Raw genomic sequence first — 41,663 nt, forward strand, 5'->3', positions numbered from 1 at the left:
ATCACGAAGACGGGGCGCGGGGCCGCGGCACCGGTCGGCACGTCCGTCCCGGACGCCCTGGCCGTCCCGCCCTTCCCGGCCGCCACAGGATCCCCGGTGGGGTCCCGGTGGGTCCGTCCGGCGGCGCCCGGCTCGTACAGCGCGTCGACCGCCACCCCGTCCGCCGCCCGCAGAAACCTTCTGACCTGCGTACGGGGCGGCGTCTCGGAGTCCGGGACGATCGTCGGACGCGCCACATGACCTGCCGGATCCCCGCTCATGTCGGCTATTCTGCTGGGAAGAGGACTCGGGCAGCGAAGCCCCCGGGTCCTTTTGTGCTTTCGGCGGGCGTTGTATACGACGCGGGAAACCGCAGGTGTACGCCGGTCGCCGGGGCGCGGTGGCTCTTGACACGCGGGCGGTACCCCAGCGCCGGGACCCCGAGGAGGAACCAGAGGCCATGGACGAGCGAACCGTGTACGACCATACGAGGCGGACGGCCCGGACAGGGTGGTCACGATGAGTTCACTGCTGCTCCTGACCAACGCCCTCCAGCCGTCCACCGAGGTGCTCCCCGCCCTCGGTCTGCTGCTGCACCAGGTGCGGGTGGCCCCGGCCGAGGGCCCCGCGCTCGTCGACACGCCGGGCGCCGACGTCATCCTGGTCGACGGGCGGCGCGACCTGCCCCAGGTGCGCAGCCTGTGCCAGCTGCTGCGCTCCACCGGACCGGGCTGCCCGCTGGTCCTCGTCGTGACGGAGGGCGGCCTCGCGGCGGTCACCGCCGACTGGGGCATCGACGACGTCCTGCTCGACACCGCGGGTCCCGCCGAGGTGGAGGCCCGGCTGCGGCTCGCGCTGGGCCGCCGGCAGCTCGTCGACGACGACTCGCCGACGGAGATCCGCAACGGCGACCTGTCCGTGGACGAGGCCACCTACAGCGCCAAGCTCAAGGGCCGGGTGCTGGACCTCACCTTCAAGGAGTTCGAGCTGCTGAAGTACCTGGCGCAGCACCCGGGCCGCGTCTTCACCCGCGCCCAGCTCCTCCAGGAGGTCTGGGGCTACGACTACTTCGGCGGCACCCGGACGGTCGACGTCCACGTACGGCGGCTGCGCGCCAAGCTCGGGCCCGAGCACGAGTCGCTGATCGGCACCGTACGGAACGTCGGCTACCGCTTCGTCACCCCGGAGAAGCCGGAGAAGAGGGCGGAGAAGACGCCGGAGACCGCGGCGAGGGCGGCGAAGACGCGGCCGGAGGACGCCGAGGGCGCGGGGAATCAGGGGAAGCCGGTCCGCGCGGAGGCGTGAGCCGGGGGCGCGGGGGCGGCGTGCCGTCACCCGTCCCCGCGGGCGGGACGTTGCGGTTGCACATCCATGCCTTGATATGCCCTGCCCGGGGCTGATCCATCCGCGTAGACTCCGCGCGTGGCCAAGGTGACTCGGGACGACGTGGCGAGACTGGCGGGGACTTCCACCGCCGTGGTCAGCTATGTGATCAACAACGGACCCCGGCCGGTCGCCCCGGCCACGCGCGAGCGCGTCCTCGCCGCGATCAAGGAGCTGGGGTACCGGCCCGACCGGGTCGCCCAGGCGATGGCCTCGCGGCGCACGGACCTGATAGGTCTGATCGTCCCGGACGCCCGCCAGCCCTTCTTCGGGGAGATGGCGCACGCGGTCGAGTGGGCGGCGGCCGAGCGCGGGAAAATGGTCCTCGTCGGCAACTCCGACTACGTGGCCGAGCGCGAGGTCCACTATCTGCGGGCCTTCCTCGGGATGCGTGTCTCGGGCCTCATCCTCGTCTCGCACGCGCTGAACGACCTGGCCGCCGCCGAGATCGACGCCTGGGACGCCCGCGTGGTGCTGCTGCACGAGCGGCCCGAGGCCATCGACGACGTGGCCGTGGTCACCGACGACCTGGGCGGCGCCCAGCTCGCCGTACGCCACCTGCTGGAACACGGGTACGAGTACGTCGCCTGCATGGGCGGCACCGCGGACACGCCCGCCGTGGGCGACCCGGTCTCCGACCACGTCGAGGGCTGGCGGCGCGCGATGGCCGAGGCCGGGCTGTCCACCGAGGGACGCCTGTTCGAGGCGCCGTACAACCGCTACGACGCCTACCGGGTCGGCCTGGAGGTCCTGGCCGGACCGGACCGGCCGCCCGCGGTGTTCTGCTCCACCGACGACCAGGCGATCGGCCTGCTGCGGGCCGCCCGCGAGCTGCGGATCGAGGTCCCCGGCGAGCTGGCCGTGGCCGGGTTCGACGACATCAAGGAGGCGGCGCTCGCGGACCCGCCCCTGACGACGGTCGCCTCCGACCGCTCCGCGATGGCCCGCGCGGCCGTGGACCTGGTGCTGGACGACGGGGTGCGGGTCACCGGCTCGCGGCGCGAGCGGCTGCGGGTGTTCCCCTCCCGGCTGGTGGTGCGCGCCTCCTGCGGCTGCGGCTGACGGCCCGCCTGCCGGTCCTCTCCCCTCCCCGCCGCCTCCCGCCCGAGGCGGCTTTATATCGGGCATACGAGGTTCTGTCGGGCTTTTCAGGGGGGACTCACGAAGCTCTCATGATCCCGGGACACTCTCAATGACATGACCGAGAGCATCCGCCGCAGCGGCGAGTACGAGTACTCCCAGGGTGACGCACAGACCCCGACCGCCTCCTTCGCGCAGCCGGCGGACCCGCACCGGCCCGCCGCCTCCTCCGGGAGCCCGGTGGACCGGGTGAGCCCGGTGAACCCGGAGTGGCCGCCCCCGCCGGCGTACGCCCCGGCCACTCCCCCGGCGTACGCCACCGGCGGTCACGGCGGTCATGACGGCTACGGCGGTCACGGCGGCCAGGGCTTCGGCGGTCACGGCTTCGGCGGTCACGGCTTCGGCGGTCATGACGGCGGCGGCACCGCTCTCCCGACCGCCGCCCCGGCCGGTCCCCCGCCCGCCCCCCGCAAGCGCGCCAAGGGACCGCTCGCGCTGCTCGCCGCCGTGGCGATCGCCGCGGCGGCGGTCGGCGGCGGCACCGCCTACGCCTTCCAGCAGCTGACCGGCAAGGACACGGTCGCCGCCGGCACCACCAGCACCAATGTGGTGCCCTCCAGCCAGCGCGGCAGCATCGCCGCGATCGCCAAGGCGGTCAGCCCCAGCGTCGTGGAGATCACCGCGACGCTCAACAACGGCACGTCCACCGGTTCCGGTGTGATCATCAGCAGCGGCGGCGAGATCGTCACCAACAACCACGTGATAGCGGGCGCCTCCACGATCAAGGCGCGGACCAGCAACGGCGACACGTACACCGCGCAGGTGGTCGGCACCGACAGCTCCAAGGACCTCGCCCTGATCAAGCTGGCGGGCGCCTCCGGGCTGAAGCCCGCCTCGCTGGGCGACTCCAGCGCCGTGGCGGTCGGCGACCAGGTCGTCGCGATCGGCTCCCCCGAGGGCCTGACCGGCACCGTCACCAGCGGCATCGTCTCCTCCCTGAACCGCGACGTGACCGTGTCCACCGACGAGAGCCAGGGGCAGGGCCAGGGCCAGGGGCAGGGCGACGGCCAGTGGCCGTTCGAGTTCGGCGGCCGGCACTTCAACGGCGACACCGGCTCCTCCACCACCACCTACAAGGCCATCCAGACCGACGCGTCCCTGAACCCGGGCAACTCCGGCGGCGCGCTGATCGACGCGGCGGGCAACATCATCGGCATCAACTCGGCGATGTACTCGGCGGCGACGTCCGGTTCGGGCGACTCCTCCGGCGCCGGCAGCGTCGGACTCGGCTTCGCCATCCCGATCGACACCGTCAAGGCCGACCTGGCCAAGCTGCGCTCCGGCGCCCAGAACTGACACCGGCGGGCCACGGCGGCGCCCCCTCGGGACCCGCCGCCGGCCGCCCCGCCCACCGCACCGCGAGAAGGGACACGCGCAGGCACCACGGCACCCCGCACGACAAGGAGCACGCCATGATCCAGCAGCTGATCCACGCGAGGACCCCGAAGAACGCCACCGCCCCCGCTCCCGCCCCCGGCACCCCCGCGCGCGGCACGGCCCCGGCCCCCGGCCCCGGCATCCCCGCACGCCGCGCCCCCGAGGCCGCCGCCGGCTCCGTGGCCGTACCGCACCTGATGGGTCTGCGGATGCCCGCCGACCGCCCGCACCGGCACAAGGTGCCCCTGGGCCGGCTGACGGCAGTGGCGGCCTGAGCGGACACGCGGCGCACGGGACAGGTGCCGGACATGGGAATCTGGGAGCAACCCACCCCGGGCCCGGGGAGCGACCGGCCGGTCGTCCCGCCGGGTCCGGACTGCCCCGAGGAATCCGAGGAACCACCACCGATGAGTCCCGCCGACGGCGACCGCGACGACCACGGCCGCGTCCCCCAGCGCATCCTGATCGTCGACGACGAACCCGCGGTGCGCGAGGCGCTCCAGCGCAGTCTCGCCTTCGAGGGGTACGGCACCGAAGTGGCCGTGGACGGCGCCGACGCCCTGGAGAAGGCGGGCGCCTACCGGCCCGACCTGGTCGTCCTCGACATCCAGATGCCCCGTATGGACGGCCTGACCGCCGCCCGCCGGATCCGCGCCGCGGGTGACACCACCCCGATCCTCATGCTGACGGCCCGCGACACGGTCGGCGACCGGGTCACCGGCCTGGACGCCGGGGCCGACGACTACCTGGTCAAGCCCTTCGAGCTGGACGAGCTGTTCGCCCGGATCCGCGCGCTGCTGCGCCGCAGTTCGTACGCTGCGGCCGTGGACGCGTCCGTCGACGAGGGCGACGTGCTCGCCTTCGCCGATCTGCGCATGGACCTGGCGACCCGTGAGGTGACGCGCGGCGGACGCCAGGTGGAGCTGACCCGCACCGAGTTCACCCTCCTGGAGATGTTCATGGCCCATCCGCGCCAGGTGCTCACCCGTGAGCAGATCCTGAAGGCGGTCTGGGGCTTCGACTTCGAACCCTCCTCCAACTCGCTCGACGTCTACGTCATGTATCTGCGCCGCAAGACCGAGGCGGGCGGTGAGCCGCGCCTGGTGCACACGGTGCGCGGGGTCGGCTACGTCCTGCGGCAGGGCGGCGCGGAGTGAGCAGGGCCCTGCGCCGCTTCCGTTCCCTGCCGATCCGCTCGCGGCTGGCGCTGCTGGTGGCGGCGGCGGTGGCGTTCGGGGTGGCCGCGGTGTCGGTGACGTGCTGGTTCATCGTGCAGGGGAAGCTGATCCAGCAGATCGACGACGACCTGCGGGCGGCCACGAGCCCGGTGGGCTCGCGCAGCGTGCAGAACCTCCTCGCCAGTTGCAGCAACACGCCCGGCAGCACGGACGAACGGGGCCCCGGCTCCACCGACTACTACGTCCAGATCATCGACTCCGCCGGCCGGACCTGCGTCTTCGACAACTCCGTCGGCACGGTCAAGGTGACGGGCACCGACACCGCCGTCGCCCAGAACGCCGACCGGGGTCTGTCGACGCTGCACGACAGCACCGACACCAAGGGCGACCCGGTGCGCGTGCTGGCCTCCCCGCTGCTCATCGCCTCCCCGGCGGGCCCGCAGATCTACCCCGGCCACGCGCTGCTGATCGCCTCGCCCCTCAAGGACACCGACAAGACCCTCAACGACCTGGCGCTCCTGCTGCTGCTCGTGTCGGGGATAGGCGTCGTCGGGGCCGGGGCCGCGGGGCTCGCGGTGGCCCGCGCCGGTCTGCGCCCGGTCGACAAGCTCACCGAGGCCGTCGAGCACGTGGCCCGCACCGAGGACCTGGCGGTCCGCATCCCGGTCGAGGACGACAGCGAGGACGAGATCGCCCGGCTGTCCCGCTCCTTCAACTCCATGACCGCGTCCCTGGCGTCCTCCCGCGACCTCCAGCAGCAGCTGATCGCCGACGCCGGACACGAACTCCGTACGCCGCTGACCTCCCTGCGCACCAACATCGAACTGCTCACCCGCAGCGAGGAGACCGGCCGCCCGCTGCCCGAGGCCGACCGCAAGGCGCTGCTCGCCTCGGTGAAGGCCCAGATGACCGAGCTGGCCGCGCTGATCGGCGACCTCCAGGAACTGTCCCGCCCCGAGGGCCAGCGCGGCGAACGCGTCCAGGTGATCGCGCTCCAGGACACCGTCGAGTCCGCGCTGCGCCGCGCCCGGCTGCGCGGCCCGGAGCTGACCATCACCGCCGACATCGAGCCCTGGTTCGTCCGCGCCGAACCGGCGGCCATGGAACGCGCGATCGTCAACATCCTCGACAACGCGGTGAAGTTCAGCCCCGAGGGCGGCGTGGTCGAGGTCCGGCTCTCTGACGGCGTCCTCACCGTCCGCGACCACGGCCCCGGTGTCCCCGCCGACGAACTCCCGCACGTCTTCGACCGCTTCTGGCGCTCCCCCGGTGCCCGCGCCCTCCCCGGCTCCGGCCTCGGTCTCTCCATCGTCGCCCGCACCGTCCAGCAGTCCGGCGGCGAGGTCACTCTCACCCCGGCACCCGACGGCGGCATGATCGCCACGATCCGCCTTCCGGGGGCGCCCACTCCGCCGCCCGAACTGCCGTGACCTGCGGGGATGACCCGCTGTCAGTGGCCTCTTCTAGGGTGGGACCCTGAGCGTGGACGGCAGGCTGTGTGTGGGGGGCAGAGCGGTGCGGGTGGAGCGGCATCAGGTGGAGGACGCCCGGGTGGCGGCCGCGGTGGAGGGGTTCGCCGGGCGGATCGGGCGGCTGGTGCATTCGTTCTCGAAGGCCGGGCCGGTGACGGCGTACGAGTACCGGCTGATCGCGGAGGAGTTCCTCGACTGCCTGGGGGCGCTGTCCACGAGGGATCCGGGGCTCGGGTCACCGGAGGCGAAGGCGGTGCTGGAGGACGCGGCGGAGGCGGCCGTGGGGGCGGTGGCGTACACGGCGTACCACCCGGTGTACCCGTTCGACGTGTTCCTCCACTATGTGAACTGGGGGGTCTGCCACGACCGCGAGGAGGGTGAACCGCTGCCGGTCCCCCTCCGGACGGACTGGTGGCTGGACGCGTTCTGCCTGGCCGTGTCGGCCGGGCGGGCCGAGGACCACGCGGAGACCTTCCGCTTCGCGTGGTGGGCCCGGCGCACCCCCGCCGAGAGACGGACCGGGCTGCCCGACGACGAGCTGGTCAACGGCTTCCTGGCGTACGTCCTCGGGGACACGGGCGGCGAGGAGGACGGCCACCCGCCCTCCGGCGAGGAGCAGGTGGCCGCGCTCGACGCGGCGATCGGGCGGGTGCGGGCGGGAGCCGGCGGGGGCGGTGCCGCCGGGCCGGACGACCGGGCGGAGACCGTCGGGCTGCTCGCGCTGCGGGCCCTCGCCGCGGGAGACCGCGAGGCGTTCGGGGACGCTCTGGTACGGCTGCTGCGGCCGGTCGCCGAGGCGGCGGGGCCGGATGCCGCCCCGCGCACACTGCTGCCGCTGCTGCCCCTCGCCCTCGCGTCCCTCGCCCACCGGCACGAGGGCCGGCCGCCGGAGATCGAGAGCGACTATCTGCCGTACGGGCCGGTCACCGGGTTCGAGCGCGAGGGACCGCGGGTCGGGCCCTACGGACGGGACGTACGGCCCGGCGCCCGTGCCGAACCGGCCGCCGGGCCGGTGCGGTTCGCGCGGCCGGAGCTGCCGGGCGCGATGCTCCCGGAGGCGGAGGCAAGGCTCCGTGAGCAGGTGCGCGGCGCGCTGGACCCCGACCCCGCCGACCCGTACGCCACCTGGGAGCTGTCGCGCGCCCTCGGCCATCTGGAGCTGCTGGTCAGGGGCCGGGCCCGCGGGGCGGCCGACCCCGAGGAGGCGATCGCCGACGACGTGCTGCTGGGCTCGCGGTGCGGCGCGACCGTCTTCCGCGCGGCCCTCGCCGAGCCCGGCACCGGGGTCGAGGCCGAACTCGGCGGCAGGACGGTCCGGTACGCCGCCTGGAAGGCGGACGACGGGCCCGACGCGCGCACCTGGCAGCTCGCCGTGAACCTCGCCCTGATCTCCGGCCGCCGCGACGACCTCGCCCCGCTGCTCGCGGCCGGACCGCCCGCGGAGCGCTACGGCGACACCCCGCTCACCGGCTACCGCCGCGCCCTGCACGCCCAGCTGAGCGACGCGGACCCGCGGCCCGCCCTCGACGCGGCCCTGCAACGCTGCGCGGCGATACGCGGCTCCGCGTTCCTGCCGCCGCCGCTGGTGCTGCTCTCGCAGTTCACCGGCGGTGACGAGGAGAGCTTCAACCTGGCCCTGCTGGACGCCCTGGAGACCCACCGCGACCACTTCTCGGTGGGCGACCGGGCCGAGAGCCCCGACGCCACCCTCAGCCTGGACGTCCTGGCGCTGGCCTGCCACGCCCGCCGCCGGGGCTGGGAGATCAGGGTCGAGTCGCCCTATCTGCCGCCCCGGCTGCTCCGGACGGCGCGCCCGCTCCAGCGCCCGTAGGGCGAGGGGCCCGATCCGCGCGAGACCTCCGCCGCCCGGTTTCCGCTCGGTACTCTCGGACGCATGACCAGCGACGAGACCGCACCGACCGCCCGCTCACTGGAGACCGTCACCGCGCTCTCCCCGGACCAGGCCGAAGCCGTGCTCGGCCTGATCGCCGCGGCGGCCCGCGCCGACGGGCAGCAGGCCGTGTCCGAGCAGGGCAGGCTCCAGTTGCGCGGCGGCGCCCGCGAGGGCGTGTCGCATCTGCTGCTGCACGTCGACGGCGAACTGGCCGGGTACGCGCAGCTGGAGGACACCGACCCGGTGGAGGCGCCCGCCGCCGAACTGGTCGTGCACCCGGCGCACCGCGGGCACGGGCACGGCAGGGCGCTCGGCTCGGCGCTGCTGGCCGCCTCCGGACGGCGGCTGCGGGTGTGGGCGCACGGCGGGCACTCCGCCGCCCGGCACCTCGCCCAGGTCCTCGGGCTGACCCTGTTCCGCGAACTGCGGCAGATGCGGCGCCCGCTGGCCGGCTTCGACCTGCCCGAGCCGGTGTGGCCGCAGGGCGTCACCGTACGGGAGTTCGTGCCCGGCCAGGACGACGCCGCCTGGCTCGCGGTGAACGCGGAGGCGTTCGCCCACCACCCCGAGCAGGGCTCCCTCACCCAGCGGGACCTGGACGCCCGCAAGGCCGAGTCCTGGTTCGACCCGGGCGGCTTCTTCCTGGCCGAGCGCGAGGGCCGGCTGATCGGCTTCCACTGGACCAAGGTGCACGCCGAGGACGGCCTCGGCGAGGTGTACGTCCTCGGGGTGCGGCCCGGCGCGCAGGGCGGCGGCCTCGGCAAGGCGCTCACCGTGACCGGTCTGCGGCACCTGGCCGCGCGCGGCCTGCCCACCGCGATGCTGTACGTCGACGCCGACAACAAGGCGGCGGTCTCGGTCTACGAGCGGCTGGGCTTCACGACGTACGAGACGGACCTCATGTACCGGACGGAGATCTGAGGCCCGCGCTGCCCCGGTGACCGGCCGCCCCGCGGCCGCCCAGGGGGTCGGGCAGACACGCCGCCCAGGCCAGCGCGGCGGCGGCGCCGATCGCCGCCCACCACCGGTGCGCCACCGCCCAGTTCGGGTCGCCCGGGGCCGGCAGCAGGCTCCACCGCTCCGGTGCCAGCAGCAGGGCGACGGCCAGCACGAGCAGGGTGAGCGCGACCGTCGTGCCCGGCGTGGGCTCGGGGCCGAAGCGCACGGTGGCCGCCGCGAGGGCCAGCGCGGTCAGCGCTGTCGCCGCCGCCTCCAGGGTGAGCGGGCCGGCCGGCGGGCGGGCCCCCTCCGGCACGAGGAGCAGCGCGGCGGTCCACCACGCCGCGGCGAGCGGGGCGACGAGCGCCAGCCGCAGCGCCGCACGCACGGGCCGCCGTACCGGCACCGCCGACGTGGCGTGCCGGGCCGGGTCGTCGAGCAGGAACCCCAGGGCGAACCCGCCGAGCAGCGCGACCAGCCGCAGCACGACCACTCCGGCCGCCGGGCCCGGACCGCCGTCGGGCACCAGCCGGGTGCCGCCCGCGCAGAGCAGTGCCAGCCCGCCCGCCGCGCCGGTCACCCGCCACGGCAGCGCCCGCCACACCGGCCGGACCAGCGCGCCGATCACCCGGCGCGGCGTCCCGTCGGCGCCCCGCTCCCGGCCTTTTGTCACCTCTCGCACGAGTCCGTGTCCTTCCCGTGGCCGATGCCCGGCACATGCAGCAGTTCGGCGACCCTGGCCGTGGAGGTGCCGGGCGCGGTCAGTTCCTTCCAGTGGCCGCGTACGGCGGAGGCGACCTCCGCGTGCGGGCGGCCGAGCAGCGTACGGACGACGTCGGTCTGGCCGGCGCTCATCAGCAGGTTGCCGGTGGGCGTCAGCACGACGGCGCCGCCCTCGATGCTGTCGTCGATGCGGACATCGCGCAGGGAGGCGAGCGGGTCGGAGGCCCCGCCCAGGGCGAGCCACAGGACGGTGACGACGCGGCCGTCGCACAGTTCGGACCCGGCGTGCTCGTCGCCCGCGACCAGGACGGAGGCGAGGCCCACGGCGTACTCGGGGACGCGGTTGCCGCCCCAGCGGGTGCCGACCGTGACCGTGCCGGGCACGGTGGACGGGTCGTAGGAGGGGTCGTTGTCCAGGCCGTAGCGCGCCTCGACGCGCTGGCGCACGGTCAGCGGGCGGGTGGCGGCCGTGCCGCCGGCGAGGGCGCGGACGCGGTCGGTGGTCCTCGCCCAGGCGTCGGCGCGGCCGGTCCACTCGGGCAGCGCGCAGTACGTGGTGGCGCCGCGCGCCGTGCAGCGCTCGACGGCCTCCGGGTGCGCGGACACCTCGGCGCGGGCCGCCCGGAGCGCGGCGGAGGGCCCCTGGGACTGGCCGGCGACGCCGGTGGCGGTCGCGACGAGCGCGAGCACGGTGAGCGCCGCGACGCCGGTGGAGCGCCCGCCCGAACGCAGCAGGGCGGCGCCCAGCAGCAGGACCGCGAGACCCGCCAGATAGAGGGCGTGCCAGGCGGCCGGGCGGCCCACCAGGTCGGAGGGGAACGGGTCGGCGCCGCTCTCGGTGACGACCGGGGACAGCCAGCGCTTCCAGTGCGCGCCGCCCGTCGCCGTGGTGAGGAACAGACCGGCCAGCAGGACACCGACGACGACGAGCGGCGCGGCGTGCACCGAGGGGACCAGCCGGGCCAGCAGCACGCCCGCGACCCCGCCGAGCAGGGTCACCAGCGGCGCCACCGCCAGCTCGGCGAGCGAGCCGTGGCCGACCGCGCCCGGCTCCAGCGCGTCCGAGGTGAAACGGGCGGCGACGACGAGGGCGGTGAGCAGCGCGAACGGCACGACGGACAGGGCGTGGGCGAGGGTGCGCCGCCACGGTTCCATGACCAGCACGTCGAACTGCTCGTCGGTGCCCCGGCGGCGGGAGCGCAGCACGGCCCGGTCGGCGCAGACGAACAGGGCGAGGCCGAGCAGCAGTCCGCCGCTCTGGGTGGCCCGGTCGGCGTCCTGGAGGGCGGGGTGGTCGGCCATGCCCTCCCGGCCGGTCAGTTCGTGCCAGCCGGTGTGGCCGGAGTAGATCTGCCAGGCGGTCGCGGCGACGTACACCGCGAAGAAGACCAGCACCACGGGGTGCCGGGCCAGTTCGCGGGTCTCGGCGCGGGCCAGGGCGAGGACGGCGCGTGCGCGCGGGCCGTGCGGGCCGCCGTCGGCGGCGGCCGCGGCCGGGGGCGCCGGGCGGGCGGTGGCTGTCGTCATCAGGCCGCCGCCTTGCTGCCGGAGTCGTCGAGGGCCAGCAGGTAGCCGTCCTCCAGGGTGGGTTCGAGCAGGCGGGCGCCCTCGGGCGGATCGCCGACGTTGCGGAAGTCGCCGGTGCCGGTGCGCCAGCCGGCGCGGGCGGCCGGGTCGCGCTCGGTGCCGCTCCACACCCGGCCCGCGGCCTGCGCGGTCAGTTCGGCGGGGGTGCCCTCGAAGCGGATCCGGCCGCCGGCCATGACGATCACGTGGTTGCAGAGCATCGCGACGTCCTCGGTCTGGTGGGTGGACAGCAGGACGGTGCGGCCCTCGGCGGTACGGGTGACCAGGTCCCGGAAGCGCATCCGCTGCTCGGGGTCGAGGCCGACGGTGGGTTCGTCCAGCACCAGGAAGCGGGGGGCGCCGACGAGCGCGGCGACGAGGGCCACGCGCTGGCGCATGCCGCCGGAGAGCTTCTTGATGCGCCGTCCGCGTACGTCGCCGAGCCCGGCCTCCTCCAGGGCGCGGCGCACCTCGCGGTGGCGGGCGCCGCGGTCGGTCAGCTCCTTCAGGATCGCCACGTAGTCGACGAAGGCGAACGCGGTGAAGTCCGGGTGCAGTCCCGGGTTCTGCGGCAGATAGCCGAGCAGGCGGCGCAGAGCAAGGCGGCCGGCCGTGGTGCCCGGGTCGTGGCCGAGCACGGTGAACGCGCCCCGGTCGGCGGGCACGGCCGTGGCCAGCACCCGCAACAGGGTCGTCTTCCCGGCGCCGTTGGGCCCGAGCAGCCCGGTGATGCCCTCCTCCAGCCGCAGCGACACGTCGTCGAGCGCGGCGACGCCGCCGTAGCGGAGGGTGAGCCCGGAGGCGGAGACGGTGACGGTCACGAGGCACTCCCGTGCGGGGGATCGAAGCGGGTGGCGTTCATGGGGGCAAGGGCAGGGGCAGGGTCGGGGACGGGACCCGGGGTGACGGCGGTCGCAGGCCGTGCCGCGTGCCTCATGGCCGGTTCCCGTACGGCAGGTCCCCGTGCGGGGGGCGGGCCGCGGCCACGTCGAAGCGGTCGCGCAGCCGGTAGAGGAGGGCAGCGGCGAGGGCGGCGACCGCGGCGGCCGTGCCCTGGCCGGCGGCCGTGAACGGCGGCAGGGGCGCATCCCCGTGCCGGGTCGCCTCCGCCACCAGCAGGAGGGCGGTCCAGGCGCCGCCGGTCAGGGCGGGGGCGAGGACCGGGCCGAGGCGGGGGGTGAGGGCGAGGCCGGTCGAGGTGAGGGCGAGCGCGGGCAGCAGCCAGGCCAGGGCGCGCGGCCCGTAGCCGGGCAGGGCGAGGGTGGCGAGGCCGTTGACGCCGAGCGCGGCGACCAGCACCGCGACCGCACGCGTCAGCACCAGCCGGAACCCGTGCATCGGGGCGACCACGGCCATCTCGTACGCCGGGTCGAACGCGGGCCCGTAGGCGAGGGCGACGCCCGCCAGCGGGAGGAGCGGGGCGAGCGCGAGGAACAGGGTGGGCGAGTCCGGGCCGCGCAGGGTGTCGGAGACCGCCGCCGTCATCACTAGGACCGCGGTGACCGCGATCAGCCACGACCGGCGCAGCACCGGAGTGGCGGCCAGCAGCCGCGCGGTGTGACCGGCGACGCCGCAGCGCACCAGCAGCACTTCCAGCGGGCCGGGGCGGGGCGCGTCCAGTTCGGCGTCCAGCCGGGCCCAGCCCTCGTCCAGGGCCACCGGGTCGGCGAGCGCGGCGAGCCGGGCCCGGCACCCGGCGCAGTCGGCGAGGTGGGTGTCGGCGGACCACAGCAGGGGTGCGGTGAGTTCGCCGCGGTCGTAGGCGCGCAGGTCCTCGTCGGCGAGGTGCCAGGTCTTCCGGGGTGTCGTTCCGCCGCTCATGCCAGCGCCTCCCGCAGTTGCTTGCGGGCGCGCAGGGCCCGCGTCTTGACCGTGCCGGGCGGGATGCCGAGCAGGACGGCCGCCTCCCGGGTGGTGAGTCCGTCGACGACCGTGGCCTGGAGTACGGCCCGCAGTTCCGGCGAGAGCCGGATGAGGGCGCCCGCGAGGTCCCCGTGCTCCACGCCCGCGAGGACGCGTTCCTCGGCGGACGCCTCGTCGCGGTGGCGCAGCCGGGTCAGGGCCTGGCGCAGCCTTCCGCGCGCGCCGTCGCCGCGCAGGGCGTCGATCAGCCGGCGCGAGCCGATCCGCCACAGCCAGCCGGCCGCGTCCTGGGCGGCGGCCTCCTCCCGGTAGCGGGCCTTGCCGCGCCACACGGCGAGGAAGGTCTCCTGGACGACGTCGTCGACCATCGCCGGGTCGGCACAGCGTCCGCGCAGCCGGGCGGCCAGCCATGGCGCGTACCGCCGGTACAACTCCTCGAAGGCGCGCCGGTCGCGGTCCGCCGCGATGGCCCGCAGCAGTTCCCCGTCGCTTCTCGTTCCGCTCACATCTCCTCTTCGGACGGACCCCGCGAACCGGTTCACGGCGGGTGCGGGAGGTTTTCGGCCGGCCGACCGGGGGCGGCCCGGCCACGCTTCCCGACGGACCGGCCACGTTCCCCGACGGACCGGCCACGTTCCCCGACGGACCGGCCACGTTCCCCGACGGACCGGCCACGTTCCCCGACGGACCGGCCACGTTCCCCGGCGGACCGTGGGCGGCCCCCGGTGGGGCCCGGCCGCCCACGGCGGGCGCGGGGCGGTACCCGGCGGGCGCGGCCGGTCCGGGGCGGTGCCCGGACAGTCCGGGACGGTCGGTGGCCGGTCCCGTCCCGCCCAGGTTCCCCGACCGGGCGGGGACGGTCTCCGGCGGGGCCGGGCAGGCTCACGGCAGGGCCGGGGCGATGTCCGGCGGGACCCGGCAGGCTCACGGCAGGGCCCGTCAAGGCTTTCCGACCGGTCGGGACGGCCCCAGCGGGGCCGGGCCGGTTCAGGGTCGGCCCCGGGCGGTGCCCGGCAAGTCCGGGCCGGTTCACGGCGCCGCTGGGAGGCCCCCTGGCCGGTGCCGCCGGGCCTGGGCCGGTCCTCGACGTGACCGGGGACGGTCCATGTCAGGTTCGAGACACACCGGGCCGGGCCGGGCCGTGCCGTGCCGTGCCGTGCCGTGCCGGGCCGGGCCGTGCCGTGCCGGGCCGTGCCGTGCCGGGCCGTGCCCCAGCGGTTCCGGGACGCTCCGCGCGGGCCCGGCGCAGGCCCAGCGGATCCCGGGCCGTCCCACAAGCGGGGCCCACGGCAGGGCCGGAGGGCGGCAGGCCCGGAGGAACGGCAGGCGCGGAAGGCAGCAGAGCCGGAGACCAGTGGCCCCGGAGAGGGTCTGACGTCCGGGGTGGACGACGGCCCAGCCGTCACCCCAGCCACCAGCCCTCCCCGGCAGAGGCCCCCCGGCTCCGGCAGGTCCCAGGTCCCAGGTCCCGCCAGACCCTCGGCCGGTCCGGAGCCTTTCCCGGCCGATCGTGGCCGGTCTCGGCCGGTCTCGGCCGGTCCTCGACAGGACCGGGACGGTCCGTTCCAGGTCGTGGCCGGTGCGGGCCGCCCGGACACCGAACCGGACCACAGTTGGTGCGGGACACTCCGCGCGGGCCCAGCGCAGCCCACCCGGATCCGGGGCGGCCCCGGCGGGCCCGGCGCGTCCCGCCCCACCCCGGCAAACGCCACCGCCCCACCCCCGGAGGGCCCCGCCCCCGCAGGCCGCCCCCCGATATCCCGCACGTCATGTCTCCGTAACCGTTGATTCAGACGGGCTTGCGACGCTCGGTCAATGAGACCCGCCGAGCCTGAGCCTGAGCCGCCCCCGGAGGGGACCGCAGCCGTGCTCCCGCCCGCGCCTTCCGACGCGCCTGTCCCCCTCCTCGCGCGGAAGAATGGATTTATGAGCCAGCCAGACGCCCAGGCAGCAGCGCAGCAGGTCCCGCACCCCCAGCCCTCCGTGGGCGCCCTCGCGGCCCACCGCCCGCACACCGTGGCCGCGGCCGTCTCCGATCTGGAACCCGACATCGACGCCGATCTGGACGCCTACGAGGAGCCCGGGGAAGGCGAGGACGGCGAGGAGCGGCTGCCGCAGGGCCGCTTCCTCGACCGGGAGCGCAGCTGGCTCGCCTTCAACGAACGCGTGCTGGAGCTGGCCGAGGACCCGGACACCCCGCTGCTGGAGCGGGCCAACTTCCTCGCGATCTTCGCCAGCAACCTGGACGAGTTCTTCATGGTCCGGGTGGCCGGCCTCAAGCGCCGTATCGCCACCGGGGTGGCCACCCGCTCCGCCTCCGGGCTCCAGCCGCGCGAGGTGCTGGAGATGATCTGGGCCCGCTCGCGCGAGCTCATGGCCCGGCACGCCGCCTGCTACCACGAGGACGTCGCCCCGGCGCTCGCCGAGGAGGGCATCCACCTGGTCCGCTGGAGCGAGCTGACCGAGAAGGAGCAGGCCCGCCTGTTCACACTGTTCCGGCAGCGCATCTTCCCGGTGCTGACCCCGCTGGCCGTGGACCCCGCGCACCCCTTCCCGTACATCTCCGGCCTCTCCCTGAACCTGGCCGTCGTGGTGCGCAACCCGGTCACCGGGCACCGCCACTTCGCCCGCGTCAAGGTGCCGCCGCTGCTCAACCGCTTCCTGGAGAGCTCCCCGGGCCGCTACGTCCCCCTGGAGGACGTGATCGCCGCCCATCTGGAGGAGCTGTTCCCGGGCATGGAGGTCCTGGAGCACCACACCTTCCGCCTCACCCGCAACGAGGACCTGGAGGTGGAGGAGGACGACACCGAGAACCTGCTCCAGGCCCTGGAGAAGGAGCTGATGCGGCGCCGCTTCGGGCCGCCGGTGCGCCTGGAGGTGGAGGAGTCCATCGACCGGGAGGTGCTCGACCTGCTGGTGCGCGAGCTGAAGATCAGCGAGGCCGAGGTCTACCCGCTGCCGGGCCCGCTCGACCTCACCGGCCTGTTCCGCATCCACAGCCTGGACCGGCCCGAGCTGAAGTACCCCAAGTTCGTCGCCGGGACCCACCGCGACCTCGCCGAGGTCGAGTCGTCCACGCCGCCGGACATCTTCGCCGCGCTGCGCAGCCGCGACGTGCTGCTGCACCACCCCTACGACTCGTTCTCCACGTCCGTGCAGGCGTTCCTGGAGCAGGCCGCCGCCGACCCGGACGTGCTGGCCATCAAGCAGACCCTGTACCGGACCTCGGGCGACTCCCCCATAGTCGACGCGCTCATCGACGCCGCCGAGTCCGGCAAGCAGGTCCTCGTGCTGGTCGAGATCAAGGCCCGCTTCGACGAGCACGCCAACATCAAGTGGGCGCGCAAGCTGGAGGAGGCCGGCTGCCATGTCGTCTACGGGCTCGTCGGCCTGAAGACGCACTGCAAGCTGTCCCTGGTGGTCCGCCAGGAGGGCGACGACACGCTGCGCCGCTACAGCCACGTCGGCACCGGCAACTACCACCCCAAGACCGCCCGCCTGTACGAGGACCTCGGGCTGCTCACCGCCGACCCGCAGGTCGGCGCGGACCTCTCCGACCTGTTCAACCGGCTCTCGGGCTACTCCCGCCGCGAGACCTACCGCCGGCTGCTGGTCGCCCCCAAGTCCCTGCGCGACGGCCTGATCTCCCGCATCAACAAGGAGATACAGCACCACCGGGCGGGCCGCCCGGCCTTCATCCGCATCAAGGTCAACTCGATGGTCGACGAGGCCGTCGTGGACGCGCTGTACGGCGCCTCCCAGGCGGGTGTGCCCGTCGACGTGTGGGTGCGCGGCATCTGCGCCCTGCGCCCCGGCGTGCCGGGCCTGTCGGAGAACATCCGCGTCCGCTCGATCCTCGGCCGCTTCCTGGAGCACTCCCGGGTCTTCGCGTTCGGCGGGGGCGGCGAGCCCGAGGTGTGGATCGGCAGCGCCGACATGATGCACCGCAACCTCGACCGCCGTATCGAAGCGCTGGTCCGGGTCACCGACCCGGGGCACCGGGCGGCCCTGAACCGGCTGCTGGAGACCGGCATGGCCGACACCACGTCCTCCTGGCACCTCGGCCCGGACGGCGACTGGACCCGGCACGCGAATGACGCGGACGGCCAGCCCCTGCGCAACATCCAGGAGACGCTCATAGACGCCCGGAGGCGCCGGCGTGGCACAGCAACACCTTGACCCGACGGAGAACCCCACCGCCGCCGGGCCGCCGGGCGGACCCGCCGGGCCGGGCGGCGGCACGGGCGCGGACGCCCTCGCGGCCTATCTGCGGGCCCAGGCCACGGAGTTCCTGAGGGCGCTGCGCCTGCACCGCGAGGCGGGGCCCGCGGCGGGCGCCGGCGAGGAGGCCGCCGAAGCGGCGCGCGCCCTGCGCCGCTCGGCCCGCCGTATCAGCGGCAGCCTGCACACCTTCCGCGGCGCCCTGGACGAGACCTGGGCGGAGGAGCTGCGTCCCGAACTGGCCTGGCTGTCGGGCACCCTGGCCCGCGAGCACGCCTGCCAGGCCCGGCTGGACCGGCTGCTGGCCGCGCTGCACCGGCTCTCCGGTCCGGCCGGACCGGCCGGCTTCCCCGCCGCGGCCGCGGGCGGCGGGCGGGCCGACCTGGCCGCGGCCGGCCGGAGCGCCGCCGTGCCGGGCAGCCGCACCGCCCCCGCCGCCCCGGCGGCCTCCGGCGCCGTGGGGCTCCAGGCGGCGCCCGCGGCGGACCGCGGCAGCCTCACGGTGGGCGCCGCCAAGGCGGGCGCGCTGCTGGACCGCCAGCTCACGCTGGCCCGCACCCGCGCCCACTCCACCGCGCTCCAGGCGCTGGGCTCCAGCCGCTTCCACGCCGTCGCCGACAAGGTCGCCGTCCTCGCCAGCGACGTGCCCCTCACCCCCGCCGCGCACACCACGGACCTGCGTGCCCTGGCCGCGGCCGCCGAGGAGCGCCTGTCCGACGCGGTCGCCGCTCTGCCGCTGGTCACCGCGGGCAGCCCCTACAACGCGGAGGCACTGATCCACGGCCTGTCCCCGGACCCGGCCCCGCACCCGCAGGACGCCCCCTGGCACCAGGTGCGCCTGCTGCTGCGGCTGCACCGCTACGCCCAGGAGGCCCTGCGCGGCGGGCTCCCGGCCGACGGGCGGGACAGCCCGGACGGCACGGACAGTCCGGACGCCCCCGACGCCCCGGATCCGGGCGCGGACGGTGCCGGTGCGCGGCTGCCGGCCGCCGGCCGGGCCCTGGACCGGCACCGCGACGCCTCGGAGGCCGCCGCCGCGGCGGCCTCGGCGGCCCGCACCCCGCGCATCGCCCCGGCGACGGCGTACGCGCTCGGAGTGCTCCACGCCGACCAGCGGCACGAGGTGGAGGCGGCCCGGTTCGTCTTCCAGCAGTCCTGGCCGGTCCGGGCCGTGGGCGCGGGCTGAGGGCGGAGGACCGGGTGGCATCCGCGAAGGACACCGTGGTGGCGGCGGCCGGCTGTGTGCTGTGGCGCCGCTCGCCGGTGGACGGCACGCTCGAACTCTGCGTGATCCACCGGCCGAAGTACGACGACTGGTCCTGGCCCAAGGGCAAGCTGAAGCGCGGCGAGGACCCGCTCGCGGGGGCGCTGCGCGAGGTCCTGGAGGAGACCGGGCACCCCGCCGTGCCCGGCCCGGAGCTGAGCACGGTGGCCTATCTGGCCGACGGGCGCCCCAAGCGGGTGCGCTACTGGGCCGCCGAGGCCGGGCCCGGCCGCTTCGTGCCGGGCCGGGAGGTGGACCGGCTGCGCTGGCTCGCTCCGGCCGCCGCCCGCGACCGGCTCACCCGGGCCCGCGACCGCGAGCTGGTCGGCGAGCTGCTGCGCACGCTGGAGGGGAGCGCCCCGCGGCCGCCCACCACGTGACCCGCGGCCGCCCACCACCCGCCGCCCGCCGTGTGCGCCTCAGCCGCCCGCCGCGTGCGCCTCCGCGTCCGTGCGGGCCAGGCTGCGCGCCCTGCGGGCGGGCCCGCGCCAGCCGCAGTCGCACCGGGCCAGACAGAAACGGCCCTGTTCGACGGTGGTCGTGCGGTGTTCCCGCTGCCCTGCTTCGTCCTGCGCCACGGCACCCACGCTACCCATCCCGGGTGAACGCCCGGTGCCGCCTTGCCGCCGTCCGCCCCCGCGCGTGACGGGGCTCCCTACCCGTCGTTAACCGAACGACAGGGGCCCGGTACGGACGCGGCAGCTGGGGGTAGGCAGGCGATGACCAAGCGGCGGCAGGCGAGCGGGGCGGTGGTGCTCGCGGCGGGGCTGCTGCTCTGCGCGGGCGCCTCGGGATGCTCCGGCAGGGGCATGGCGGCCGAGGAGGCGCGGGCCGCCGACGATCCGGTGCACACCCTGCGCCAGGCCCCCGACGCGCTGCTGCGGGCGGGCAGCTCCCAGGCGCGTACGTCGATGGAGATGGCCGCCGGCGGCACCCGGGTGACGATCCGTGGCGAGGGCGCCTACGACTTCCGCACCCAGCACGGACAGCTGACGGTGATCCTGCCGCAGGACCCGGCCGGGGCCAGCGGGCACCCGCCGATCGTCGAACTGCTCGCGCCGGGCGCGCTGTACATGAAGAACCGGGGCGCGGGTGTGCCCGCCGACAAGTGGGTGCGGGTGGCGACGGCCACGCTCTCCGACGGCAATCTGGTCACCGGCGGCGCCACCGACCCGTTCGCCGCCGCCGAGGTGCTGCGCGGGACGCGGACGGCGCGGTACGTGGGCCGGACCCAGGTCGCGGGGGTGGCGGTACGGCACTTCCGGGGCACCGCCGATCTCGTCCTGGCGGCGGACGGCGCCTCGGCGGACGGCCGGGGCGCGCTGCGGGCGGCGGCGAAAGGGTTCGCCACGGCCGAGGTGCCGTTCGACGCCTATCTCGACGACCAGGGCCGCGTGCGCAAGCTCCGGCAGAGCTACGCATTTGTGAACGCCCGCCGGAAGGGCACGGTGGAGGTGTTCTCCACCACACTGCTGTACGCCTTCGGGACGAAGGTGACCGTCACCCTGCCGCGCGAGAAGGACATCTTCACCGGTCGGGTGGCCGAGGAGTGACCCGTGCGCCGGGGGCGCACCCGGCGCACGGCCGGAATCGACCGGTGGACTAGCCCGTCCGTGCCATGCGCGGGGTGTGCGCCGCTCCCTACTCTGGGTCTGCGGTCGCCGCGCCCGGTGACGCAGGGAAGAGGTGATGCGCGTGGCCCCGGTCGGCGGTACGGCGGTCCAGGACCACGTGGCCCTCGCCGAGATCGAACTGTGCGGCGAGCTGATCATCGCCGCCTCGGCCGCCCGGGAGCGGCTGAGCCTGGAGTACATCGACGAGGTGCTGCGGGTGACGGAGGAGCGCCGCGGTCCCGCGGGCCGGTGATCCGCGCCGGGGCGTGAGCCCCCGCGCGCGGCCGGGCGCTCGCCGCCCGTGTGCGCGGCGGGCGGGGCTCAGGTGCGCAGCAGCCGGCCGATGGCCTTGGTGGCCTCCTCGACCTTGGCGTCGATCTCCGCGCCGCCCTTGACGGCCGCGTCGGCGACGCAGTGCCGCAGGTGCTCCTCCAGCAGTTGCAGGGCGAAGGACTGGAGGGCCTTGGTGGAGGCGGACACCTGGGTGAGTATGTCGATGCAGTACGTGTCCTCGTCGACCATCCGCTGGAGCCCGCGGATCTGGCCCTCGATCCGGCGCAGCCGTTTGAGATGCTCGCCCTTCTGTTTGTGGTAGCCGTACGTGGCGTGGTCGTGGCCCTCGGTCTCGCACGGCGCGGTGGGCTCCGCTCCGGTGGCCCCCAGGGGCGCCGTGGCGCCCGCCTCGGTGGTCGTCATCGCGTCCTCCCGCTCGGAACGGAAAACAAACGGAAAACCGGAGAGTATGCCCCGGGTACACCCCGGGCACGCCTCGGGCATACCCCTACCGGGTATATTCTAACGAATTTTTCCGGGTAAAGGGCCCTTCGCCCGCCCCCGTGCCGACCACTGTGCCTGATGGGCGACACTGGGGGACGGCCCCTTAGCCGTGGCCGGATGATGCGCTTAGCATCACCCTGACCGAAACCGAAGCACCCCGAGGACCCCACGTGCGCTTTCGTCTGACCCCCAGGGAGACGAGCTTCTACGACATGTTCGCCGCGTCCGCGGACAACATCGTCACGGGCTCCAAGCTCCTGATGGAACTGCTCGGGGCGGACGCATCCGCCCGAGCCGAGATCGCAGAGCGTATGCGGGCCGCCGAACACGCCGGTGACGACGCTACGCACGCGATCTTCCACCAGCTGAACTCCTCGTTCATCACGCCCTTCGACCGCGAGGACATCTACTCCCTCGCGTCGTCCCTGGACGACATCATGGACTTCATGGAGGAGGCCGTCGACCTGGTCGTCCTCTACAACGTCGAGGAGCTGCCCAAGGGCGTCGAGCAGCAGATCGAGGTCCTGGCGCGGGCCGCGGAGCTGACCGCCGAGGCCATGCCGCACCTGCGGACCATGGACAACCTCACCGAGTACTGGATCGAGGTGAACCGCCTGGAGAACCAGGCGGACCAGATCCACCGCAAGCTGCTCGCCCACCTGTTCAACGGCAAGTACGACGCGATCGAGGTGCTGAAGCTCAAGCAGATCGTGGACGTGCTGGAAGAGGCGGCCGACGCCTTCGAACACGTGGCGAACACGGTGGAGACCATCGCGGTCAAGGAGTCCTGAGGCGTCCATGGACACCTTCGCTCTGGTTCTGACCATCCTGGTCGCGCTCGGTTTCGCGTACACCAACGGCTTCCACGACTCCGCCAACGCCATCGCCACCTCCGTCTCCACCCGCGCGCTCACCCCGCGCGCCGCGCTGGCGATGGCCGCGGTGATGAACCTCGCCGGTGCCTTTTTGGGCAGCGGCATCGCCAAGACGGTCAGCGAGGGACTGATCGACACGCCCACCGGCAGCAAGGGGATGGGGATCCTCTTCTCGGCCCTGCTGGGCGCCATCGTCTGGAACCTGACCACCTGGTACTTCGGCCTGCCCTCGTCCTCCTCGCACGCGCTGTTCGGCGGCCTGGTCGGCGCCGCGCTCGCGGGCGGTACGACCGTGTACTGGTCCGGGGTGGTGGACAAGGTCGTCACCCCGATGTTCCTGTCGCCGGTGGTCGGCCTGATCGTCGGCTATCTGGTCATGACGGCCATCATGTGGATCTTCCGCCGGACCAACCCGCACAAGGCCAAGCGGGGCTTCCGCATAGCGCAGACGGTGTCGGCGGCCGGCATGGCGCTCGGCCACGGCCTCCAGGACGCGCAGAAGACCATGGGCGTCGTCGTGATGGCGCTGGTCATCGGCGGCGTCGAGACCTACGGCGACCCGATCCCGGTGTGGGTGAAGCTGGTCTCCGCGCTGATGCTGTCGCTGGGCACCTACGCGGGCGGCTGGCGCATCATGCGCACCCTGGGCCGCAAGATCATCGAGCTGGACCCGCCGCAGGGCTTCGCCGCCGAGGCGACCGGCGCCTCGATCATGTTCGGCACGGCCTTCCTCTTCAAGGCCCCGATCTCCACCACCCATGTGATCACCTCGGCGATCATGGGCGTGGGCGCCACCAAGCGGGTCAACGCGGTCCGCTGGGGCGTGGCCAAGAACATCGTCCTCGGCTGGTTCATCACCATGCCGGCCGCGGCCATTGTCTCGGCCGTCGCGTTCTGGCTGATCGACCTCGCGTTCCTGTAGGACCGGCCACCGCGCCGCAGGCACGCACAGGGCCCGCCCCCGGAGACCGGGGGCGGGCCCTTTCGCGTCCTCGCGGTGGCACCGCCATGCAGCACCGCGAGGGGTTCGGGGGATCAGCCGAAGCGGCCGGAGATGTAGTCCTCCGTGGCCTGCACCGACGGGTTGGAGAAGATCCGCTCGGTGTCGTCGATCTCGATCAGCCGGCCCGGCTGGCCCACGCCCGCCAGGTTGAAGAACGCCGTACGGTCCGAGACACGGGCCGCCTGCTGCATGTTGTGCGTCACGATGACGATCGTGAAGCGCTCCTTCAGCTCGCCGATCAGGTCCTCGATGGCGAGCGTGGAGATCGGGTCGAGCGCCGAGCAGGGCTCGTCCATCAGCAGCACCTTCGGCTCGACCGCGATGGCGCGGGCGATGCACAGCCGCTGCTGCTGACCGCCGGACAGGCCCGAGCCCGGCTTGTTCAGCCGGTCCTTGACCTCGTTCCAGAGGTTGGCGCCCTTGAGCGACTTCTCGACGATGTCGCCCAGCTCGCTCTTCTTGTGGCCGCCGTTCAGCCGCAGCCCGGCCGCCACGTTGTCGAAGATCGACATGGTGGGGAACGGGTTCGGCCGCTGGAAGACCATGCCGACCTCGCGGCGGACCGAGACCGGGTCTATCCCGGTGCCGTACAGGTCCTCGGAGTCCAGCATCACCTTGCCCTCGACCCGGCCGCCGGGGGTGACCTCGTGCATCCGGTTGAGGGTCCGCAGGAACGTCGACTTGCCGCAGCCGGACGGCCCGATGAACGCCGTCACCGAACGCGGCTCGACCGTCATCGAGATGTCCTCGATCGCCTTGTGGGAGCCGTAGTAGGCGGTGAGCCCGCTCACGTCGATTCGCTTGGCCATGACTACTTCTTCACTTCCGTCTCAGTCGCCGAGGGGGTCGCTTGGCGACCGGCCACGCGGCGGTAGCCGCACAGGGTTAACGAGGGGCCTTCCAGCGGGCGATGCCGCGGGCCGCCAGGTTGAGGATCATCACCGCGGCGATCAGGGTGAGCGAGGCCGCCCACGCCCGGTCGTACGCCGCACCGGAGCCCGCGCTGTTCGCGTACTGCTGGTAGATGTACAGCGGCAGCGAGGCCTGCGCCCCTTCGAAGGGATTGGTGTTGATGAAGGGGTTGCCGAACACCAGCAGCAGCACGGGGGCGGTCTCGCCGGCGATACGGGCGATGGCCAGCACGATGCCGGTGGTGATACCGCCGATCGAGGTCGGCAGGACCACCTTGAGGATCGTCCGCCACTTGGGCACGCCCAGGGCGAGCGCGGCCTCGCGCAGCTCGTTCGGTACGAGCTTGAGCATCTCCTCGGTGGAGCGGACCACGACCGGCATCATCAGGATGGCCAGGGCCAGCGAACCGGCGAAGCCGAACGGCTCCATGTCGAAGATCAGCATCAGGCTGAGGATGAACAGGCCCGCGACGATGGACGGGATGCCCGTCATGACGTCGACGAAGAAGGTCACCGCGCGGGCGAGGTTGCCCCGCCCGTACTCCACCAGGTAGATCGCGGTGAGCACACCGATCGGGGCGCCGATCGCGGTGGCGAGGCCGACCTGTTCGAGGCTGCCGATGATCGCGTGGTAGATGCCGCCGCCCGGCTCGGTGTCGGCGACGACGCCCATGGAGTGCGACAGGAAGTAGAAGTCCAGGACCTTCACCCCGCGCCGCACCGTCGTCCACACCAGGGAGATCAGCGGCACCAGGGCGATCAGGAAGGAGACCCAAACCAGGCTGGTGACGACCCGGTCCTTGGCCTGGCGGCGGCCCTCGACGCGGGCGGTGATGCCGTAGGTGCCCAGGATGAACAGCAGGGCGGCGATCAGCCCCCACTGGATACGGCTGTGCAGGTCGCCGACGACGCCGATGACGACGGCCACGACGACGGATCCGGCGGCGGTCGCCCACGGGGTCCACTGGGGCAGGCGGGCGCCGCGCAGGCTGCTCGGACGCCGGTCGGCGGTGGTCGCGGTGCTCATGCGTTGGCCCCCGAGTACTCCTTGCGGCGGGCGATGATCAGCCGGGCCGCGCCGTTGACCAGCAGGGTGATGACGAACAGGACCAGACCGGAGGCGATCAGCGCGTCCCGGCCGAACTCGGTCGCCTCGCTGAACTTGCTGGCGATGTTCTGGGCGAAGGTGCCGCCGCCCGGGTCGAGCAGGCTGGCCTTGATGTCGAAGGTCGGGGAGAGCACGGTGGCGACGGCGATCGTCTCGCCGAGCGCGCGGCCGAGGCCGAGCATCGAGGCGGAGATCACGCCCGAGCGGCCGAAGGGCAGCACCGCCATGCGGATGACCTCCCAGCGGGTGGCACCGAGGGCCAGCGCGGCCTCCTCGTGCATCCGCGGCGCCTGCCGGAACACCTCACGGCTGACGTTGGTCACGATCGGCAGGATCATGATGGCGAGCAGGATGCCCACGGTGAGCATCGACCGGGGGGCGCCGCCCTCCCAGGAGAAGATGCCGGTCCAGCCCAGATAGTCGTTCAGCCAGCTGAAGAGGCCGTCCAGGTGCGGCACCAGGATCAGGGCGCCCCACAGCCCGTACACGATGGACGGCACGGCGGCGAGCAGGTCGATCACGTACGAGATCGGACCGCTCAGCCGGCGCGGGGCGTAGTGGGTGAGGAAGAGCGCGATGGCGACCGCGACCGGGACCGCGACGACCATGGCGACCACCGAGGACACCACGGTGCCGAAGGCCAGCACGGCGATGCCGAAGACCGGCGGCTGCACACCGGTGTTCCACTCGAAGGTGGTCAGGAAGTTGCCGTCGTCCTTGCTGATGGCCAGGCACGCGCGGTAGGTCAGGAAGGCCGCGATGGCGGCCATGATCACGAGCAGCAGGATGCCTGAGCCGCGGGAGAGACCGAGGAAGATCCGGTCTCCGGGGCGGGTGACGCCGCGGCCGGTGCGCTTGTGCTCGGCCGGGCCGGGGCCGGGCGGGAGGGGGGGTGCGTCAGCTTCTGTCTTCTGTGTCGATATGTCCATCGGGTTCTCCGGTCTGCGGAGCCGTGCGCGGGGCGCGGCTCCTGGCGGCGGTGCACCGGACGGTGCGGTCCGGCCCCGGTGCGGGGGCCGGACCGCACGCGGATCAGCTCAGGCCCTCGATGGTGGTGCGGACCTTGCCGATGATGGCGTCGGGGATCGGCGCGTAGTCGTTGGCGGTGAGGATCTTCTGGCCGTCCTCACTGGCGATGTAGCGCAGGAACGCCTTGGTGGCGGGCAGCGTGTCGGACTTGTTGCCCTTGTCGCAGACGATCTCGTAGGTGACCAGGACCATCGGGTACGCGCCCTCGGCCTTGGTGTTGTAGTTCAGCTTGAGCGCCAGGTCGCTGCCGGTGCCGACGACCTGCGCGTCCGCGATGGCCTTGCTGGCGTTCTCGACGGTGGCCTTGACCGGGGCGGCGGCACCGGTGTTGATGGCGACCGTGCTCAGACCCTTGGCGAAGGACAGCTCGAAGTAGCCGATCGCGCCGTCGGTCTGCTTGACCTGCTGCGCCACACCGGAGGACTGCGGAGCGGCCTGGCCGTCCTTCGCCTGCCAGGCCTTGCCGCCCGAGTACTTCCAGTCGTTCGGCGCGGCGGCCTTGAGGTACTTGGTGAAGTTGTCCGTGGTGCCGGACTCGTCCGAGCGGTGGAACGCCTGGATCTTCAGGCTGGGCAGCTTCGCCTTCGGGTTGAGCTGCTTGATCTCCGGGGCGTCCCAGGTCTTGATCTTGCCGTCGAAGATCTTGGCCAGGGTCGGCGCGTCCAGGACCAGGTCGTCGACGCCGGAGACGTTGTAACCGACGGCGATCGGGCCGCCCACCATCGGCAGGTCGATGCCCTGACCGCCGGTGCAGACCTTCTTCGAGGCCTCGATCTCCTCGGGCTTCAGCGCGGAGTCGGAGCCCGCGAAGGCGACCTGGCCCTGGCCGAACGCGGTGACACCGGCGCCGGAGCCGCCGCCCTTGTAGTTGATCTGCGTGCCGCAGGCCTGGCTGAACTGCTTGACCCAGGCGTCGATCGCGTTCTTCTGCGCGGAAGAGCCGTCAGCCCGCAGCTGCCCCTTCGCGCCGTCGCACTTGACGGAGCTGTTCGAGGCGGCGGTGCTGCCGCTGCCGGAGGCGTCGCTCTTACCGCCGGTGTCGTCCGAACCGCACGCCGTGAGGGCCAGGGCGCCGGAGACGGCGAGGACGCCGAGAGCGAGTGCCCGCCGGTTCTTGCGCTGAAGCTTCACTTGAGGGAGTTCCTTCCAGGAGCCGCCGTCCTGATCGGCGGCGTGCGAAGAATGACTGGCACCGATGCGCCGAGATGCGCGCATCAGCACCGGGTAAGGCCGAAATTAGGCAGAACAGATGAAGCGGCCGATGGCCGGAAGTGAACGCGGGGTGAACCCCTGCCGTCGGTGCGGTGAGGTCACGGAACGCTCACGGGGAGAACACGCGTAGATCCCGATGGGGTCTCTCCGGGGGCACGGGCTGCCCCGAAGGGGTCCCTCCCGGGGGTGCGGAGGGACGGGGAGACAAAGGGACGGGGAGACGAAGGGACTGGGGGGCGGGAGACGTCCGAGTAGAGGGACGGCAGGCGGCAGGCGGCAGGCGGCAGGCGGCAGGCGGCGAACGACGGAGCAGCGCGGTGGCGCGGCGGCGCGGGGCGGCAGGGGATGGACCACAAGGGCATCCGCCCGAGAGGCGCCTGAGCGTCCGCGTCCCCGCCGCGCTCACCGACAGGCGATGACCAGCGGGCAATGCCCGGCGGGCGTTCACCGGCAGGCGATGGCCGACGCGCGGCGGGGCGGGGCGGGGCCGCCGGTCCGCACGCCGGTCCGCACGCCGGTCCTCGCCGAGCCCACGGGCCAGCAGGGCAGCAGGGCAGCCGGGCAGCCGGGCAGCCGGGCAGCAGGACGACGGCCGGGCAGCCGCCCGCGAGACCGCCGGAGCGTGGCCGACGGCCCGGCGGTCGGCAGGCCGCGAGCCGCGGGCCGGGACGCACCACCGGCCGCGGTGGCGGCGGCGGTGACGGTCCGGCCGGCGACGGTCCGGCCGGTGGCGGGCCGTCCCCACACCGGCCACCGGCTGAACACACCCCGCGCGCCCCCGCGCCCCCGCGGGCTCCTGTGCCCGCCCCCACGAGGGAACCCTCCGGCCCCTCGCGCTCGTCTCGGTTCCGGGGGGCTGACGAGAGGCGCGGAGCATGGAACGACGTGGGTTCATGGCGGGCGGCGCGGCGGTGGTCGCGGCATTCGCCACGGCCTCGTGCAGCGGCGGCGGTGGCGACGGAGCGGCGCCCCGGGCACCCGGCGGCACCGGCACCGGGCGGGGCACGGCGACCCCGGCCCCCGCGACCGGCACCCGGACGCCCGGCACCCCCGCCCCCGCCGACTGGTCCGCGCTCGCCCGGTCCCTCGACGGCACCCTGGTCCGCCCCGGCGACACCGGCTGGACCACGGCACACCGGCTCTACAACACCCGCTTCGACAGCCTGCGGCCCGCCGCCGTCGCCTACGTGGCGCACCCCGACGACATCCGTACGGCCCTCTCCTACGCCCGCGCCCACCGCCTGCGCGTGGCGATCCGCAACGGCGGCCACTCCTACGCGGGCTGGTCCTCCGGCGACGGCCGCCTGATCGTCGACGTGTCGCAGCTCGCCGCGGTCCGGGCGAGCGGCACCTCGGCGGTGGTCGGCGCCGGCGCCAAACTCATCGACGTCTACCGGGCACTCGCCGCGAAGGGCGTGACCATACCGGCCGGCTCCTGCCCGACCGTGGGCGTCTCCGGCCTGGTCCTGGGCGGCGGCCACGGCGTCGTCTCCCGCGCCTACGGCCTGACCTGCGACAGCCTGACCCAGGCCACCCTGATCACGGCCGACGGCCGGCAGCTCACCGCGGACGCCACCGAGAACCCGGACCTGTTCTGGGCGCTGCGCGGCGCGGGCAACGGCAACTTCGGCGTCGTCACCGAGCTGCGCTTCCGCACCCACCCCGCGCCCCAGGCGGTCTCCGCCTATCTGAGCTGGCCGTGGGCGCGGGCGGCCGACGTGGTGCGGGCCTGGCAGGAGTGGGGCCCGGACCAGCCGGACGAGATCTGGTCCTCGCTGCACCTGGAGAACACCCCGGGCGGCGCCCCGAAGGTGTCCGTGGCCGCCTTCTCACTGGGCACCTACGGCGAGTTGCAGAACGCGGTGGACCGGCTGGCCGACCGCTGCGGCGCGGCGTCGGCCGTCTCGCTCAACCGCCACTCCTACGAGGGCGCCATGGAGTCCTACGCGGGCTGCTCGTCCTTCGCCGCCGAACCGCAGTGCCATCTGCCCGGCGCCGTCCCGGGCCGCTCCCCGCAGGGCGCGCTCGGCCGCGAGACCTACGCGGCCCGCTCGGACTTCTTCGACCGCTCGCTCTCCCCGGCCGCCGTCCAGACCCTGCTGGCCCAGGTGGAGGCGGTCACCGGCGGCCCCGGCAGCGTCGCGTTCACCGCGCTCGGCGGCGCCGTCAACCGGGTCTCCCCCACCGCGACCGCCTTCGTGCACCGGCGTTCCCGCATGCTCGCCCAGTACATCGCCTCCTGGACCCCCGGGACCCCGGGCACGGCGGCCCGGTCATGGCTCACCGCCGCACACGGCGCGATGCGCCCCCACGCCTCGGGAGCCGCGTACCAGAACTACACCGACCCGTCCCTGACCGACTGGCGCACGGCCTACTACGGCGACGCGGCGGACCGCCTGGTGAAGGTGAAGCAGCAGTACGACCCGGACCGCTTCTTCTCGTCCCCGCAGAGCCTGTAGCGGTGGCGACGGCCACCTGTCCGGACGCGGCCGCGTCCGGACACGTCCTACGCCGCGAGGTCCCGCTCCTGCGCCGAGGCGTGCTCCTCGCCGCGCGCCCCGGGCAGCACCGGGTTCACCCCGGTGTCCCGGCGCCCGCGCACCAGCCAGCCGCCCCAGCGCGTCCCCTCGACCGCCCGCAGCACCGGAGTGAGCAGCGCCGTCGCGACCGGGGACAGCAGCAGCGCGACCGCCGTGCCGAGCGCGAACCCGCCGACCACGTCGGTCGGGTAGTGCACGCCCATGTACACCCGGCAGAACCCCTCCAGCAGCGCGAGCCCGATCCCGGCCAGACCGAACCGCCGGTCGGCCACGAACAGCGCGGCGCCCATCGCCATGGTGAGCGTCGCGTGGTCGCTCACGAAGGAGAAGTCGGTCTTGCCCGGCACGAGCACATCGAGGCCCTGGTGGTCCAGGAAGGGCCGGCGCCGCTCCACGAAGCCCCGGATCGGCACGTTCACCAGGACCGCGAGGCCGGCCGCGAGCGGTGCCCACACCAGCGCGGCCACGGTCGGGGCGGCGTCCGGCCCGCCCCGCCGCCGCACCGACCACCAGCACCAGACCACCAGCAGCACCATGGCCAGCAGCAGCCCGTACTCCCCGACGAACTCCATGGTCCGGTCGAACCAGCGCGGTGCGTCCTTGGCGAGGCCGTTGATGTCGTAGAGCAGGTCGACGTCGGGGTTCGACCCGGATTCGGCGAGTCCAGCCATCGTGCTGCGGCCCCTTCGTCGTGTCCCTCCGGCCGCACCCTGCGTGCGCCGCTCCTGCCACCCCCGTGGTCGTAGGTCCGTCTCCGCCGCCGGCGCGCGTGGGTGACGCGCGCTCCGTCAGACATCCGCCGGGCTACGTCAACAGGAACGCACGACCCCGTTTCATACGTTCCACACTCCACCGAAAGATCACGCAGACGTTACCGAAGAGAGACTCATCTCCGCAGCTCAGGGGGCAGGTTCACGCTGGGTTCACGCCGTGACGGGGAGTGCTTTCGCGCCATCTTCGGTGACCCGGGTGGCGCCGAAGTAGTCGGGGGTGTCGATCGGGTCGAAGCGGATCACGGCACCGGTCCGCGGCGCGTCGATCATGTAGCCGCCGCCGACGTAGATGCCCACGTGCCGGATGGCCCGCGAGTTGGTCAGATCGTCGGAGAAGAAGACCAGATCGCCCGGGAGCAGTTCCTCCCGCGTCGGGTGCGGCCCGGCGTTGTACTGGTCGTTGGCGACACGCGGCAGCGTGATCCCCACGCTGTGGTACGCGGCCTGCGTCAGCCCCGAGCAGTCGAACCGCCCGCCCTGCGCCGCGGTCCCCTCGCCGCCCCACAGATACGGCGTGCCCAGCTTGCTCTGCGCGTAGGAGATGGCTCCCGCCGCCTGCTCGGAGGGATCGATTCGCGCCACCGGCGCCGCGAAGCTCTGCGCCAGCGTCGTGATCGTCTTCACATAGTTCTGCGTCTCGGAGTACGGCGGCACGCCCCCGTACCTGATGACCGCGTCCGCGCCCGCGTTGTAGGCGGCGAGCATGTTGTGCGTGGCGTCACCGGGCACGCTCTTCACATATCCGGCGAGTTCACAGTCGTAGGACGCGGCCGAGGGGATCGCGTCGTCCGGGTCCCAGACGTCCCGCTTGCCGTCGCCGTCGCCGTCCACGCCGTGGGTGGCCCAGGTGCCGGGGATGAACTGCGCTATGCCCTCGGCCGCCGCCGGGCTCCGGGCGTTCGGGTTGAAGCCGCTCTCCTGGTACAACTGGGCGGCCAGCAGCGCGGGGTTGATCGCGGGACAGAGGTTGCCCCACTTCTGCACGAGGCTGCTGTAGGCGGCCGGGACGGCGCCCTTGGCGAGCCCGACGGCGCCCGCGCCGATGCCGCCCGCCAGGTTCCCGGCGGTGAGGTACACCCCGACGACGAGTGCCAGCACGAAGGCGAGCACGGAACTGACGGCGGCGATCCCCACGACCCATGCCCTACGCACCGTCAACCACCCCTCGCCGCCCAGGAGTCCGCTGGGGACATATTAGAGGCGCGGCGCCCGTTTCCGGGATGATCACACACGCCGAAAACAGGCCGAAAACCGCCTGTGCCCCACACTTTCGCCCCGGCCGCCCCGGCTGCCTCCGGACTGCTCTCCGCTGCCCCCGGACGGCTCCGGCCCGCTCCGGACGGGCATCTACCGGGGACGGCCCAGCGGCCAGGGGCCCCGGCGCGTCCTTCAGGGATCGCCCGCGGCGTCCCGGTACAGCTCGGCGGCCTCGGTGCCGAAGGCGACGCTGTAGGACGTGTCCGCCGTGGACCCGCCCATCTCATGGCCGCCGAGCACCCCGACGACCTCCCGGCGCCGGTTGACCCACGGGCTGCCGCTGGTGCCGCTGGTGAACTCGGGGCAGTCGATGCGCTGCTGGGTACTGCTGTGCTCGCTGGGCCGGTTGAGGCAGCTGATGGGCTCCTCGGCGGAGTCGGGGTAGCCGGTGACGGTCACCGCGGTGGCACCGGTCGCCGTACCGGCGGCGAAACGATTGCCCCCGACCCGGTCCTCGACCTCCTGCCCGTCCAGCGGGGCCAGTACGGCGAAGGCCAGGTCGCTGTCCTCGTCCTCGTCCTTGGTCCAGCCGCCGGGCAGGAAGCGCTTCTCGACCTTCCACTTCCCGTAGGGCGCCCGGCCGTCCCGGTAGCCCGGCACGAAGACGAGGTCGCTGTCGTCGGCCAGGCAGTGGGCGGCGGTGAGGATGAGATTGCGGTCCGGGCTGTGCACCACCGAGGCGGTGCAGAAGTGCCCGCCACGCAGCGAGCCCGCGTCACCGGCGTCGAACAGCGCGCCGACGCGCGCGCTCAACGGGGTCACCGAGGCGACGGCGGTCACCCCCAGCGGCCCCTGGCCGTCGTCCGCCGCCGCCACGGAGGCGGAGGTCACGGCGATCAGCATCAGGCCCACGAACAGCGCCTGGTTGCGGGCGCGGGCACGCGGGCGTCCGTGATGTACGGGGCTCGGGGTACCTGAGGTGCGCTTCATCGGTCACCACTGTGTCTCAAGAAGGTGAGAAAGGGATCCCGACTTCGCTGAGATTTTCCTGTGAAACCCCCGTTCACCGCACACTTCGCCCCGCATCGCCCGGCTTGTCCCGCCGCCTGCTCTTACCGCGCACACGTACGCCCGCGCAGCGCGCACGCGGGACTACCGCACCCCGGCCGGCCCGGACCGTGAGACCATCGGAACGTCCGCTTCACCCGACCGGCCGTCAGAAACCGGGCGGGGGCACGAAAGTGACGAAAAGTGACAACGACGGAACCACACCACAGGTTCCGGTACGACCTCATTGCCCGGCGTGACCTGCCGTGATACACAGAGTGACCATACATGCGAAACTCGCCAGCCGATGGCGCCAAGTCGACATCCGCGGGCGCCATTGTCAGGGACAATGAGGCCTGACCTCTGCGTGCCCGCAGAGGCCGTGGAACTACCCACCAGGGGCGGTGACTTACATGCTCTTTGCGGCCGACAAGGGAGACATCAACACCATCATCGGCGGGATCGCTCCGGACTGGGGGCCCTTCGGCAGCCTGGGCAACGAGGCGAAGGTGATGATCGAGGTCGTGATGGCGGTGGCCATCCTGCTCTGCCTCGGCATCGCCGTCTGGGGCGCCGCCAAGCAGCGGATCGGCGCGACCGCCCTGCGCGACACCTTCAGCGCGGAGCAGGGCAAGGGCCTGATCATCGCCGGTCTCACCGGAGTCTTCATCATCGGTTCCCTCGGCACCCTGTTCACCATCGTGTACGGCATGGCGGTGTAGACCGTGCGACCCCTCTGACGGCGCACACCCGCGCACACCGCGCACGGTGCGCCCTTCCAGCCGCCGGCCGTCCCGTCCGGGCGCGTCCGGTGCCCCCGTTGCCCCCACCCACCCACCGTGCCCACCGGCCGAGGTTGCGTTTCCCTGATGTCGAGTCACCACACAGCGCCCGCGCGGGAACCAGCGCGACTACCGTCGTACTTCCACGCGTTCCGCCACGAGGCCGAGGTCAAGGACGAGGGGGCGTACCGAGCATGAGTCTCGGAGACGAGCACGGACACGGCGACTCCGCACGCGCCGACACCGACCCGTACGGCGGCGGCCAGACCCGCACCAGACTGCCCGACCGGACGGGCGACCCCTACGGCGGCGCCCGCCGCGGCGCCCGCTCCTCCTCGCGCGGCGTGGTCACGGTGGTCGCCGTGGTCGTCCTCCTCATCGCCGCGATCGCCTTCGCGAACCGCGGCAGCGGATCCTCCGGCAGCGCCTCCCACGGCGGCTCCGGCGCCCGCGCCGAGGCCGCGGCCACCGCCCCCACCGGCACCCGCCCCGTCACCACCAGATCCGCCGGCCTCCCCTCCGGCTTCGCCCACGACCAGCAGGGGGCGCAGAGCGCGGCGGCGAACTACGCGGTGACGCTGGGCTCGACCGGCATGTTCAAGAAGGACAGCCGGCACGCCATCGTGAACCTCCTCTACACCCCCGAGGCAGCCGCCAAGCTCCAGGGCCCCATGGACCAGGCCTACTCGGCCGACTTCCTCGCCAGAATGGGCCTGGACGCCGACGGGAACTCCCCGAAGGGCAGCACCTTCGTCTCCCGTGCGACTCCGGTCGGCACGGCCGTCCGGCAGTACAGCGCCACCGACGCCCGGGTCTCGGTCTGGTACATGGGGCTCATCGGCATGTCCAAGACCGCCACGACCGACCCGATCACCTCGTCCTGGAAGACGTGGACGTTCGACCTGCGGTGGAACCAGAACGACTGGAAGATCGTCTCCGACACGCAGCAGAACGGCCCGGCTCCGGTCCCCGGCGACGACAGAGCCGCCACCTCCGACCAGATCCGCAAGGCCATCGAAGAGTACGGAGGGTTCACGTATGCCCGGTAGCAGGCAGCGCGCGCTCAAGCTCACGGGAGTCGTGGCGGCCGTACAGACATCGGTGGTGCTGCTGGCGACCCGTGCCGTCGCCGACCCCTCACCCTCGTCCACTTCGTCGCCGTCCCCTTCGGGCGGCGGCCGCAACTGCAACCTGATCGTCGGCCGCGCACGGCAGTACTGCGAGCGCGGCAACGCGAGCAGCAACGGCGGAGACTCCACTTCCACTCCGCCCTCCACCCTCGACCCCCTCTCCTCCCTCGCCAAAGGCTGTGCCGACGCCGCCTCCTGGACCGTCAAGCAGCTCAGCAAGGCGGTGCAGGAGACCGCCGCGGTCGACTTCACCAACCAGAAGTTCCTCCAGCAGTACGCCATCGTCTTCGCCGCCTCGGCCATCCTCACGCTCCTGCTGTGGCTGCTGGCCGTCGCCAAGCGGGCCGTGCGCGGCGTACCGCTGTCCACCGCGCTCTCGGAAGCCGTCGGCTTCCTCTGGCTGACGGTGCTCGCCTCCGCCTTCACCCCGCTGATCCTCTACACGGTCGTCTCCGCGACCGACAGCGTCAGCGACGTCCTCGCCAAGGCCACGGGCGACCAGACCGGCACGTTCTTCGGCACGTTCGCCGGCGCCCTGGACAAGGGCACCGACATCGGCGGCGGCCCGATCATGCTGATCCTGGTCTCGATCATCTCGATCCTGGCCGCGGGCGTGCTCTACCTGGAGCTGTTCCTGCGGGCGATCCTGCTCTACGTCGGCGCCCTGCTCGGCGTCGTCGTCTACTCCGGGCTCGTCGACAAGAACCTGTGGGGCCACGTCCGCCGCTGGGCGGGCATCATGATCTCCGTCATCCTGGTCAAGCCGGTGATCGTCATCGTGCTCGGCCTCGCCAGCGCGCTCTCCACCGACGACGGCCCCGACGCGCTCGCCGCCGTCGTCTCCGGCCTCGCCATCATCCTGCTCGCCATCTTCGCCAGCGCCATGATCTACCGCTTCGTGCCCGGCTTCGGCGACGAGATCGCCGCCGGCCGCAACAACCGCATCATGCAGGGCGCCGAAGGCAAGGCCGCGGCCGTCATCAGCTCCCCGGCGAGCCTCGTCGCCCAGGGCATCAAGACCCACAGCACCCGGGCCGACAGCGGCGGCGGCGCGGCCGGCGGCGGCGCCTCGGCGCCCCGCCCCGCCAACCAGACCGCCGGCGGCTTCGCCGCGCACGGCTCGCGCGCCGGCGACAACGGCGGCTCCGTCCCCTCCGCCGCCCCCGCTCCCCGCGCCCCCAGCCCGGTGAACACCCCCCACGCCAGCAGCACCCGCAACAGCAACACCCATCGCACGGGAGGTGAAGGGCGTTGACGACCGAGTCCCACGTGTCCCCCGCGGTCACGCCCCGCCGTACATATCTGATCGGCCGCGCCCGGCCGAACGCCATCGTCGGCCGCAACCGCGAGACCGGCGAGATCGCACTGATCATCGCCGGCGCCGCCCTCGGCATGCTCTGCGGACTCCTCGTCCCCGTGCTGTCCCTGCGCATCGTCCTGCTGGCCGGCTTCCCGCTGCTGGCCCTGGCCGCCGTCTACGTGCCCTACAAGCACCGGACCTTCTACAAGTGGTTCGAGATCAACCGCAGCTTCAAGCGCACCGTCAAGCGCGGCACCGTCTACCGCTCCGGTGTGATGGAGGCCGGCACCCGCAGCGACGGCCGGGAGATCGAGATCGGCCCGCCGCCCGGCATCGGCCGGATCACCTGGCTCGCCGCGCCGTTCGGCCCGGACGAGATCGCCGTCCTGCTGCACGCCGACCGCAAGACGGTCACCGCCGCCATCGAGATCGAGGGCCCCGGCGTCGGACTGCGCGACTCCGAGGACCAGGAGGCCCTCGTCGACCGGTTCGGCACCCTGCTCAAGCACGTGGCCAACGGCGACGGCTTCGTCACCCGCCTCCAGATGCTCGCCCGCACCCTGCCCGCCGACCCCGACGCGCACGCCAAGGACGTCTCCCAGCGCGGCGACGAGCGTGCCCCGCAGTGGCTCCAGGGCTCGTACGAGCAGCTCCAGTCCATGGTGTCCACCAGCAGCGAGCAGCACCGCGCCTACCTCGTCGCCTGCATGCACTTCAGCCGCGAACTGGCCGCCGAGGCGCACGCGATGGCCCGCGCCGCCCGCCCCGGCTCGGGCCGCAGGCTCGACCGCGACGCCGGGCTCGCCGTCGTCATGGCCCGCGAGCTGACCGACATCTGCTCCCGCCTCCAGGAGGCCGACATCCGGGTGCGCCAGCCGCTCGGCCAGGGCCGCCTCGCCTCGCTGATCCACTCCATGTACGACCCGGACCACCCGATCGACCACATCCAGGCGATGACCCAGCGCAACGCCTGGCCGGCCGAGCTGGACGCCATGGAGCCGACGTTCCTCCAGGCCAAGACCCGCGAGTCCGCGACCCGCGAGCCCTGGTGCCACGCCACCGCGTGGGTCAAGGAGTGGCCGATGACCCCGGTCGGCGTCAACTTCCTGGCGCCGCTGCTGGTCCACACCCCGGACGTGATCCGCACGGTCGCCGTCACCATGGACCTGGAACCCACCGAGGTCGCCATCGAGCGCATGCTGACCGAGAAGACCAACGACGTCGCCGAGGCCAGCCGCGCCGCCAAGATGAACCGCACCGTGGACCCCCGCGACGTCCAGGCCCACCACCGCCTCGACCAGCGCGGCGACGACCTCGCCAGCGGCGCGGCCGGCGTCAACCTCGTCGGCTACATCACCGTCTCCTCCCGCACCCCCGAGGCCCTGGCCCGCGACAAGCGCACCATCCGCGCCTCCGCCGGAAAGTCGTATCTGAAGCTGGAGTGGTGCGACCGCGAGCACCACCGCGCCTTCGTGAACACGCTCCCGTTCGCCACCGGAATCCGACGGTAGGGGCTGATGCTCTGATGCGGGACCCGCTGACCGCACTCACGGACGCCTTCACGTCCTTCCTGTTCGGGAAGGTCGAGACGACCCGGCTGCCGGTGCGCACCTCCACGGGCCAGGCCCAGGCGGTCTACCTGCCCACGGCCGCGCCCGGCCTCGGCGACTCGGGCGTCATCATCGGCCGCGAGGTGTACTCCGGGAAGGGCTACATCTACGACCCCTTCCAGCTGTACGGCCAGCAGCTCCCCGCCCCGCACTGGCTGGTCCTCGGCGAGTCCGGCAACGGCAAGTCGGCCCTGGAGAAGACGTACGTCCTGCGCCAGCTGCGCTTCCGCGACCGCCAGGTCGTCGTCCTGGACGCCCAGGGCGAGGACGGCGTCGGCGAGTGGAACCTCATCGCCGAGGAGCTGGGCATAACCCCCATCCGCCTCGACCCGACGGCCGCCCTCAACCACGGCATCCGCCTCAACCCGCTCGACCCGTCGATCACCACCACCGGGCAGCTCGCCCTGCTGCGGACGATCGTCGAGGTCGCGATGGGCCACGGCCTGGACGAGCGCTCCGGCTTCGCCCTCAAGGTCGCGCACGCCTACGTCAACGAGACGATCGTGCAGCGCCAGCCGGTCCTGTCCGACATCGTCGAGCAACTGCGCCACCCCGAACCGGAGTCGGCGGAGGCGATGAACGTCGCCATAGACGACGTCCGCGCCTGGGGCCTGGACGTCGCCCTGGTCCTGGACCGCCTGGTCGACGGCGACCTGCGCGGCATGTTCGACGGCCCGACCACGGTCGGCATCGACCTGGACGCGCCGCTGATCGTGTTCGACCTGTCCCACATCGACCGCAACTCCATCGCCATGCCCATCCTCATGGCGATCGTCGGCGTGTGGCTGGAGCACACCTGGATCCGCCCCGACCGCAAGAAGCGCATCTTCCTGGTCGAAGAGGCCTGGCACATCATCAACAGCCCGTTCGTGGCCCAGCTGTTCCAGCGGCTGCTGAAGTTCGGGCGCCGGCTCGGCCTGTCCTTCGTCGCCGTCGTCCACCATCTGTCCGACGTGGTCGACGGCGCCGCGGCGAAGGAGGCCGCCGCCATCCTGAAGATGGCCTCCACCAGGACGATCTACGCCCAGAAGGCCGACGAGGCGAGAGCCACCGGCCGGGTCCTCGGCCTGCCCCGGTGGGCGGTGGAGATCATCCCCACCCTCACCCCGGGCATCGCCGTGTGGGACGTCAACGGCAACGTCCAGGTCGTCAAACACCTGATCACCGAGACCGAACGGCCGCTGGTCTTCACCGACCGCGCCATGACCGAGTCCTCGCACGACCGCCTCGCCTCCGACGACGCCCTGCGCGCCGCCGAGCTGGAGGCCGAGCAGCGGGCGGCGGCCTTCGTGGAACAGCACGTCCCCGACCTGGGCGGCTCCTCCGAGTCGACGGTGGCATAGGAGACGGTGGCACAGGAGAGGCAGGCAGGTGAGACCCGACGACCGCGCCCCGGGCAGGGGCCGGAGCCAGGGCGGCATCCCGGACGGCCTGCTGGTCGGCCTGCTCGCCTTCCTGCTCGGCATGACCGTGCTGGTGTGGACGGCGACGGGCCTGGCCGGGCTGTTCACGCACGGCTCCTGGCCGTCCGGCGTCAGCTTCCCCCGTACGCCCCTGGCCATGCGCCACCTCGCCACCGACCCGCACGACGTCCCCGGTGCCTGGCCCGACACCCCGCCCGGCAGCCTCTCGGGCTACGGGCTGTTCTGGGGCCTGTTCATCGGCCAGTTGATGGTGCTGTTCGTGCTGACCGTCTTCGCCATCGGCACGACCACGCGCTGGCGCGCCGGCCGGGCCCGGCGACGCGCCGAGGCCAGGGCCTCCCGCACCCGCCCGGCGGCGGCTCCCGCACCGCCCGAGACGGCCGCCCCCTGGCAGGAAGCCACACCGGCACCGGCACACCACGAGGTCCCCGGCGCACCGGTCCCGCCGCAGCACCACCCCGCACCGGAAGCCGTACGCCCACCCGCACCGGCCGAGACCGCGTCTGCGCCGACCACGGCGGCACCGGTCCCGGTGCCGGTACCGGCAGCCTCCGAGCCACCGCCGCAGCCGCAGCCGACCGCAGAAGCCGCCGTGGAGACCGTCACACGGCCCACGCTCGTCGTCGCGCCGAAGGAGAGCCGCCGGGCGACGGCCGCGCAGGCGGTCCTCGACGCCGCCGGACCCGCCCTGGTCGTCACGTCCGACCCCGCCCTGTGGCAGGACACCAAGGACGCCAGGGCCAAACTGGGCCCGGTCCTCCTCTACGATCCCGCCCACCTGTGCGACACCCCGGCCAGGCTGCACTGGTCGCCCCTGACGGGCTGCGCGGACAAGGACACGGCGGTGGCACGCGCCGCCGCCCTGCTCGCCCCGGTCCACTCCACCGCGAAGATCGACCAGACGCTGAACGACACCGCCCGCACGCTCCTGCGGTGCTATCTGCACGCCGCCGCCGTCGACGGCCGTACGGTCCGTCATGTGCACCGCTGGTCGCAGGGCACCCAACTCCAGGAAGCCGTACGGATCCTGCGCACCAGCCCGAAGGCCGCGACCGGCTCGGCGGGCGAACTGGAGGCCGCGCTCACCGCGCACCCCGACCGCCGCGACCTGGCCCAGGCGCTGACCGGCCGCGCCCTGGCCGCCCTCTCCACGGTGAACATCCGCGAGGCGTGCACACCGCACCGAAATGATGCGGTCGCCTTGGATTCCTTCGTCGATGAAGGGGGAACGCTTTACGTGGTGGGGGAATCCATCGAGGATCCTCGCACCAACCCGGGTGCCATGCCCCTCCTCACGGCACTCGCCGCAAGCGTGGTCGAGCGCGGCCGGCGCATGGCCGAACGGTCATCCTCCGGTCGGCTCGACCCACCACTCACGCTCGTCCTCGACGACGTGGCGGCCGTCGCCCCGCTGCCCCAGCTCCCCGAGCTGCTGGCCCGCGGCGCCGACCGCGGCCTGCCGACGCTGGCCCTCATCCGCTCCCGCGAACAGGCCCGCGCCCGCTGGCCGCACGACGAACTCCCGGCCTGACCTCACGGCGCTTCAGGGGCGTTCGAGGACGTACTCCAGCTCGTTCGCGTCGGGCGCGGAGGCCAGCGGGACCGTCCGGCCGGTCGGCAGGAAGCCGACCCTGCGGTAGAAGCGCTGGGCCCGGCCGTTCTCCTCGTGGACGATCAGCCGCACCCGCTCCGCACCGATCTCCCAGGCCCAGCGCAGCGCCTCGTCGAACAGCACCTCCGTGAGCCCGCACCCCCGGTGCTCGGGCCGTACGTACACGCCCACGAGATGTCCCTGGCGCCGCTGGATCGGGAACCCGGCCCAGTCGGTCGTACCGGCCTCCTCCATGAGCAGGGTGACCGACCCGACCCAGGTCCCGTCCGGTGCCTCGGCGATGAACTGCCGTACCTCGGTGGACCCTTCGGCAGCCCCGGCCGCCCGCTCCCGCCAGAACGAGTCGGGCCGCTCCACGGCCTCCTCGTACGTCTCCAGGAAGGCGAGATGCGCCACCGGGTCCTGGAGCGCCTCCAGCCGCAGCGCCTTCACGGCCGGCCACTCGTCGGCGCGTATGGCGCGGACCAGGTACTTCTCGTCGTGCTTGTCGACCCTGTCGGAGGTGCTCATGGGGCCTACGGTAATGCAGACAAAAGAAAAGGCCCACACCGTGAGGTGTGGGCCTTTCCTGAATGATTGTTCGGCGGTGTCCTACTCTCCCACAGGGTCCCCCCTGCAGTACCATCGGCGCTGTAAGGCTTAGCTTCCGGGTTCGGAATGTAACCGGGCGTTTCCCTCACGCTATGACCACCGAAACACTATGAAACAATCAACCGCACCA

General features: G+C 73.3%; 38 protein-coding genes and 1 rRNA gene (1 of these 39 cut by a window edge). 22 read left to right on the plus strand and 17 right to left on the minus strand.

The genetic code is table 11. The features are described 5' to 3' along the window. On the minus strand, positions 1–260 hold the beginning of the coding sequence (locus B086_RS0123035) for an alpha/beta hydrolase (RefSeq protein WP_026252681.1). It extends 685 nt beyond the left edge of the window; 260 of the gene's 945 nt are visible here — the first part of the coding sequence; it begins with the start codon at positions 258–260; its stop codon lies beyond the left edge, outside the window. Positions 261–498: 238 nt separating this feature from the next. Between B086_RS0123035 and B086_RS0123040 the strand changes: the two genes are divergently transcribed. The 8 genes from B086_RS0123040 to mshD all read left to right on the plus strand — a co-directional run bounded on the left by B086_RS0123040 (position 499) and on the right by mshD (position 9,344). Continuing rightward, positions 499–1,284 (plus strand): response regulator transcription factor, encoded by a 786-nt coding sequence (locus tag B086_RS0123040; protein WP_018568793.1) that lies wholly within the window; start codon positions 499–501, stop codon positions 1,282–1,284. Positions 1,285–1,401: 117 nt separating this feature from the next. Further along, positions 1,402–2,424, plus strand: a complete 1,023-nt coding sequence (locus tag B086_RS0123045; protein WP_078510108.1) for a LacI family DNA-binding transcriptional regulator — start codon at positions 1,402–1,404, stop codon at positions 2,422–2,424. A gap of 135 nt (positions 2,425–2,559) precedes the next feature. Continuing rightward, on the plus strand, positions 2,560–3,798 hold the full coding sequence (locus B086_RS0123050) for a S1C family serine protease (RefSeq protein WP_018568795.1): 1,239 nt from the start codon (positions 2,560–2,562) through the stop codon (positions 3,796–3,798). A 116-nt stretch (positions 3,799–3,914) separates the two neighbouring features. After that, entirely contained in the window at positions 3,915–4,154 is a 240-nt protein-coding gene (locus B086_RS40570; protein ID WP_018568796.1) for a hypothetical protein, read from the plus strand. 132 nt (positions 4,155–4,286) lie between these two features. Then, the gene (locus tag B086_RS0123060) at positions 4,287–5,036 is read left to right on the plus strand and encodes a response regulator transcription factor (RefSeq protein ID WP_018568797.1); all 750 of its coding nucleotides are present in this window, start codon (positions 4,287–4,289) and stop codon (positions 5,034–5,036) included. Then, positions 5,033–6,487, plus strand: coding sequence for a HAMP domain-containing sensor histidine kinase (locus B086_RS0123065; RefSeq protein WP_018568798.1), 1,455 nt, complete (start codon positions 5,033–5,035; stop codon positions 6,485–6,487). Before B086_RS0123060 ends, B086_RS0123065 begins: the two co-directional genes overlap by 4 nt. Positions 6,488–6,578: 91 nt before the next feature. Continuing rightward, positions 6,579–8,360 carry an immunity 49 family protein gene (locus B086_RS0123070; RefSeq protein ID WP_037873828.1) on the plus strand — a complete coding sequence of 594 codons (1,782 nt, stop codon included), beginning with the start codon at positions 6,579–6,581 and terminating at the stop codon, positions 8,358–8,360. Positions 8,361–8,423: 63 nt separating this feature from the next. Beyond that, positions 8,424–9,344 carry a mycothiol synthase gene (gene mshD / locus B086_RS0123075; RefSeq protein WP_018568800.1) on the plus strand — a complete coding sequence of 307 codons (921 nt, stop codon included), beginning with the start codon at positions 8,424–8,426 and terminating at the stop codon, positions 9,342–9,344. Here the strand turns inward: mshD and B086_RS0123080 are convergent. From B086_RS0123080 to B086_RS0123100, 5 genes are all read right to left on the minus strand, one after another. Next, positions 9,322–10,044 carry an ABC transporter gene (locus B086_RS0123080; protein ID WP_234029348.1) on the minus strand — a complete coding sequence of 241 codons (723 nt, stop codon included), beginning with the start codon at positions 10,042–10,044 and terminating at the stop codon, positions 9,322–9,324. The two genes, mshD and B086_RS0123080, sit on opposite strands and share 23 nt — an antisense overlap. Next, positions 10,032–11,612, minus strand: a complete 1,581-nt coding sequence (locus B086_RS0123085) for a hypothetical protein (protein ID WP_018568802.1) — start codon at positions 11,610–11,612, stop codon at positions 10,032–10,034. Before B086_RS0123085 ends, B086_RS0123080 begins: the two co-directional genes overlap by 13 nt. Further along, on the minus strand, positions 11,612–12,472 hold the full coding sequence (locus tag B086_RS0123090) for an ABC transporter ATP-binding protein (RefSeq protein ID WP_018568803.1): 861 nt from the start codon (positions 12,470–12,472) through the stop codon (positions 11,612–11,614). The genes B086_RS0123085 and B086_RS0123090 overlap by 1 nt, the downstream gene beginning before the upstream one ends. Before the next feature lie 112 nt (positions 12,473–12,584). Continuing rightward, complete coding sequence (locus tag B086_RS0123095) at positions 12,585–13,472, minus strand: hypothetical protein (RefSeq protein ID WP_018568804.1); 888 nt, start codon at positions 13,470–13,472, stop codon at positions 12,585–12,587. Continuing rightward, positions 13,469–14,020, minus strand: coding sequence for an RNA polymerase sigma factor (locus B086_RS0123100; protein WP_018568805.1), 552 nt, complete (start codon positions 14,018–14,020; stop codon positions 13,469–13,471). Before B086_RS0123100 ends, B086_RS0123095 begins: the two co-directional genes overlap by 4 nt. 1,309 nt (positions 14,021–15,329) lie before the next feature. Between B086_RS0123100 and B086_RS0123105 the strand changes: the two genes are divergently transcribed. From B086_RS0123105 to B086_RS0123115, 3 genes are read left to right on the plus strand one after another with little or no spacing between them, the layout of a single operon-like run. Further along, a complete protein-coding gene (locus tag B086_RS0123105) occupies positions 15,330–17,693 on the plus strand; it encodes an RNA degradosome polyphosphate kinase (protein WP_051115897.1) in 2,364 nt (787 codons plus the stop codon). Further along, entirely contained in the window at positions 17,674–18,921 is a 1,248-nt protein-coding gene (locus tag B086_RS0123110; RefSeq protein ID WP_018568808.1) for a CHAD domain-containing protein, read from the plus strand. Before B086_RS0123105 ends, B086_RS0123110 begins: the two co-directional genes overlap by 20 nt. Positions 18,922–18,935: 14 nt before the next feature. After that, positions 18,936–19,379, plus strand: coding sequence for an NUDIX hydrolase (locus B086_RS0123115; RefSeq protein WP_018568809.1), 444 nt, complete (start codon positions 18,936–18,938; stop codon positions 19,377–19,379). 39 nt (positions 19,380–19,418) lie between these two features. On the opposite strand, the gene B086_RS45070 is transcribed toward B086_RS0123115, so the two are convergent. Further along, the gene (locus B086_RS45070) at positions 19,419–19,577 is read right to left on the minus strand and encodes a hypothetical protein (protein ID WP_199790778.1); all 159 of its coding nucleotides are present in this window, start codon (positions 19,575–19,577) and stop codon (positions 19,419–19,421) included. A gap of 141 nt (positions 19,578–19,718) precedes the next feature. Here B086_RS45070 and B086_RS0123125 point away from each other — a divergent pair, with 141 nt between their 5' ends. Together B086_RS0123125 and B086_RS45075 are read left to right on the plus strand one after the other, a co-directional pair. Then, positions 19,719–20,552 (plus strand): hypothetical protein, encoded by an 834-nt coding sequence (locus B086_RS0123125; RefSeq protein ID WP_018568811.1) that lies wholly within the window; start codon positions 19,719–19,721, stop codon positions 20,550–20,552. A gap of 136 nt (positions 20,553–20,688) precedes the next feature. After that, the gene (locus B086_RS45075; protein WP_018568812.1) at positions 20,689–20,865 is read left to right on the plus strand and encodes a hypothetical protein; all 177 of its coding nucleotides are present in this window, start codon (positions 20,689–20,691) and stop codon (positions 20,863–20,865) included. Between the two features lie 68 nt (positions 20,866–20,933). Here the strand turns inward: B086_RS45075 and B086_RS0123135 are convergent, their stop codons facing one another. Next, a complete protein-coding gene (locus tag B086_RS0123135) occupies positions 20,934–21,308 on the minus strand; it encodes a metal-sensitive transcriptional regulator (RefSeq protein WP_018568813.1) in 375 nt (124 codons plus the stop codon). A gap of 251 nt (positions 21,309–21,559) precedes the next feature. Between B086_RS0123135 and B086_RS0123140 the strand changes: the two genes are divergently transcribed. Together B086_RS0123140 and B086_RS0123145 are read left to right on the plus strand one after the other, a co-directional pair. After that, entirely contained in the window at positions 21,560–22,180 is a 621-nt protein-coding gene (locus tag B086_RS0123140) for a DUF47 domain-containing protein (RefSeq protein ID WP_026252685.1), read from the plus strand. A 7-nt stretch (positions 22,181–22,187) separates the two neighbouring features. Beyond that, a complete protein-coding gene (locus B086_RS0123145; RefSeq protein WP_018568815.1) occupies positions 22,188–23,186 on the plus strand; it encodes an inorganic phosphate transporter in 999 nt (332 codons plus the stop codon). Between the two features lie 113 nt (positions 23,187–23,299). Here B086_RS0123145 and pstB read toward each other — a convergent pair whose 3' ends face one another. From pstB to pstS, 4 genes are all read right to left on the minus strand, one after another. After that, positions 23,300–24,076 (minus strand): phosphate ABC transporter ATP-binding protein PstB, encoded by a 777-nt coding sequence (pstB, locus tag B086_RS0123150; RefSeq protein ID WP_018568816.1) that lies wholly within the window; start codon positions 24,074–24,076, stop codon positions 23,300–23,302. Positions 24,077–24,152: 76 nt separating this feature from the next. Next, positions 24,153–25,205, minus strand: a complete 1,053-nt coding sequence (gene pstA, locus B086_RS0123155; protein WP_018568817.1) for a phosphate ABC transporter permease PstA — start codon at positions 25,203–25,205, stop codon at positions 24,153–24,155. After that, the gene (gene pstC / locus B086_RS0123160) at positions 25,202–26,215 is read right to left on the minus strand and encodes a phosphate ABC transporter permease subunit PstC (protein WP_018568818.1); all 1,014 of its coding nucleotides are present in this window, start codon (positions 26,213–26,215) and stop codon (positions 25,202–25,204) included. The genes pstA and pstC overlap by 4 nt, the downstream gene beginning before the upstream one ends. A 103-nt stretch (positions 26,216–26,318) precedes the next feature. Next, complete coding sequence (gene pstS, locus B086_RS0123165) at positions 26,319–27,446, minus strand: phosphate ABC transporter substrate-binding protein PstS (protein WP_018568819.1); 1,128 nt, start codon at positions 27,444–27,446, stop codon at positions 26,319–26,321. A 956-nt stretch (positions 27,447–28,402) separates the two neighbouring features. Here pstS and B086_RS0123175 point away from each other — a divergent pair. Then, a complete protein-coding gene (locus B086_RS0123175; RefSeq protein WP_026252686.1) occupies positions 28,403–29,986 on the plus strand; it encodes an FAD-binding oxidoreductase in 1,584 nt (527 codons plus the stop codon). 47 nt (positions 29,987–30,033) lie between these two features. Here B086_RS0123175 and B086_RS0123180 read toward each other — a convergent pair whose 3' ends face one another. The 3 genes from B086_RS0123180 to B086_RS0123190 all read right to left on the minus strand — a co-directional run bounded on the left by B086_RS0123180 (position 30,034) and on the right by B086_RS0123190 (position 33,027). Next, entirely contained in the window at positions 30,034–30,738 is a 705-nt protein-coding gene (locus B086_RS0123180; protein WP_018568822.1) for a phosphatase PAP2 family protein, read from the minus strand. Between the two features lie 252 nt (positions 30,739–30,990). Continuing rightward, positions 30,991–31,992, minus strand: coding sequence for a bifunctional lytic transglycosylase/C40 family peptidase (locus B086_RS0123185; protein ID WP_026252687.1), 1,002 nt, complete (start codon positions 31,990–31,992; stop codon positions 30,991–30,993). Between the two features lie 237 nt (positions 31,993–32,229). Then, positions 32,230–33,027, minus strand: a complete 798-nt coding sequence (locus tag B086_RS0123190) for a trypsin-like peptidase domain-containing protein (protein ID WP_018568824.1) — start codon at positions 33,025–33,027, stop codon at positions 32,230–32,232. Positions 33,028–33,497: 470 nt separating this feature from the next. On the opposite strand from B086_RS0123190, the gene B086_RS0123195 reads away from it, so the two are divergent. The 6 genes from B086_RS0123195 (at position 33,498) to B086_RS0123220 (ending at position 40,861) form a co-directional block, all read left to right on the plus strand. Continuing rightward, positions 33,498–33,806, plus strand: a complete 309-nt coding sequence (locus B086_RS0123195) for a hypothetical protein (protein ID WP_014673544.1) — start codon at positions 33,498–33,500, stop codon at positions 33,804–33,806. A gap of 254 nt (positions 33,807–34,060) precedes the next feature. Then, on the plus strand, positions 34,061–34,915 hold the full coding sequence (locus tag B086_RS44660; protein WP_018568825.1) for a hypothetical protein: 855 nt from the start codon (positions 34,061–34,063) through the stop codon (positions 34,913–34,915). Beyond that, positions 34,905–36,251, plus strand: a complete 1,347-nt coding sequence (locus B086_RS0123205; protein ID WP_018568826.1) for a membrane protein — start codon at positions 34,905–34,907, stop codon at positions 36,249–36,251. Before B086_RS44660 ends, B086_RS0123205 begins: the two co-directional genes overlap by 11 nt. Next, on the plus strand, positions 36,248–37,807 hold the full coding sequence (locus tag B086_RS0123210) for an SCO6880 family protein (RefSeq protein ID WP_018568827.1): 1,560 nt from the start codon (positions 36,248–36,250) through the stop codon (positions 37,805–37,807). The genes B086_RS0123205 and B086_RS0123210 overlap by 4 nt, the downstream gene beginning before the upstream one ends. Positions 37,808–37,821: 14 nt before the next feature. Further along, positions 37,822–39,249, plus strand: a complete 1,428-nt coding sequence (locus B086_RS0123215; protein ID WP_018568828.1) for an ATP-binding protein — start codon at positions 37,822–37,824, stop codon at positions 39,247–39,249. A gap of 28 nt (positions 39,250–39,277) precedes the next feature. Next, positions 39,278–40,861, plus strand: a complete 1,584-nt coding sequence (locus tag B086_RS0123220; protein ID WP_018568829.1) for a type IV secretory system conjugative DNA transfer family protein — start codon at positions 39,278–39,280, stop codon at positions 40,859–40,861. A gap of 12 nt (positions 40,862–40,873) precedes the next feature. On the opposite strand, the gene B086_RS0123225 is transcribed toward B086_RS0123220, so the two are convergent. Together B086_RS0123225 and rrf are read right to left on the minus strand one after the other, a co-directional pair. After that, positions 40,874–41,452: a GNAT family N-acetyltransferase gene (locus B086_RS0123225; protein ID WP_018568830.1), complete on the minus strand. Its 579-nt coding sequence runs from the start codon at positions 41,450–41,452 to the stop codon at positions 40,874–40,876. Positions 41,453–41,520: 68 nt separating this feature from the next. Beyond that, positions 41,521–41,637, minus strand: a 5S ribosomal RNA gene (rrf, locus tag B086_RS0123230). Between the last annotated feature and the right edge of the window lie 26 nt (positions 41,638–41,663).

The organism is Streptomyces sp. PsTaAH-124 (assembly GCF_000373685.1).
GTDB lineage: Bacteria > Actinomycetota > Actinomycetes > Streptomycetales > Streptomycetaceae > Streptomyces > Streptomyces andamanensis.

What these genes read in the sequence shown, in the direction of transcription:
- B086_RS0123040 (WP_018568793.1), top strand. Translation starts at nt 499, where the DNA reads ATGAGTTCACTGCTGCTCCTGACCAACGCCCTCCAGCCGTCCACCGAG.
- B086_RS0123050 (WP_018568795.1), top strand. Translation starts at nt 2,560, where the DNA reads ATGACCGAGAGCATCCGCCGCAGCGGCGAGTACGAGTACTCCCAGGGT.
- B086_RS40570 (WP_018568796.1), top strand. Translation starts at nt 3,915, where the DNA reads ATGATCCAGCAGCTGATCCACGCGAGGACCCCGAAGAACGCCACCGCC.
- B086_RS0123060 (WP_018568797.1), top strand. Translation starts at nt 4,287, where the DNA reads ATGAGTCCCGCCGACGGCGACCGCGACGACCACGGCCGCGTCCCCCAG.
- mshD (WP_018568800.1), top strand. Translation starts at nt 8,424, where the DNA reads ATGACCAGCGACGAGACCGCACCGACCGCCCGCTCACTGGAGACCGTC.
- B086_RS0123085 (WP_018568802.1), bottom strand. Translation starts at nt 11,612, where the DNA reads ATGACGACAGCCACCGCCCGCCCGGCGCCCCCGGCCGCGGCCGCCGCC.
- B086_RS0123095 (WP_018568804.1), bottom strand. Translation starts at nt 13,472, where the DNA reads ATGAGCGGCGGAACGACACCCCGGAAGACCTGGCACCTCGCCGACGAG.
- B086_RS0123105 (WP_051115897.1), top strand. Translation starts at nt 15,330, where the DNA reads ATGAGACCCGCCGAGCCTGAGCCTGAGCCGCCCCCGGAGGGGACCGCA.
- B086_RS0123125 (WP_018568811.1), top strand. Translation starts at nt 19,719, where the DNA reads ATGACCAAGCGGCGGCAGGCGAGCGGGGCGGTGGTGCTCGCGGCGGGG.
- B086_RS45075 (WP_018568812.1), top strand. Translation starts at nt 20,689, where the DNA reads ATGCGCGTGGCCCCGGTCGGCGGTACGGCGGTCCAGGACCACGTGGCC.
- B086_RS0123135 (WP_018568813.1), bottom strand. Translation starts at nt 21,308, where the DNA reads ATGACGACCACCGAGGCGGGCGCCACGGCGCCCCTGGGGGCCACCGGA.
- B086_RS0123145 (WP_018568815.1), top strand. Translation starts at nt 22,188, where the DNA reads ATGGACACCTTCGCTCTGGTTCTGACCATCCTGGTCGCGCTCGGTTTC.
- pstB (WP_018568816.1), bottom strand. Translation starts at nt 24,076, where the DNA reads ATGGCCAAGCGAATCGACGTGAGCGGGCTCACCGCCTACTACGGCTCC.
- pstA (WP_018568817.1), bottom strand. Translation starts at nt 25,205, where the DNA reads ATGAGCACCGCGACCACCGCCGACCGGCGTCCGAGCAGCCTGCGCGGC.
- pstC (WP_018568818.1), bottom strand. Translation starts at nt 26,215, where the DNA reads ATGGACATATCGACACAGAAGACAGAAGCTGACGCACCCCCCCTCCCG.
- B086_RS0123175 (WP_026252686.1), top strand. Translation starts at nt 28,403, where the DNA reads ATGGAACGACGTGGGTTCATGGCGGGCGGCGCGGCGGTGGTCGCGGCA.
- B086_RS0123180 (WP_018568822.1), bottom strand. Translation starts at nt 30,738, where the DNA reads ATGGCTGGACTCGCCGAATCCGGGTCGAACCCCGACGTCGACCTGCTC.
- B086_RS0123190 (WP_018568824.1), bottom strand. Translation starts at nt 33,027, where the DNA reads ATGAAGCGCACCTCAGGTACCCCGAGCCCCGTACATCACGGACGCCCG.
- B086_RS0123195 (WP_014673544.1), top strand. Translation starts at nt 33,498, where the DNA reads ATGCTCTTTGCGGCCGACAAGGGAGACATCAACACCATCATCGGCGGG.
- B086_RS44660 (WP_018568825.1), top strand. Translation starts at nt 34,061, where the DNA reads ATGAGTCTCGGAGACGAGCACGGACACGGCGACTCCGCACGCGCCGAC.
- B086_RS0123205 (WP_018568826.1), top strand. Translation starts at nt 34,905, where the DNA reads ATGCCCGGTAGCAGGCAGCGCGCGCTCAAGCTCACGGGAGTCGTGGCG.
- B086_RS0123215 (WP_018568828.1), top strand. Translation starts at nt 37,822, where the DNA reads ATGCGGGACCCGCTGACCGCACTCACGGACGCCTTCACGTCCTTCCTG.
- B086_RS0123225 (WP_018568830.1), bottom strand. Translation starts at nt 41,452, where the DNA reads ATGAGCACCTCCGACAGGGTCGACAAGCACGACGAGAAGTACCTGGTC.